The organism is Bradyrhizobium sp. WSM1743, assembly GCF_000473065.1.
In the GTDB taxonomy this organism is placed as follows: domain Bacteria; phylum Pseudomonadota; class Alphaproteobacteria; order Rhizobiales; family Xanthobacteraceae; genus Bradyrhizobium.
In genome coordinates, this window is the sequence record NZ_AXAZ01000072.1 from 1 (window position 1) to 43,475 (window position 43,475).

Annotated in this window: 48 protein-coding genes; 19 read left to right on the top strand and 29 right to left on the bottom strand. The window is 64.0% G+C overall.

Features of this window, described 5'->3' with window-relative positions:
- The 7 genes from YU9_RS0131035 to YU9_RS0131065 form a co-directional block, all read right to left on the bottom strand.
- A partial coding sequence (locus YU9_RS0131035) for a transposase (RefSeq protein ID WP_027576290.1) occupies window positions 1–207 on the bottom strand: 207 nt, incomplete at its 3' end.
- A 233-nt stretch (window positions 208–440) separates the two neighbouring features.
- Entirely contained in the window at window positions 441–1,775 is a 1,335-nt protein-coding gene (locus YU9_RS0131040; protein ID WP_027576291.1) for an ABC transporter substrate-binding protein, read from the bottom strand.
- Window positions 1,776–1,786: 11 nt separating this feature from the next.
- Entirely contained in the window at window positions 1,787–2,656 is an 870-nt protein-coding gene (locus tag YU9_RS0131045) for a carbohydrate ABC transporter permease (RefSeq protein WP_027576292.1), read from the bottom strand.
- Window positions 2,653–3,603, bottom strand: a complete 951-nt coding sequence (locus tag YU9_RS0131050; protein WP_027576293.1) for a carbohydrate ABC transporter permease — start codon at window positions 3,601–3,603, stop codon at window positions 2,653–2,655. Before YU9_RS0131050 ends, YU9_RS0131045 begins: the two co-directional genes overlap by 4 nt.
- Entirely contained in the window at window positions 3,600–4,457 is an 858-nt protein-coding gene (locus YU9_RS0131055) for a phosphodiesterase (RefSeq protein WP_027576294.1), read from the bottom strand. The genes YU9_RS0131050 and YU9_RS0131055 overlap by 4 nt, the downstream gene beginning before the upstream one ends.
- A 322-nt stretch (window positions 4,458–4,779) precedes the next feature.
- Entirely contained in the window at window positions 4,780–4,932 is a 153-nt protein-coding gene (locus YU9_RS50320; protein ID WP_245266592.1) for a hypothetical protein, read from the bottom strand.
- Between the two features lie 19 nt (window positions 4,933–4,951).
- On the bottom strand, window positions 4,952–6,424 hold the full coding sequence (locus tag YU9_RS0131065; RefSeq protein WP_027576295.1) for a YdiU family protein: 1,473 nt from the start codon (window positions 6,422–6,424) through the stop codon (window positions 4,952–4,954).
- Between the two features lie 196 nt (window positions 6,425–6,620).
- Here YU9_RS0131065 and aspS point away from each other — a divergent pair, with 196 nt between their 5' ends.
- The gene (gene aspS / locus YU9_RS0131070; protein WP_027576296.1) at window positions 6,621–8,393 is read left to right on the top strand and encodes an aspartate--tRNA ligase; all 1,773 of its coding nucleotides are present in this window, start codon (window positions 6,621–6,623) and stop codon (window positions 8,391–8,393) included.
- A 154-nt stretch (window positions 8,394–8,547) separates the two neighbouring features.
- Here the strand turns inward: aspS and YU9_RS0131075 are convergent, their stop codons facing one another.
- Complete coding sequence (locus tag YU9_RS0131075; RefSeq protein WP_027576297.1) at window positions 8,548–10,518, bottom strand: hypothetical protein; 1,971 nt, start codon at window positions 10,516–10,518, stop codon at window positions 8,548–8,550.
- A 246-nt stretch (window positions 10,519–10,764) separates the two neighbouring features.
- On the opposite strand from YU9_RS0131075, the gene YU9_RS0131080 reads away from it, so the two are divergent.
- Both YU9_RS0131080 and YU9_RS0131085 read left to right on the top strand, forming a co-directional pair.
- The gene (locus YU9_RS0131080; RefSeq protein ID WP_027576298.1) at window positions 10,765–13,074 is read left to right on the top strand and encodes an NADP-dependent malic enzyme; all 2,310 of its coding nucleotides are present in this window, start codon (window positions 10,765–10,767) and stop codon (window positions 13,072–13,074) included.
- A gap of 360 nt (window positions 13,075–13,434) precedes the next feature.
- On the top strand, window positions 13,435–13,887 hold the full coding sequence (locus tag YU9_RS0131085) for a DoxX family membrane protein (protein ID WP_027576299.1): 453 nt from the start codon (window positions 13,435–13,437) through the stop codon (window positions 13,885–13,887).
- Window positions 13,888–13,986: 99 nt separating this feature from the next.
- Here the strand turns inward: YU9_RS0131085 and YU9_RS42985 are convergent, their stop codons facing one another.
- From YU9_RS42985 to YU9_RS0131110, 5 genes are all read right to left on the bottom strand, one after another.
- Window positions 13,987–14,748, bottom strand: coding sequence for a helix-turn-helix domain-containing protein (locus tag YU9_RS42985; protein WP_371259221.1), 762 nt, complete (start codon window positions 14,746–14,748; stop codon window positions 13,987–13,989).
- 454 nt (window positions 14,749–15,202) lie between these two features.
- Window positions 15,203–15,754, bottom strand: coding sequence for a dihydrofolate reductase (locus YU9_RS0131095; protein ID WP_027576300.1), 552 nt, complete (start codon window positions 15,752–15,754; stop codon window positions 15,203–15,205).
- Between the two features lie 7 nt (window positions 15,755–15,761).
- The gene (locus YU9_RS0131100) at window positions 15,762–16,784 is read right to left on the bottom strand and encodes a polysaccharide deacetylase family protein (RefSeq protein WP_027576301.1); all 1,023 of its coding nucleotides are present in this window, start codon (window positions 16,782–16,784) and stop codon (window positions 15,762–15,764) included.
- A gap of 161 nt (window positions 16,785–16,945) precedes the next feature.
- Complete coding sequence (locus tag YU9_RS0131105) at window positions 16,946–17,515, bottom strand: glutathione peroxidase (RefSeq protein WP_027576302.1); 570 nt, start codon at window positions 17,513–17,515, stop codon at window positions 16,946–16,948.
- Window positions 17,516–17,606: 91 nt separating this feature from the next.
- Window positions 17,607–19,169 carry a L,D-transpeptidase gene (locus tag YU9_RS0131110; protein WP_027576303.1) on the bottom strand — a complete coding sequence of 521 codons (1,563 nt, stop codon included), beginning with the start codon at window positions 19,167–19,169 and terminating at the stop codon, window positions 17,607–17,609.
- A 208-nt stretch (window positions 19,170–19,377) separates the two neighbouring features.
- Here YU9_RS0131110 and YU9_RS0131115 point away from each other — a divergent pair, with 208 nt between their 5' ends.
- On the top strand, window positions 19,378–19,926 hold the full coding sequence (locus YU9_RS0131115; RefSeq protein ID WP_027576304.1) for a CreA family protein: 549 nt from the start codon (window positions 19,378–19,380) through the stop codon (window positions 19,924–19,926).
- A 35-nt stretch (window positions 19,927–19,961) separates the two neighbouring features.
- Here the strand turns inward: YU9_RS0131115 and YU9_RS0131120 are convergent, their stop codons facing one another.
- Entirely contained in the window at window positions 19,962–20,147 is a 186-nt protein-coding gene (locus YU9_RS0131120) for a hypothetical protein (RefSeq protein ID WP_027576305.1), read from the bottom strand.
- A 422-nt stretch (window positions 20,148–20,569) separates the two neighbouring features.
- Here YU9_RS0131120 and YU9_RS49290 point away from each other — a divergent pair, with 422 nt between their 5' ends.
- Together YU9_RS49290 and YU9_RS0131130 are read left to right on the top strand one after the other, a co-directional pair.
- Window positions 20,570–20,734 (top strand): hypothetical protein, encoded by a 165-nt coding sequence (locus YU9_RS49290; RefSeq protein ID WP_198028326.1) that lies wholly within the window; start codon window positions 20,570–20,572, stop codon window positions 20,732–20,734.
- Window positions 20,735–20,767: 33 nt separating this feature from the next.
- The gene (locus tag YU9_RS0131130; protein ID WP_027576306.1) at window positions 20,768–21,130 is read left to right on the top strand and encodes a hypothetical protein; all 363 of its coding nucleotides are present in this window, start codon (window positions 20,768–20,770) and stop codon (window positions 21,128–21,130) included.
- Between the two features lie 12 nt (window positions 21,131–21,142).
- Here the strand turns inward: YU9_RS0131130 and YU9_RS0131135 are convergent, their stop codons facing one another.
- Together YU9_RS0131135 and YU9_RS0131140 are read right to left on the bottom strand one after the other, a co-directional pair.
- Window positions 21,143–21,388, bottom strand: a complete 246-nt coding sequence (locus tag YU9_RS0131135; protein WP_027576307.1) for a DUF6719 family protein — start codon at window positions 21,386–21,388, stop codon at window positions 21,143–21,145.
- 67 nt (window positions 21,389–21,455) lie between these two features.
- Window positions 21,456–22,928, bottom strand: a complete 1,473-nt coding sequence (locus YU9_RS0131140) for a PLP-dependent aminotransferase family protein (protein ID WP_027576308.1) — start codon at window positions 22,926–22,928, stop codon at window positions 21,456–21,458.
- A gap of 75 nt (window positions 22,929–23,003) precedes the next feature.
- Between YU9_RS0131140 and YU9_RS0131145 the strand changes: the two genes are divergently transcribed.
- From YU9_RS0131145 to kynU, 5 genes are all read left to right on the top strand, one after another.
- Window positions 23,004–23,729: a pyridoxamine 5'-phosphate oxidase family protein gene (locus YU9_RS0131145; RefSeq protein WP_027576309.1), complete on the top strand. Its 726-nt coding sequence runs from the start codon at window positions 23,004–23,006 to the stop codon at window positions 23,727–23,729.
- Between the two features lie 54 nt (window positions 23,730–23,783).
- Entirely contained in the window at window positions 23,784–25,061 is a 1,278-nt protein-coding gene (locus YU9_RS0131150; RefSeq protein WP_027576310.1) for an ArgE/DapE family deacylase, read from the top strand.
- 281 nt (window positions 25,062–25,342) lie between these two features.
- The gene (locus tag YU9_RS0131155) at window positions 25,343–26,152 is read left to right on the top strand and encodes an alpha/beta hydrolase (RefSeq protein ID WP_027576311.1); all 810 of its coding nucleotides are present in this window, start codon (window positions 25,343–25,345) and stop codon (window positions 26,150–26,152) included.
- Window positions 26,153–26,187: 35 nt separating this feature from the next.
- Window positions 26,188–27,027 (top strand): tryptophan 2,3-dioxygenase, encoded by an 840-nt coding sequence (kynA, locus tag YU9_RS0131160; protein WP_027576312.1) that lies wholly within the window; start codon window positions 26,188–26,190, stop codon window positions 27,025–27,027.
- A gap of 8 nt (window positions 27,028–27,035) precedes the next feature.
- On the top strand, window positions 27,036–28,238 hold the full coding sequence (gene kynU, locus YU9_RS0131165) for a kynureninase (RefSeq protein ID WP_027576313.1): 1,203 nt from the start codon (window positions 27,036–27,038) through the stop codon (window positions 28,236–28,238).
- Between the two features lie 168 nt (window positions 28,239–28,406).
- On the opposite strand, the gene YU9_RS0131170 is transcribed toward kynU, so the two are convergent.
- On the bottom strand, window positions 28,407–29,186 hold the full coding sequence (locus tag YU9_RS0131170) for a cobalamin-binding protein (RefSeq protein ID WP_027576314.1): 780 nt from the start codon (window positions 29,184–29,186) through the stop codon (window positions 28,407–28,409).
- Window positions 29,187–29,305: 119 nt separating this feature from the next.
- On the opposite strand from YU9_RS0131170, the gene YU9_RS0131175 reads away from it, so the two are divergent.
- The gene (locus tag YU9_RS0131175; RefSeq protein ID WP_027576315.1) at window positions 29,306–29,704 is read left to right on the top strand and encodes a PaaI family thioesterase; all 399 of its coding nucleotides are present in this window, start codon (window positions 29,306–29,308) and stop codon (window positions 29,702–29,704) included.
- Window positions 29,705–29,856: 152 nt separating this feature from the next.
- The gene (locus YU9_RS0131180; RefSeq protein ID WP_027576316.1) at window positions 29,857–30,462 is read left to right on the top strand and encodes a GNAT family N-acetyltransferase; all 606 of its coding nucleotides are present in this window, start codon (window positions 29,857–29,859) and stop codon (window positions 30,460–30,462) included.
- A gap of 79 nt (window positions 30,463–30,541) precedes the next feature.
- Here the strand turns inward: YU9_RS0131180 and YU9_RS0131185 are convergent, their stop codons facing one another.
- The 4 genes from YU9_RS0131185 to YU9_RS0131200 all read right to left on the bottom strand — a co-directional run bounded on the left by YU9_RS0131185 (window position 30,542) and on the right by YU9_RS0131200 (window position 33,176).
- Window positions 30,542–30,847, bottom strand: a complete 306-nt coding sequence (locus YU9_RS0131185) for a hypothetical protein (protein WP_027576317.1) — start codon at window positions 30,845–30,847, stop codon at window positions 30,542–30,544.
- A 95-nt stretch (window positions 30,848–30,942) separates the two neighbouring features.
- On the bottom strand, window positions 30,943–31,629 hold the full coding sequence (locus YU9_RS0131190; RefSeq protein ID WP_027576318.1) for a DUF2161 domain-containing phosphodiesterase: 687 nt from the start codon (window positions 31,627–31,629) through the stop codon (window positions 30,943–30,945).
- A 99-nt stretch (window positions 31,630–31,728) separates the two neighbouring features.
- Window positions 31,729–32,409: an SDR family oxidoreductase gene (locus tag YU9_RS0131195; protein ID WP_027576319.1), complete on the bottom strand. Its 681-nt coding sequence runs from the start codon at window positions 32,407–32,409 to the stop codon at window positions 31,729–31,731.
- A 23-nt stretch (window positions 32,410–32,432) separates the two neighbouring features.
- Window positions 32,433–33,176 (bottom strand): tyrosine-protein phosphatase, encoded by a 744-nt coding sequence (locus YU9_RS0131200; RefSeq protein ID WP_027576320.1) that lies wholly within the window; start codon window positions 33,174–33,176, stop codon window positions 32,433–32,435.
- Between the two features lie 71 nt (window positions 33,177–33,247).
- Between YU9_RS0131200 and YU9_RS0131205 the strand changes: the two genes are divergently transcribed.
- Complete coding sequence (locus YU9_RS0131205; protein ID WP_027576321.1) at window positions 33,248–33,559, top strand: MliC family protein; 312 nt, start codon at window positions 33,248–33,250, stop codon at window positions 33,557–33,559.
- A 113-nt stretch (window positions 33,560–33,672) separates the two neighbouring features.
- On the opposite strand, the gene YU9_RS0131210 is transcribed toward YU9_RS0131205, so the two are convergent.
- Complete coding sequence (locus tag YU9_RS0131210; RefSeq protein ID WP_027576322.1) at window positions 33,673–33,876, bottom strand: DUF2735 domain-containing protein; 204 nt, start codon at window positions 33,874–33,876, stop codon at window positions 33,673–33,675.
- A gap of 535 nt (window positions 33,877–34,411) precedes the next feature.
- Here YU9_RS0131210 and YU9_RS0131215 point away from each other — a divergent pair.
- The 5 genes from YU9_RS0131215 (at window position 34,412) to YU9_RS0131235 (ending at window position 38,486) form a co-directional block, all read left to right on the top strand.
- Window positions 34,412–35,446, top strand: a complete 1,035-nt coding sequence (locus tag YU9_RS0131215; protein WP_027576323.1) for a glutamine synthetase beta-grasp domain-containing protein — start codon at window positions 34,412–34,414, stop codon at window positions 35,444–35,446.
- A gap of 197 nt (window positions 35,447–35,643) precedes the next feature.
- Window positions 35,644–36,345: a GrlR family regulatory protein gene (locus YU9_RS0131220; RefSeq protein ID WP_027576324.1), complete on the top strand. Its 702-nt coding sequence runs from the start codon at window positions 35,644–35,646 to the stop codon at window positions 36,343–36,345.
- A gap of 108 nt (window positions 36,346–36,453) precedes the next feature.
- A complete protein-coding gene (locus YU9_RS0131225) occupies window positions 36,454–37,275 on the top strand; it encodes a tetratricopeptide repeat protein (protein WP_027576325.1) in 822 nt (273 codons plus the stop codon).
- A 102-nt stretch (window positions 37,276–37,377) separates the two neighbouring features.
- The gene (locus YU9_RS48275; RefSeq protein WP_007609497.1) at window positions 37,378–37,527 is read left to right on the top strand and encodes a hypothetical protein; all 150 of its coding nucleotides are present in this window, start codon (window positions 37,378–37,380) and stop codon (window positions 37,525–37,527) included.
- 254 nt (window positions 37,528–37,781) lie between these two features.
- Complete coding sequence (locus tag YU9_RS0131235) at window positions 37,782–38,486, top strand: GrlR family regulatory protein (protein WP_027576326.1); 705 nt, start codon at window positions 37,782–37,784, stop codon at window positions 38,484–38,486.
- Window positions 38,487–38,677: 191 nt separating this feature from the next.
- Here the strand turns inward: YU9_RS0131235 and YU9_RS46410 are convergent, their stop codons facing one another.
- The 7 genes from YU9_RS46410 to YU9_RS0131285 form a co-directional block, all read right to left on the bottom strand.
- The gene (locus YU9_RS46410) at window positions 38,678–39,019 is read right to left on the bottom strand and encodes an adenylate/guanylate cyclase domain-containing protein (RefSeq protein WP_027576327.1); all 342 of its coding nucleotides are present in this window, start codon (window positions 39,017–39,019) and stop codon (window positions 38,678–38,680) included.
- Window positions 38,922–39,179 (bottom strand): SAM domain-containing protein, encoded by a 258-nt coding sequence (locus YU9_RS51215; protein ID WP_371259222.1) that lies wholly within the window; start codon window positions 39,177–39,179, stop codon window positions 38,922–38,924. Before YU9_RS51215 ends, YU9_RS46410 begins: the two co-directional genes overlap by 98 nt.
- A 10-nt stretch (window positions 39,180–39,189) precedes the next feature.
- Entirely contained in the window at window positions 39,190–39,267 is a 78-nt protein-coding gene (locus tag YU9_RS51220) for a hypothetical protein (protein WP_371259224.1), read from the bottom strand.
- Between the two features lie 784 nt (window positions 39,268–40,051).
- Window positions 40,052–40,360 (bottom strand): hypothetical protein, encoded by a 309-nt coding sequence (locus YU9_RS49295; protein WP_027576329.1) that lies wholly within the window; start codon window positions 40,358–40,360, stop codon window positions 40,052–40,054.
- A 2,105-nt stretch (window positions 40,361–42,465) separates the two neighbouring features.
- Complete coding sequence (locus YU9_RS0131275) at window positions 42,466–42,789, bottom strand: low affinity iron permease family protein (protein ID WP_027576331.1); 324 nt, start codon at window positions 42,787–42,789, stop codon at window positions 42,466–42,468.
- A gap of 69 nt (window positions 42,790–42,858) precedes the next feature.
- The gene (locus tag YU9_RS43000; protein ID WP_371259223.1) at window positions 42,859–43,182 is read right to left on the bottom strand and encodes a hypothetical protein; all 324 of its coding nucleotides are present in this window, start codon (window positions 43,180–43,182) and stop codon (window positions 42,859–42,861) included.
- 4 nt (window positions 43,183–43,186) lie between these two features.
- A partial coding sequence (locus YU9_RS0131285; RefSeq protein WP_027576332.1) for an ATP-binding protein occupies window positions 43,187–43,475 on the bottom strand: 289 nt, incomplete at its 5' end.

Sequence of the window (43,475 nt, forward strand, 5' to 3'; positions counted from 1 at the left end):
CAGCAACGACTGGTGCTGTGCCGCCGTGCGCGCCGGAGCCGTCCGCGCCGCCATTGGCTCGACGCTCTTGCGATCACCCGGCAACATCAGGCCAGTGCAATAATCGCGCAGCGGTCTCGTCCGCTCCGCGTGACCGATCACGCTACCAAGCTCCGCCACATACTCCGCAAACCGGGTTTTGCTGTCTCCGCCTTGATCGAGATTCATCTGGCCCTCCGCGCGCCAAACATTGAATCCCTACAAATACTTGATTCTCAGCCTCAACGGCTGCGGCCGGATGACTCAGTAAGATTAGCCCTGCGGTTGCGCCGAGGCGCAATCCGCTGGGCGTAACCCACCACTCTCCATGTCCGTGGAGCTGGAAGAGGTGGGTTACGCTGCGCGAACTGCGCTTCGCGCGGTCGCGCAGCCAACCCACCCCACGATGATACGAAGGCTCCTTACGGCAGCTTCAGCGACGTCTCCGCATTGTACGGCTTGAGCGTCTCGTCGGCGGCCTTCTGGGCGGCGGCGAGGGCCTCCTTCGGCTGCTTCTTGCCGTTGAGGACCAGCATCACCTCGTCCTCGAGGTTCTTGCGGACCGGGACGGTCTTGTAGGTCGCGAACCACGGCTTTGCGACGTCGAGCTGCTCGACGGCGGTCTTGGCGTCCGGATTCTTGTTGAGGAACTCGACCATCTCGGGCGTCTTGTAGGCGGCCATGTTGGGCGCGAAGTACCCGGTGGCGCGGCTCCACCAGCCACTCTTCTCCGGCGAGGTCATCCACTTGATCAGCGTCCAGGCCGCCTTCTGCTTGTCGGCCTCGAGCCCTGCCGGCATGATCAGCGAGGCGCCGCCGATCGGCACCGCGTTGCGGACGTTGCGCGGGATGAAGGCGACCTTGTAGGCGAACTTGGCGTTGTCGCGCACGTAAGTGAGCGAGCCCGTCGACAGCATGATCATCGCGGCATTGCCGGAGATGAAGGAGGTGCTGACGGCCGGTCCGGGCGTCGCGCCGGGCGGATGCACCTTGTGCTTGGCGATAAGGTCGTTCCACCAGGTGAGTGCGCCGAGCATCGAGGGCGTGTCGTAATAGACCTCGCCGCCGAACTCCTCGTTGTAATAGCGCCCGCCATTGCTCATGGTGAGCGTTTCCATCATCCAGCCGCAATAGTCGTAGGCGCAGGGGATCGCGATGCCCCATTGGGTCACCTTGTCGCCCTCGCGCCTGGTGAGCTTCTTGGCCCAGTCGGTGAGCTCGGCCCAGGTCTGCGGCGGCTTGCTCGGATCGAGGCCCGCTTCCTTGGCCTTGTCGGCGTTGATGTACAGCAGCGGCGTCGAATTGTGGAACGGCACGCCATAGACCGAGCGGTTGATCACGGCGTTGCCCTGCAGCGCCGGGAAGAACTGGCCCAGGAACTGCTCCTTGGTGGTGCCGTCGGCCTTGATCAGGGAATCGAGATTGGTGAGCTCGTTCTCGAGCTGCATGTCGAGCAGGAAGTTCGCCGACATGATCACGGCGGCCGGCGGCTTGCCGGCCTTGATCGCGGCGCGCGTCTTGATCAGCGTGTCGTCATAGGAGCCGGTGTAGACCGCGGTCGCCTTCACGTCGGGATGGGTCTCGTTGAATTCCTTGATCAGGGTGCCCATGTCACGGGCGAGCTTGCCGTCGACGGGGACGGGGAAGAACAGGTCGATCTCGGTCGGACCTTCGCCGGCCAGCGCCGGGAAGGCGAAGGCGCCTGCCATAGTGCCTGCCACGGCAAGGCCGAGCATGAGCCTGCGGGAGAACAGCATCGAAGAATCTCCTATTTGATGCCTGAGGTGACGAAAGAGCTGATGAAGCGTTTCTGGAAGATCAGGAAGACGACGAGCAGCGGCGCGACCACCATCAGCGTGCCTGCGGCGATGGTGCCCCAGGCCTGCGTGCCTTCGGCGGTCTTGGTGAAGACGGAGAGGCCGACCGTGAGCGGCCGCTTGTCCGGCGAATTGATCACCATCAGCGGCCACAGGAAGTCGTTCCAGTGGCTGGTCACGGAGATGATGGCGAAGGCCGAGAAGCTCGGCATCGACAGCGGCACGTAGATGTGGCGGATGCGCTGGAGCAGGCTGGCGCCGTCGATCAGGGCGGCGTCTTCCAGCTCGGTCGGGATCGCCTCGAAGGCCTGACGCATCAGGAAGGTGCCGAAGGCGGAGGCGAAGAACGGCATCATCACGCCGGTGAGCGTGTCGTAGAGGCCGAGCTGCGCCACGAGCGACAGGTTCGGCACGATCAGCAGCACCGGCACCAGCATCAGCTGCATCAGGAACAGATAGAAGATCAGCGTCTTGCCGACGAAGTTCAGGCGCGCAAAGGCAAAGCCCGCCAGGGTGATCGTGACGAACTGCACCAAGAGGATGCCGGTGCAGATGATCGTGGTGTTGATCGTGTAGCGCGGGAAATCGCCGATCTCCCAGGCATCCCTGACATTGTCGAGCGTCGGCTTGAGGCTCGGCATCAGCTCCGCCATGGCGTTGATGCCGTCGGAGGCCGGGCGCAGCGTCGCCACGACCATCCACAGGAACGGGATCAGCCAGACGATCGCCAGCAGCACGGTCAGCAGGAAGCCGAGCTTTGGCGTGATCTCGTTGCGGGTGGCGAGCGGGGCGTCCTTGTAGAGCCTGTCGATCAGTTTCATGGCCCGCCCTCGCGGTTCGCCATGGTGCGGAAGGAGAGCGCGGTGAGGCCCATCAGCGCGGCGAGCGTCAGCAGCGTCGCGGCCGAAGCTTTGCCGATGTCGTAATGCTCGACCGACTGCTGATAGATGTAGAACAGCACGAGGTTGGTCGCGTTCGACGGCCCGCCCTGGGTCATGACGAAGACGTGGTCGACCTGCGTCACCGCGTTGAGGATTGCGATGACGGTGACGAACAGGAAGGTGGGCTTGAGCTCCGGCAGGATGATGTGGCGCAGGCGCATGTAAGGCCCGGCGCCGTCGAGATGCGCGGCCTCCATCACGTCCTCCGGCACGGCCTGGAGGCCGGCCAGGAAGAACAGCATGTAATAGCCGGCGTTCTTCCAGATCGTGATGACCATGATCGCATAGAGCGCGATGTCGGGATCGCCGAGCCAGTTCGGCAGCACCGGAAGTAGCCGGCCGATGTAGTAATCGAGCAGGCCGACATTGGGCAGGAAGATGAACAGGAACAGCGCTGATGCCGCGACCATCGGGATCAGCACCGGCAGGAACAGCGCGGCGCGCAGCGCGCTGTTCACGGCATGAGTGCGTGACAGCGCCAGCGCGAACAATAGCGCAAGGGCGATGCTCGGCACCGCCGTGCCGACGGCGTAGATCAGGTTGTTGACGACGGCGCCAGCGAAGGCGGGGTCGGCAAGCACCGCGCTGATGTTCTCAAAGCCGACGAAACGCACCGGCGCCTTCGGTGTGGCGCGCTGATAGAGCGCATCGACGAGCACGCGGCCCATCGCGCCATAGGTGAACAGCGCGAGGAAGACCAGCGACGGCAAGAGCAGCAGATAGGCCGGCAGCGAGGCCTTGAAGCGGCCCATGAACCGCTTCAGGACGTGCAGACGCGGTGCCGCCGACGTCGCGACCGGGAGAGCCGCGGGTTCAGCGAGGCTCATCTTATCGCGCCGGGAAAATTGAGCGCATAGTCGCGGCCGTCCACTCCTGCCGGCGGCTCGAAGGGGAAGCGCAGACTCTGGTCGAGGAAGTCATGGCTGTGCACGACGAGGTTTTCGTCGTCGATCAGCACGACGCCATAGGCCGGCGGCTCGTGGCTGGCGAGATGCTCGGTGGCGGCTGCGTCAAGCTCGAACCAGACCTGGTGGTTGGTACCGCGCAGCGTCGAGAACGGGATCTTGCCATAGCTGCCGAAGATCGGCCGGTGCACGTGGCCGAAGAAGAGGTGGCGAATGCGCGAGCGATAGGGCGCGATCACCTCGGCGAATTCAGCGCTCTGCTTCAGCGCGATCTCGTCCATGGCGCGCACGCCGACCGGGAAGGGCGGATGGTGCATGAACACGACGAATTCTTGGTCGGCGGGCGCGGCGGCGAGCGTGCTCGCAAGCCAGCCGAGGCGCTTTGCGCACATATCGCCGGCATGACTGGTCTCGTCCAGCGTGTCGAGGAAGACGAACAGGCCATGCTCGGTGGTGCGCGTGCCCTGCACGAAGCCATTGGCATCGCGCGGCGCGGCTTTCAGCGCGTCGAGGCAGGTGACGCGCTTGTCGTGATTGCCGACCATGGCGATGTACGGAATCTTCAGCGCGGCCATGGCGTCGGCGAAGTTGGCGTAGGATTCAGCCTCGCCCCAATGGGTGAGATCGCCGGTCACCACCGCAAACGCAGCATCCGCTTGGTGCTTGTTGATGTCCGCAATCGCCGCATCCAGCCGGGCGCGCGGATCGAGGCCATAAAGCTTCGAGCCGGGGTTCGCCAGATGCGTGTCGGTGAGGTGGATGAACTTGAAGGGCATGGCGCGCCTAAGATCGGGACGGTTGGAGGATCGGCGCCTCCGGCAAGACGGCGCTGCCAGCCCGTTAGAGCGCGTGTGTTTCAGTTTGATGACAGCGGTTCCCGCCGCCGCAAATTGTTGGGCAGAACGGCAGATGCGGTCGACCGAGTCGTCTCGCGCTGCGGTATTGAAACGGTTGCGGTAGGATGGTTAGAGCGCAGCGAAACCCATCATTCCTTGGCTAACGACTGGCGCGAAGGCGCTCAATCTCGGCGATCAGTCTTGGAATGTCCTGTCGCGCGTGCGCGATGAAATCGTGATCGGCGATCGTCGCACCAGTGAGTTAGATGTCCTCGCCTCCGGTCTGGACGAAGTCTGAGCCGCTGAATTTATCGCGCTTCTCGATGAACGATCTCCAAGGGCCGGCAGTGGCCTGTTCACAGCGTGCCTTGATCGCGTCAATCTCTTCTTCAGTCAGAGCGGTCAGCTGGGTCATTCTGCAATCCGCAACAAGTTCACGTCCCGCAGAACGTCTGCAGCACGCGCTGGTCCGGCAGCGGCGGATCGGCGTAGGCCACATACTCCGGCTGCTCCTCGTATGGCTTTGCCAGCACCTTCACAAGCTCTTCGAACGGCGCGTAATTGTCATCGTTGACCGCAGCCTGGATCACGGCCTCGACGCGGTGGTTGCGCGGGATGAAGATCGGGTTGACGGCGTGCATGGCGGCCTGTCGCTCGGCTGCACTCCGCGGCTCCAGCGCGATCCGCTCGCGCCAGCGCCTGGCCCAGTCGTCGAAGTTTGCGGGGTCCATGAACTGCGCGCGCACGTCCGCAGTCCCATCACCGGCGGCCTCACCGAGCTTGCGGAAGGTGAGGGTGAAGTCGGCCTGGTTCTTGGCCATGGCGTCGAGCAGGTCCTGGATCAGCGCGTCGTCGCCGTCGCGCTCCGTGAACAGGCCGACCTTTCTGCGCAAGCCGGCCTGATAGGCCGCGCTGAACGTCTCGGCGAAGGCGCCGAGAATGTCCTGGGCCTCAGTGACCGCCTTCTCCTGCTCGTCCGAGAACAGCGGCAGCAGGCATTCGGCGAGACGCGTCAGATTCCACAAGCCGATGCGCGGCTGGTTGGCATAGGCGTAGCGGCCCATCTCGTCGATCGACGAAAACACCTGCGCGGGATTGTAGGCGTCCATGAAGGCACACGGCCCGTAATCGATGGTCTCGCCTGAGATGGATGTGTTGTCGGTATTCATCACGCCGTGGATGAAACCGACCAGCAGCCAGCGCGCGATGAGTTCAGCCTGGCGCGTGACGACGGCAGCGAGTAGCGCGTGATACGGCCGCTCGACCTGGAGCAGATCAGGGTAGTGGCGGGTGATGACGTGGTCGGCGAGCCGGCGGATCGCCTCGGTGTCGCGGCGGACGGCGAAGAACTGGAACGTGCCGACGCGGATGTGGCTGGAGGCGATGCGGGTCAGCACCGCGCCGGGCAGCGCGGTCTCGCGGATGACGTGCTCGCCGGTGACGACGGCGGCGAGCGAGCGCGTGGTCGGGATGCCGAGCGCGTACATTGCTTCGCTGACGATGTATTCGCGCAGGACCGGCCCGAGCGCGGCGCGTCCGTCGCCGCGGCGGGAGAACGGGGTCGGGCCAGATCCCTTGAGCTGAATGTCGCGGCGGACGCCGTCCCTGTCGATGACCTCGCCGAGCAGGATGGCGCGGCCGTCGCCGAGCTGGGGCACGAACTGCCCGAACTGGTGACCGGCATAGGCCATGGCGATGGGATCGGCTCCAGCGGGAACCGTCTTGCCGGCCAGGATCTCGGCCCCTTCCGGGGTTTCCAGCATATCCGGATCGAGCCCGAGCTGGACCGCCAGCGGTCGGTTCAGCTTGATCAGCCGGGGGGCGGCGACCGGGGTCGGTGCGACGCGGGCAAAGAAGCTGTCCGGCAGCGCCGAATAGGAGTTCTGGAAGGGGAAATGGACCGTCATGGCCTCAAGATAGGGCTGGAACGCCTGATGGCAAAGGCCTGGGCCGTGATCAGCCAAAAATGGGCATCTCAGGCCCTAATCAGGGCGTTCCCTTGGTTGCCGCCTCCGGCCTCGTCGGGTAAACCCTGCCGCAACTTCGGAGCGGTCGTTTCAGGCCGTCCGATTCGCTTCCTCCGACATTGATTTTGGGACGACCATGCATCGCTACCGGTCACATACATGCGGCGCGCTCCGCGAGAGCAACATCGGCGAGACCATCCGCCTCTCGGGCTGGGTCCATCGCGTTCGCGACCATGGCGGCGTGCTGTTCATCGACCTGCGTGACCATTACGGCCTGACCCAGTGCGTGGTCGACCCGGACTCGCCGGCGTTCTCGCTGGCCGAGAAGCTGCGCTCGGAATTCGTGGTCAAGATGGACGGCAAGGTCCGCCGCCGGCCTGACGGTACCGACAATGATGACCTGCCGACCGGCAAGGTCGAGGTCTATGTCAGTGAGATCGAGGTGCTGGGCCCGGCCGGCGACCTGCCGCTGCCGGTATTCGGCGACCAGGAATACCCTGAAGACATCAGGCTCAAGTATCGCTTCCTGGATCTGCGTCGCGAAAAACTGCACCAGAACATCATGACGCGCGTCGAGATCATCAAGTCGATGCGTCGGCGCATGGAGGCGCAGGGCTTCTTCGAGTTCAACACGCCGATCCTGACCGCGTCCTCGCCCGAAGGCGCGCGCGACTTCCTGGTGCCCTCGCGCATCCATCCCGGCAAGTTCTACGCGCTGCCGCAGGCACCGCAGCAATACAAGCAGCTCTTGATGATGAGCGGCTTCGACCGCTACTTCCAGATCGCGCCCTGCTTCCGCGACGAGGACCCGCGCGCCGACCGTCTGCCCGGCGAGTTCTACCAGCTCGACGTCGAGATGAGTTTTGTGACTCAGGAAGACGTGTTCGCCGCGATGGAGCCTGTCATCACCGGCGTGTTCGAGGAGTTTGCCAAGGGCAAGCCCGTCACCAAGGGCTGGCGCCGGATTCCGTTTGCGGAAGCGCTGCGCAAATACGGCAGCGACAAGCCTGACCTGCGCAACTCCATCGAGATGCAGGACGTCTCCGAGCACTTCCGTGGCTCCGGCTTCAAGGTGTTCGCGCGCATGCTCGAAGATCCCAAGAACCAGGTCTGGGCGATCCCGGCGCCTAGCGGCGGCAGCCGCGCCTTCTGCGACCGCATGAATTCGTGGGCGCAGGGCGAGGGCCAGCCCGGCCTCGGCTACATCATGTGGCGCGAGGGCGGCGAGGGCGCCGGTCCCCTCGCGAACAACATCGGGCCTGAGCGCACCGCTGCGATCCGCGCGCAGCTCGGCCTGAAGGAGGGCGATGCTGCGTTCTTCGTCGCCGGCGATCCCGACAAGTTCTGGAAGTTCTCAGGCCTTGCCCGCAACAAAGTCGGCGAGGAGCTGAACCTCACCGACAAGGAGCGGTTCGAGCTCGCCTGGATCGTCGACTTCCCGATGTACGAGTACAACGAGGACGACAAGAAGGTCGACTTCTCGCACAACCCGTTCTCGATGCCGCAAGGCGGCCTGGAGGCGCTGAAGTCGCAGGATCCGCTGACCATCAAGGCGTTCCAATACGACATCACCTGCAACGGCTACGAGATCGCCTCGGGCGGCATCCGCAACCACGTGCCGGAAGCGATGGTGAAGGCGTTCGAGATCGCCGGCTACGGCGAGCAGGAAGTGGTCGAGCGGTTCGGCGGCATGTACCGCGCCTTCCAGTACGGCGCCCCGCCGCATGGCGGCATGGCCGCCGGTGTCGACCGCATCGTGATGCTGCTCTGCGGCACCACGAATTTGCGCGAGATCTCGCTGTTCCCGATGAACCAGCAGGCCATGGACCTCCTGATGGGCGCGCCGTCGGAAGCCACGACCAAGCAGCTCCGCGAGCTGCATGTGCGGGTCAATCTGCCGCAGAAGTGATCTTGTGCCCCGGACGCAGCGCAGCGTTTCTTCAGCGTTGCGCTGCAGAGCCGGGGCCCGCGTCTCAGCGAGCAGCGGCCTCTCTGGGTCCCGGTTCTGCGCAGCAACGCTAAGGCGTTGCAGCGCGCCCGGGACACGAGATCGCCGTTGTCTCCTACAACCCCGTCGACGCCTCGATCCTGAACTGCGCCAGGGCGCTCTCCGGGTCGCTTTGCGAGAGCTGCATCAATTGCATCAGCGGCACCTTGGCGCGGGGCGTGAGCTTAATGGTCAGCGTCTGCCCCGAGGTCCCGACGAAGCCGGCGAGTGCATCGACCGCGACCCTGGCGTCGGCATTGGACGCCGCGATCTTCTCGCCCTGCGCCCGGATCATCTCGACGATGGCGCTGCGTGCGGCGTCGCGGCTGACATTCTGCATGCGCGAGAACTGCGCGACGACGAGATCGACGACGCCGCTGTCGCGCAGCGAGAGCTCGAGCGCACCGGTTTCGACCTGCGCTGCCTGACCCATCGCCTGCACTGGGTCGGTCGTGAACAGGCTGCGCGGCACGTTGGCGAGCGCGAAGCGGGCCTGCGCTTTGGCGAGGTTGCCGAGATCGATCGTGGCCGGCGCGAGCGCGAATGCGCCTGACGATTCCGTCCAGGCCGCACCGAGATCGAGGTCGATCGCGAGCTTGTCGACGCCCGCCATGATCAGCGGCCGCTGCGCCGGATTAGAGGGATCCGTCGGCGCGACCATCTTCACGACCAGATTGGCCTTGCTCGGGATCGACCCTATCAGCTGGCCCCAGTTCAGGCTGATCGTGTCGATGGTGACGAGCTGCCGCGTATTCTTGTGGGGCGCCACCACGCCCTTGATCTCGGCGCCTTCGAGCACGCGGAACAGGCCCAGCATCTCTTCGGGCGAGGGCGGCTGCTCGTGCTTGCTGAGGTTTGCCGCCCAGCGCATCAGGTTTGCCGCGCTGAACGACTTCAGCGCGAAGCGCTCCATCTTGAACTGCCCCTGGGGAGCTGGCGTATCGACGCCCTCGATCGCAAACTCGCCCTCGCGGTATCTGATCGCGTTGACCCTGCCGGTCCCCTGCGGCGTGCCGATCGAAATCGCGCTAACCTCGGCCCTGCCGATGCGAAGACCCTCATAGACGCCGGTGAGCTTCTCCATCAACTCACGCGACTGTGCCGGCGTTGGAACGGCTGATTGATTCTGCGGCAGCGCGGCAAATATCTCGGCCAGCCGGAACTTCGTCGGCTGCACGTCGATGTCCTCCATCACGAATCCGTCGATATCGAGACGCATCCCCTGAGCGGATTTGAGCGTGTAGGGGCCGGCCGAGACGTGCCGGTAGACGCGGTGATAGGTCTCGTCACTGCTGGTCTGCGGATCGAGTACGGCGATGATCGCGGTCGCATCGAAATCATTGACGATGACGTTCGACAGCTCGCCGGTTAGCTTGTCCGGCTTGCCGGGCTGCTTCACGTCGACCGAGGTGGCGGCGCGGTCCGCCTTCATCGCATCGATCTTGCCGTGCTTCAGGTTCTGGATCGTCAATCCGGAATAGGTGACCTCGCCGCTGCCGCCGGAACCGCCCCCGGACTCGAAGCTCATCGTCAGCGCTGGCGCCGTGAGCGAGGACGCCGTGACGCTCGCGTATTGACCGAGAACGTAGCGGTAGAGATCGATCAGGGAGCCGTTCGCCGGCGCCGTCCCGGTGCGAAAAGGGCCGGCATAGTCGCGCATCGTCAGTTGCGGAATCTTGTAGGAGGCCTTCACCTTGGCCGGGCCGACCTGGTCCAACGCGACGTCGATGCCGGTGATGTCGATGCTGTCGGCCGAAATCCTGGTATCATCGATCTGGCGAACGCCGGTGCCCTTGATGCCGGCGATCTTGACCTGCGCTTGCGGCTGGCTGCTGGGCGTGACCGCGATGTCCTCGATGGTCAGCGTCCGGGTCATCAGGTCGAACGTGACCTTGCCATGGCTCGCCTTGCCGCCGCCAGAGCGCATCTGCTCGAAAGCCGCCTCGACCTCGGCGGTAGCGCGATGCTGGACATAGAGATTGAAGCCAAACCATCCGCTCACGCCGAGCACGGCTGCCAGGATCAGGCCGATCAGGATTCGCTTCATTCCCAGCTCCAGTTGCTCGTTCTACACTGCGCAACCTGCCATATTCGCGAAACGCCGCGCGGTCCAGGGAAAGCTATGGTTTTCAAATGTTTGACCGCGCGCCCTGTTGATGGGAGCGCAATCGGATGTTGCCACCGGGCCTTCGGCCGTGCTTCATCCCGTTTCCATGGCCCGGAAATACCGTCCGCTCGGGCGGCTGCTCCGGATCAGGCAATTTGAGGCCGGTTACGCGAGGCGAGACACCGCATGTCGTCCTATTCTGATGATCTCCACCAGGCGGCGCTGGCCTACCATCGTCTGCCGCGCCCCGGAAAGCTCGAGATCCAGGCAAGCAAGCCGCTTGCCAACCAGCGCGACCTGGCGCTGGCCTATTCTCCGGGCGTTGCCGCGGCCTGCACCGAGATCGCCAAGAACCCGGCCGAGGCGGCCACGCTCACCACCCGCGCCAATCTGGTCGCCGTGGTCTCGAACGGCACCGCGGTGCTCGGCCTCGGCAATATCGGCCCGCTGGCCTCCAAGCCGGTGATGGAAGGCAAGGCGGTCCTGTTCAAGAAATTCGCCGGCATCGACGTGTTCGACATCGAGATCGCCGCCGACACCATCGATCGCGTGGTCGAGACGGTGGCAGCGCTCGAGCCGACTTTCGGCGGCATCAATCTGGAGGACATCCGCGGACCGGAATGCTTCGAGATCGAGACGCGCCTGAAGGAGCGCATGAAGATCCCGGTCTTCCACGACGACCAGCACGGCACCGCGATCATCGTTGCCGCCGCCATCGTCAACGGCCTCAGGCTGAACGGCAAGAAGCTGTCCGAGGTCAAGATCGTGGCCTCGGGGGCAGGGGCTGCCGCGATCGCGACGCTGAACTTGCTCGTCTCGATGGGCGCGCAGCGCAAGAACATCTGGGTCTGCGACATCGACGGTCTGGTGCATGAGGGGCGCAACACCTCGATGGACCGCTGGAAGGCGGTCTATGCGCAGAAGACCGACAAGCGCACGCTCGCCGACGTCATCGGCGGCGCCGATATTTTCATCGGGCTCTCGGCACCCGGCGTGCTGAAGCCCGAGATGGCCAAGGCCATGGGCGACAAGCCGCTGATCATGGCGCTCGCCAATCCCGTGCCGGAGATCATGCCCGAAGAGGCGCGAAAGGCGCGCCCCGACGCCATGATCTGCACCGGCCGCTCCGACTACCCGAACCAGGTCAACAACGTCCTCTGCTTTCCCTTCATCTTCCGCGGCGCGCTGGACGTCGGCGCCACCGCGATCAACGAGGAGATGAAGCACGCCGCCGTCGAGGCCATCGCGCAACTCGCGCGCGAGGCGCCGTCGGACGCCGTCGCGCAGGGTTTCGACACCGGCGAGACGCAGGGCTTCGGTCCGGGCTCGTTGATCCCGAGCCCGTTCGACCCGCGCCTGATCCTGCGTATCGCGCCGGCTGTGGCGAAGGCGGCAATGGAGTCGGGCGTTGCGACGCGGCCCATCACCAATTTCGACGAATACAGAGCGCTGCTTGAGCGCTTCGCCTTCCGCTCCGGCCTCGTCATGAAGCCGATGTTCGCCAAGGCCAAGACCCAGCCGGTCCGCGTGATCTACGCCGAGGGCGAGGACGAGCGCGTGCTGCGCGCCACGCAAGTCGTGCTGGAGGAGAAGCTGGCGCGGCCGATCCTGGTCGGCCGCCCCTCCGTGGTCGAGGCGCGCATCAAGCGCTTCGGCCTGTCGATCAAGGCCGGCAAGGATTTCGACCTCGTCAATCCCGAGGACGATCCGCGCTACCGCTCCTACGTGCAGTCCTATGTCGAGGTCGCCGGCCGCCGCGGCGTGACGCCGGATGCGGCGCGCACGGTGGTGCGCACCAACAACACGGTGATTGCGGCGCTTGCCGTGGTGCGAGGCGAGGCCGACGCCATGCTCTGCGGCGTCGAGGGCCGCTACATGAGCCATCTGCGCCATGTCCGCGAGATCGTCGGCTTCTCGCCGGGGATCAGCGATTACGCCGCACTGGCGCTGCTGATCACCAGCAAGGGTGCCTTCTTCATCGCCGATACGCAAGTGCGGCCCAACCCGAGCGCGGAGGAGCTGGCCGAGATCGCGGCACTCGCGGCGCTGCATGTGCAGCGCTTCACCCTGAAGCCGAAGGTCGCTTTTATCTCGCATTCCGATTTCGGCAGCTACGATACGGACTCCTCGCGCAAGATGCGTCGGGCGACCCAACTCCTGAAAGACAAGCATCCGGAGATCGAGGCCGACGGCGAGATGCAGGGCGACACCGCGCTCTCGGCTGCGGCCCGCAAGCTCGTGCTGCCGCACTCCAAGCTCGAGGGGGAGGCCAACATCCTGATCATGCCGAACCTCGACACCGCCAACGTGGCCTATCAGATGATCAAGGCGCTGGCGGACGCACTTCCCGTTGGCCCGATTCTGATCGGCCCGGCGCGTCCGGCCCACATCCTGACGCCGGGCGTCACCGCGCGCGGCATCCTCAACATGACCGCCGTGGCGGTCGTGGAAGCTCAGGAGCGCGCCGCGCGGCAGCAGCCGACGTTGTTCACGTAAAGGGCGGGCTGCTGCGCCGTGCGAAGTGCTACCCTTCTCCCCTTGCGGGAGAAGGTGGCATAGGCGGCCTTCGGTCGCCGTTCTTAGGAACGCCGAAGCGAAGCTTCGGCTATGGCGCCGGATGAGGGGTTGTCTCCGCGAGTCGAGATCGCGCGAGCTTTCCGTGCCGATAGATATCCCTCATCCGTCTCGCCGCTTCGCAGCGAGCCACATCTCCCACAAGGGGAGAAGGGGCACCGTCTCCGCTGCTCCCTTTTGAATTCCTCGCAGTTCTCCATTTCCCCGTTTGAAAAGCGCAAACGGACTCTTCATAATCCCCTCAAGCGTTCCGTGCGGTAGCGCTTTGCCAAGAGGCCGATCATGCCAGCGTTCGTGACTTTCGGGCGAATCCTGTTTGCCGTGCTGTTCATCTACACGGGCGCGACCAAGCTCTTTGCCGTCCAGGCGACCGCCGACTTCATCGCGACCAAGCTCGTGGTGCCTGACGTCATCGCGCCCTACGCCAAACAGGTCGAGACGGCGACGGGCATGACCACGCCGCAGCTCCTGGCGATCGCGATCGGCGGGCTCGAGGTCATCGCAGGGCTGATGATCGCGCTGAATTTCGGCGCGCGTTTCTTCGCGATGCTGCTGATCATCTACGTCGCCGTCGCGACCGTGCTGTTCTACGATTTCTGGAACATGGCGGCTCCCGACAACGCCAAGATGCTGGTCGACGCACTCAAGAACCTGTCGATCATCGGCGCGCTCTGCATGATCATCGGCTACGGCCGCACCACGCGCCCGGCCGAGGCGGCCTACGGCGACGTGTAGCGATCAACCCGCTCTTGGCGGCGCGATCTCGCGCATCCAGCGGGAAATCGTCGCGCTGCTCGCTCCATCGGTGCCGCGCTGCAGGCCGAGCAATGCGGCCTAGCGCGCGGCGCGGGGCGTGATGCCATAGGCCGCCTTGAACGAGCGCGTGAAATGCGCGTCGGTGCCGAGCTGCCAGCGCCGCGCCACCTCGCTGATCCGCGGACCACGCGCGCCCGAATTGGCGAGATCGAAGAAGGCGCGGTGTAGCCGGCGGCCGCGGATGTAATCGGCGATGCCGCCGACCGGCGCGAACAGCCGGTACAATGACGCCCGGGACAGGCCGAAATGGGCCGCGATCGAATTGGCGGATAAATCCTCGCGGGCAAGGCCGGCCTCGATATATTGGCGGATCCGCATCAAGGACGGGCTCGCAGCGACGGTATGGTCGGCAGCAGCGTCGCCACGTTCGAGCTCGTTGCGCAGGCAGGCGGCCAGCAGCGAGACCGTGCCCTCGACCACTGATTGACATTCGTCGAGCGTCATGCGCGGCGCAAATTCGAAGAGCGCGGTGAGATGTCCCGCCAGCAGCCTTGCGATCACGCCGCTGCCCGGCAGAACCAGGCCGTGCAAATCGTCGACCCGCAACAGATGGTTGCCGAACATCGGGCGCGGCACGACCATCGTGACATTCTCGAACGCCGTCGCCCTGGTCTCCAGGGTCTGGGCGAGGTCAGCCTCCCGCCAGGCGGCGACGTTCTCGTCCGTCTCCATCTGATCGGCGATGAAACCGAATGCCGGTAGCAAGGATGATATCGGGGCTGCATCATCAGTCAGTCCGGAGGCATCTGTCGGACCTGTCGTCGTACCGTCGTCGGTCATGGTGATCGTGGTCGCGTCTTGATCGTCGTTAAGGAGCGGGGAAGGTCGGCGCCGGGCCGATCATGCCTGGCTGTAGGTTGATATCCGGCGAAGGGAAATGGTTCGTTCATGTCCGAATCCTCCCGGCCCGGGGGCGGCAGCCGCGATCCAAAGCCCTCCACTCTTGCGCTTTTGTCTCAGTCTGTTGATGCGGTGTTTCTGAACGGCCGGCTCGTATTGACGCAGCGCCACGGACGTTGGCTATAGCGCCACGACCGCCGTCGGGGCCGATTATTGGGCCTCGGCAAATATGCTAGCCGGCTTTGCGCTGGCCGGCGGCGGGACCAATTTTAGCGTGCTAAGCCAGCAAGATACGCAGTGGTATTATGCTGCCGGCACTTTGCATGGGGTTGTTTTTCCAATTTTGAATCGGAGCCTTGCCGCCGGTGTGAGCGAAGGCGGCAACGTAGGGAGGCTAACCCGGCCGCCACGGGGTCACGGTCACCTCATGCGTCGCGTCGAGCAGGTATGGCGCGCCCGGCGTCATCCCGTGCGAAGCCAGCACCTCGTGAGGCGTCCGCTGGGGCACGCCGACAAAACAGCCTTCACCGCCGGGCAGCCGCACATGCGGGGCTTCCGACAGCCAGAACGTGTCGTAGCGGTCCATGAACATGTCGAACACGACCGGGCCGCCGATGATGGCGATCGTGCCGGAGGCGACATCCGCGAAGGCGCAGGCAGCCTCGAAGCTCGCGTGCTCCGGATTCCACAGCGTCGCGTTCGGCAGCTCCGGATCGACGGTGAGGTCCTTGATCTTGCGGGTCAGGATCAGCCGCTTGCGCTTCGGCGAATTCGGCTGCTGCTCGTGCGAGTGCCGGCCATGCACGATCAGCGCGGCGCGATCGAGCGCCTGCTCGAAGAACAGCTTGTCGCCTTCGAACTTCAGGCTGTCGGGCATGACGTGATCGGCGTCGGCCAGCATGCCGTCCGCTGACACGATGACGTAGCCTTCGATACGGAAAGACAATGGCCTTCTATTCGGAAACGGTCGTCACCACGGAATTGACCGGACGCTGGCTCACCGTCGGCAGCTTGATGTCCTTGAGCAGCTCCTGGTCGTATTCCGGCAGCGTCGAGGCCGGGAATTTGGCGCGCATCGCCACCACCTTGTAGCCGCCGGCCTTCAGCCGCTTGAGCAGCTCGGGCAAGGCCTCCGCAGTGTGCTTCTGGAAGTCGTGCATCAGGATGATGCCCTTGCCCTTGGTGTCGAGCTTCTTCATCACGGTCTCGATCACCTTCTCGGGCTTGGAGGCCTTGAAGTCGAAGGAGTCGATGTCGCAGGAGAAGATCGCCATGTTGCGGTTGCCAAGATAGGTGACCATCTCCGGCGGATGCTGCAGCGCCGGGAAGCGGAAGAACGGCGAGGGCGAGATGCCGCCGAGCGCCCACTTCACGGCGGAAAGGCCCTTCTCGATCTCGTCCTTGCGTTGCGCTTCGTTAAGCTTCTTGTTGTTCAGATTGGCGTGCGACCAAGTGTGGCTGCCCACCGTGTGGCCGGCGGCGTAGACCTGCTTGAGGATCTCCGGCTCATAGGTCGCGTGCTTGCCGATCGAGAAGAAGATGCCTGTGGTGCATTCGTCGGCGAGCGCCTTCAGCACGGCGGGCGTGTTCTTCGGCCATGGGCCGTCGTCGAAGGTCAACACCACCTCGTGGTCGCGCAGGAAGTCGAGCTCCTTGAAATGCTCGAAGCCGAAGCCGGGACCGCCCGTGGTGTCGATCTCGACGGTGCGGGCGACACCGAGGGCGCCTGGCGTGTTGCAGGCCGCGCGTGCCGGCTGCGGCGCCTGTTTGGGCGGGGGCGGATTGACGAAACCCGCTGGAGCCGCAGCCGCTGCTGCAGGCGCCGGAGCCGCAGCGGGCGTTGCAGGCGCTGGCGTTGCCGCCGGTGCGGCTTGCGCCGCGGCTGCGGGCTTCGCGGTCGGTGTCTGCGACCATGCTGCGCCGGTCATCGCAACCGACATCGCGCTTGCCAAAATCAGTCCTGCCGCCACACGCATGGTGTTGTCCTCGAGATTGATCCCGTTGTTCCGCCGCGGCTTTTCGCCTGCGGCCAAACCATCCTGCCCCAACGATCCTAGCCTAGATGGTGGGGCCTCGCCATTGCAACGGCTGTTTGACGCCCCGCCACAATTGTGCCCAGCCGGATGGGGCGCCTGCATCAACTATCGGCCAGCGCCCTGGCAATGGCCGTTTTGATCCGCGTGTCGGCCGGTTCGACTGCGGAGGGAAAGACCTCGGCGATATAGCCATCGCGGCCGATCAGATATTTGTGGAAGTTCCAGCGCGGAACTTCCTTCGGTCGGGCCTCAGCGGCCCATTTGTAGAAGGGGTGCGCTCTTGCTCCGACCACCACGGCCTTGGCTGCAACCGGGAAGGTAACACCATATTGGTGATGCGCGGTCTGTGTGATCTCGCTCGTGCCGCCGGGCTCCTGGCCACCGAAATCGTTGGAGGGCACGCCCATCACGGTAAGCCCGCGCTCGCGAAACTCGTTCCAGATCTCCTGCAAGCCGGCATATTGCGGCGTGTAGCCACAGAGCGAGGCGGTGTTCACCACCAGCAGCGGTTTGCCTGTGAACGCGGCGAGGCGGATGTCGTCGCCTGACAGTGCGGGGAAGGAGAAGGCGTAGGCCGAGATCCGGCTCATCCCGCCATCAGCGAGGGCGCGTGTTGCCGGCGCGAGTGCACTTGCAAGAGCGACGCTCAGCACGGTCCTGCGATTCATCATGACGGCGTCCCCCGAAATGATCCAGGAGGCATGTTACTCCGCCACCACGCCTCACTCGTCAACACCGCGTTATCGAACGCTGCGAGGGGAGCTAGTACAGGCGGACGATGAAGTCGGTGCCTTCGCCGGTCTCGCCCTGGTTGATGCCCTGGTCGGAGACGATGATCGAGCCGCCTGACGTCAGCATCTCGTTGATCTTCGCCATGGTGTCGGCGGGGACCGAGATGCGGTCGAGGGCTTCAGCCGGGCTGTCCGGTGTGATCACCGGTTTTGCGGCGACGGGGATCACGGCGGCGCCGCGCTGGCGGCGCGATACGCGGCTGTCGTCCTCGCGTGCCGCGGAACGGACGGAGATGGGCAGTGACACCACCGACCAACGCAGTGCATTGGCATCGGCCTTGTCGACTTCGGCGGTGAAGACATGCGTGCCGAGCGGCCTGTCGCCCGCGGCGATCGTGACGGGCACCTCGAACAGCGGCGCAAAATTCTGCCGCACGTAGAGCTTGGAATCCTTGCGGCTGATGAACACGGCAATCTGGCCGGCGCGCTTGGGCGTATCAGGCTGTGCCGCCGGCGCAGGATCGGCAACGCGGTTCTCGTCCTTCTTCGCATCGGGCGAGGGGGCGAGCGCCGGTGCAGCGGCCTGTGCATTGGGCGTCTTCGCGGAGTCCACCGCCTCCGTCTTGGCCGGCTCGGTCTTGACGGCCTCGACCTTGTCGGCGGGCTTATCGTCGTTCGCTCGCTTGGCCGCGTCTTCCGACTGGGGCTTGGCCGTGTCAGATGCCTCGGCCGTCTTGGCCTTGTCGGCCGGTGCAGCGGCTTCCTCGCGCGCAGGCGCGTTGCCGGTGGTCACATCCGACATCACGGCGTGGCCGACGGAGGCGCGCAGTTCGAGCACGCTGTCGGCGCTGGCCGTCTTGGTCTCGACCGGCTTGGTTTCGGCGGCGCCCCTGTCGGCCTTGTCGCCGGCATTGATCTGCGGCTCGAGGCTCGCCGCGGGCAGCGGCGGCACGCGCATGGAGGCGAGCAGGGGATGGGAGAAGCTTTGCGGTGACATCTGGCCGGGCGCCACGATCACGCGCGCGCCCATCTTGGTCCAGTTCCACATCTTCGTCGCGAACGCCATCGGCATGCGGATGCAGCCATGCGAGGCGGGATAGCCAGGCAGCACGCCGGCATGCATGGCGACGCCGGACCAGGTGATCCGCTGCATGTACGGCATCGGCGCGCCGCTATAGATGTTGGAGTGGTGGAATTTGTGCTTCTGGATGACGCTGAACACACCCATCGGCGTCGAGTGGCCCTTCATGCCGGTCGACACAGGAGATTCCGCGAACACGCCTTTGCTGTCGTAGACCGTGACCTTCTGCCGGTCGATCGAGACGACGATGACGAGCGGTCCTTGCGGCTTGGTGCCGGCTTCCTTCTCGACGACGCTTTCTTTCTTGCTTGCCGCGCCACGCTTTTGCGGCTTCTGGCGCGGTATTTCGGGAAGCCGATCCTGCCGGGCGTAATAGGACCCGTCGGAATAGTCCGTCCAATAATAAAACGCTGCGTCTGCCGGGCTGGTCGCGCCGATCGCACCCGCCGCCGTCAAAATGGCGACCTGCCAACGCCGCGCCGGCTTGGCGGAAGACCCGTTCACGCTGTTCATCCTCGAATCCATAATCCAAATCAGACGTTAGTCTCGCAAAGGGGATACGCGTTCACCAGCGGAGCGGTTCTGCCGTCAGTTACTTTTGTTCAAGACGTAGCAAAAAAGCCTCACGGAGCGGTAAACGGCGGCCGCGCCCGACGGTCCGTCGCCTTCCTGATCGTCGCTTGCGTTCCTACATTGCGGGGACTTGTTACCGGAGAACTTCATGTCATCTCGTTTCCCCGGTCTTTCCAGCATCCGCTTGAAAGACCTTGCTTTATTCCTCCTGGCTCTGGCCGCGCCAATGGCGTCAGCATCGGCCGCCGATGAGCCCGATCTGATCTTCCGCCGCTCCACCGTGTTCAAATGGATGAGCCCGAACGACAAACTCGCGACCTATGGTCTCGACGATCCTGAAGTCGAGGGCGTCGCCTGTCATTTCACGGTGCCGGAGAAGGGTGGCTTCAAGGGCTGGCTCGGCCTTGCCGAGGAGGTCTCGGACATCTCGCTGGCCTGTCGCCAGGTCGGCCCGATCAAGTTCAAGCACAAGATGGAGCAGGGCGACGACATGTTCCGCCAGCGCCGGTCGCTGTTCTTCAAGAAGATGCAGATCGTCCGCGGCTGCGACGCCAAGCGCAACGTGCTGGTCTACATGGTCTATTCGGACAAGCTGATCGAAGGCTCGCCCAAGAACTCGACCTCGACCGTGCCGATCATGCCGTGGGGACTGGCGGACGCCAACGTCCAGAAGTGCGGCGAGTTCTTCACGCAGTGACGCGCTTGCGTTCACAGTGACGCACTTGCGTTCACTCAGTGACGATCGCGCGGCTTCGCGAGATGCGAACCGGTCAGCCGCACGAACATCTGCGGCGCGGCCTCGAAGCCGCGGCTCGATTGCAGCGCCATTTCGCCGGCGCTGCCGCGAATGGGTGGTTGGTCTCCGCGGTCCGTCCGTGGATCCACATCGCGCCGCGTTGCGCGATTTCCCGCCATCATGGTGGCCATCCCTCACGTGAATACGCGCCCGATGATCCGGGCGTCTCGGTTTCGATGGCTTGGGTCGCTACCGAACCGAACCACTCCCGGTTCGACAGAACCCAGCCCTCGTTTGCCGCCCTGTTCAGCAGAAAAACGTAAAATGCGTGTGAAGCGCGCGAGGCGGGAGCATGACGGCACCTCTGGAAGGCGCACGTCCGTGCTGGCGCCGGAACTTGGCAGGCCACTTTGACCTGCTGCGAGACCTGTCTGAAATGACTGGCATTTTCCGAGAATTGTTTCGTCCTCTGAATGGGACGAAACAATTCTCACGAAGACGAAACCATTTTCAGCTTTTCGCGCATCACGCACGAAACCGCCCATGGTTATCAGCGTCACAACGACGACGGCGCACCGCCGGCCACCGAATTGGGACACAGATCATGCGCGCGCTCAGCCTCATCCTTGCTTTCTGTTTCGTGCTCGCCGGCTCCTCCTTGGCAGGTTCGCCCGACGGCAATCTCCCCGGTGTCGGCACCTTCCAGTACAGCGGCTCGCCCGTCACGGTCCCGGCCCCGCAGCCGATCATGGTCGCCGCGCGCTTCTGACCGCACACAAGAAAACAGCAGGCAAAGCCTATCATGTTGCTTCGTCTCTGCGCCGCAGCGTTCGTGTCCCTTCTGACGATCAGTTCCGTTCAGGCGCAAGTGCGCGCACCCTCCAGGCTACCCGATCCCCGCAGCGAATTCGTGCGCCAGTGCGCGCCGCGCATGCTCGGGCGCTGGGAGCATCCGGAGGAGGTCTGCGGCTGTCTGCACGATCACGCCGCCGCGGCGGTCGAGGACCGCGATCTGCGCGAAGCGTTGCTGCGCGGCATCAGCGAGACCGGCGTGCCCACCATCGAGACCGATTGGGTGCCGGCCTCCAAGCAGGGCGAGATCGGCCCGACCTTCACCAAGATCGCCAAACCGACCCTGCAGTGCATGTTCGATCCGGCGAAGTAGCTTCTCAGATCATTATTTCGATTTCGGCCCGAGCCGCGGCACGCAGGAACTCGTGCGCGAGACTCCCTTGTCGGTCATCTTCGCGCCGCGCACTTCCTTGACCTGGCCGGCGGGGCAGGTTCCGTCATCCACGAGCACACGCTGGCCGAGCTTCAGATCGACGATGTCCTGCTCGCGTCCGATGGTGGCTGCGCGTGCCGTCGAGGCAAGCGCGATGGAGATCAGCAGCAAGAGGCAGGTCGCGTGGCGCAGCAGCATGATGTGAGGTCCCGGCATCGATGCCGCAATCTAGGGAGCGGCGGGCGATTCTGATAGTGAAGCTTCGTCACGCCCGGCGGGCCGATGTTCCCCTTGCGCCCAACGCGGCGCGCGATTCCCTCGCGAGACGTTCGGCGGAGGCCACGAGCTGTGGAACCGGGTGCCCGGAAAATCCCAGCACGAAGCCGGGCAGCGGACGCCCGCGCGAATAGGTGTCGGCCAATAGCCAGCCTTCCGCGCCGGCCGCTTGCTTGGCATGCGCTGCCACCGACAGATCGACCGCAGGATCGAACCGGGCGACAAGATGCAGGCCTTGTGAGGGCACCGGCACCGAAAGCGCGCCATCGGACGCGACTTCCAGCGAGTCGGCGAGCGCATCGCGCGCCTGGCGATAGAGTTTTCGCACGCGCTTCAGGTTCGCGGCGAAGGCACCGGAATTGAGCATGTCGGCCACCGCGCCTTCCATCAGCGTACCGGGAAAGCGGTCGAGCGCCGCGCGCGCAGCCGTCACGTCCGCGATTAGGCGTTCGGGCAGGGCGCAATAACCGATGCGCAGGCCCGGAAACAGCGTCTTGGCAAACGTGCCCAGGTAGATCACGCGCTGGAGGCGATCGATGCCGGCGAGCGACATCAGCGGTGCGCCGTCATAGCGGAATTCGCTGTCGTAATCGTCCTCGAGCACGAATGCGCCGACTTGTCTCGCCCAGTCCAGCAGCTCGAGCCGCCGCGGCATCGACATCTGCACGCCCAGCGGAAACTGATGCGACGGCGTGACGTAGGCAGCGCGCGCGGACGGCGCTGCGACGCGGCCTTTGGCGACACGCATCCCGTGCTCGTCGACGGGGACAGGCACGGCGTGATAGCCGCAGTGCGCGATGGTTTTTCGCGCGGCGGGATAGCCTGGGTCCTCGCACCAGACCTGGTCGTTGGATTTCAAGATCGCGCTCAGAACGATGCGCAGCGCGTGCAGCGTGCCCGACGTCAGCATGATCTGATCGGGGTCGCAACGCAGACCCCGCGCCGACAACAGATGGTCGGCGATCGCCACACGCAGCTCGCGGCTGCCGCGAGGGTCGCCATAATGCAGGTGCTCGGACCCGAATGCGCGCAGGCGGCGGCCGACGAAAGCCCGAAATCGCTGTACGGCGCGTTCGTCGACATGCGTGCAGCCGAGTGCGAACGCGCCTCGCCCAGGCGTTTCGACAACCACCTTCGGCTTGCTCGGCTCGCCGGCCCCCCTCGCCGGGATACGTGCGGCGACGAACGTTCCGGAGCCGACGGTTGCATCGGCAAAGCCGTCGGCGATCAGGCGTTCATAGGCGGTGACGACGGCATTGCGCCGGAAGCCAGTCTGCCTGGCCAGCGTCCGCGATGGCGGCAGCGGCTCGCCGGGCTTGACGAGGCCGGAGACGATCATCTCGCACAGCGCCTGGTACAGCTGGTGCGCCGCGGAGGCGCCTGGAGTGATGTGTGCCCCGGTAAGATCGAGCGGCAGCTCGGCCTTGGCGGGCGCCGGAGAATTGGTCGGAATTTTTTGCATGGAATTGGCACTATCGCAGACCAAATCCGCGGCTACAACTGGTCTGGAATTATTCCAATCCGACCAGGAGCGGCCGTGAGCCAGACCGAGATCCCAAATTCCTATCCGACATCGGCGCGCAACCAGGTGAAGCGCCGGCACGACCGCGGCTTCTATGATCACGCTACGGTTCATCGCATCCTGGATTCCTCGATGCTGTGCCACGTCTCCTATGTGATCGATGGCCAGCCCTATTGCACGCCGACCTTCTTCTGGCGGGAGGGCACCAAGCTCTACTGGCACGGATCGAGCGCCAGCCGGATGTTGCGCAACCAGACCAAGGGCGAGCGCGTCTGCCTGACGGTCGCCCATCTCGACAGCCTCGTGCTGGCGCGCTGCGGCTTCAACCATTCCGCCGACTATCGCGCGGTGATGGCATTCGGCACGGCCTATCTCGTCACCGATCCCGAGGAGAAGGAGCGGGCGGTGATCGCGATGGTCGATCGCTTCTTCCCGGATCGCACCGCGAGCCTGCGGGCGAGCAGCGCGCAGGAGATCAAGGCAACGTCCTTCGTCGCGATGGAGATCGAGGAAGCCTCGGCCAAGATCCGTGCCAAGGGTGTCGCAGACGACGACGAGGACTATGCGCTGCCGATCTATGCGGAGCGCATTCCGGTCCGCACCGTGCTCGGCGCTCCGGAGCCATGCCCGCGCCTGCTCGACGGCGTGAGCCGGCCTGCGACGCTGAATGGCTATTCGGAAGGCCGGCTGCTCGAAGATGCATTGCGGGATGCATATTTTGTGGAGTACCCGAACGGCTGAAATCGGCTAGCTTGCGCACTCCTTGGGAGCCATTGGAATGTCTGGAGTTGCCTGATGAATGCCGGAACGCAGCAGAGGATTCTTGACGCCGTCGACGCCGGCTTCCAAGCCCAGCTTGCAACCACAAGCGATTTCGTCGCGATCCCTTCGACCCGCGGGGCCGAGGGGCCGTGCCAGGACATGATCGGCGACCTCCTGCGTGAACGCGGCTACGAGGTCGACGACTGGCACATCAATGTCGACGATTTGAAGGATCTGCGCGGCTTCGGCCCGATCGAGCACGACTTTTCGAAAGCGCGTTCCGTGGTGGGCACTTACCGTCCGCAAACCAATGGCGGCAAATCGCTGATCCTCCAGGGCCACTGCGACGTGGTGCCGGCAGGTCCGCTGGAATTGTGGGATACCCCGCCGTTCTCACCCGTCATCAAGGACGGGAAGATGTTTGGCCGCGGTGCCTGCGACATGAAGTCGGGCACGATCGGCGCGCTCTACGCACTCGATGCGATCAAGACCGCGGGCTTCAGGCCGACGGCACGAATCCATTTTCAATCGGTGATCGAGGAGGAGAGCACCGGTGTCGGCGCGCTCTCGACGCTTCAGCGCGGCTACCGTGCCGATGCCTGCTTCATTCCCGAGCCGACCGGCGGCAAGATGGTGCGCTCACAGGTCGGCGTGATCTGGTTTCGTCTGCGCGTGAAGGGGCACCCGACCCATGTTGCCTTTGCCGGCTCCGGCGCGAACGCGATCATGGCGGCGTATCATCTGATCCAAGCGCTGCAAAAGCTCGAGATCGAATGGAACGAGCGCGCCAAGGCCGATCGCCACTTCAAGACGCTCAACCATCCCATCAACTTCAACGCCGGCATCATCAAGGGCGGCGACTGGGCCTCGAGCGTGCCTGCCTGGTGCGACGTCGACTGTCGCATTGCCGTATTGCCAGGCTGGTCGATCGCCGATCACCAGCAGGAGATCATGGCTTGCGTTGCCGCTGCTTCACGTAACCACCGCTTCCTCGCCAACAATCCGCCGCAGGTCGAATGGTCCGGTTTCCTGTCGGAAGGCTATGAGCTGACCGACTCCGCCGCGCCCGAAGCTGCGTTCGGCAAGGCCTTCAACAAGGTCTATGGCGGCGCGGTCGAGGACCTTGTTTTCACCGCGCTGACCGACACGCGCTTCTACGGCCTCAACCACGGCATTCCGAGTCTGTGTTTTGGCGCGAGTGGAGGCGAGATGCACGGCTTCAACGAGTTCGTCGAGCTCGAGTCGCTGAAGCAGACGACCAAGGCGATGGCACTGTTCATCGCCGAGTGGTGCGGGGTGGAGAAGGCGTAGTTTGGTGTCCCGGACGCGGTGCAGCGCGCGGACGATGCGGAGCATCGTCCCGCGTGGTGCTCCGCAGATCGGGGACCCATGTCGCAGCATGCACTGGACCTCGGTTCAGCAGCGCATCGTTGCACGCTGCGCCGCGCCCGGGGAACGCACCGGGCCAGACTTCGCCTGCGCAATCTATGGGCTCCTCCCAAATCCTTTAAGCTTAAAAGAAAGACTAGGATGCCGTCCTGACCGGTGGCAGACTAGCGTTGGGTTTGCCGGACAAGTCCTCGGGAGCAACGATGCGCGATTGGGATGACGCTTATGCCAATTCGGCCCATATCCCGGGCTCGGACAAGATGCCGGCGCTGTGGGCGGAGCGGGCGGCGACCTACCGTGCCGGACTGAAAGCTCTTCGTGCGGACATCGCCTATGGCGCCGGCGAGCGCCAGAAGCTCGACCTGATCCTGCCCGACGGCGACAGCAAGGGCCTCGTCGTGTTCGTCCATGGCGGCTACTGGATGCGCTTCGACAAATCGACCTGGACCGATCTCGCCGAAGGCGCGCGGCATCACGGCTGGACGGTGGCGCTGCCGAGCTACACGCTGACGCCGGCCGCACGCATCTCCGATATCACGGCAGAAATCGCCGCCGCGGTCGTCAAAGCGGCCGCGCTCGTCTCAGGGCCGATCCGGCTCGCCGGCCATTCCGCCGGCGGCCATCTCGTCACGCGCATGCTGTGCGACGACAGCCCGCTCGAGCCCGCCGTCCACAACCGCATCGCCGGCACGCTCTCGATCAGCGGCCTGCACGATCTGCGTCCACTCCTGAAGACCGGGATGAATGAGACGCTGCGCATGACGATGGCGGAGGCGACGCTGGAAAGCGCGGCGCTGCACCTGCCGCGTGGGCATTCGCCTGTGACCGCCTGGGTCGGCGGCAGCGAGCGGCCCGAATTCATCCGCCAGTCCGATCTGATGGCCAATATCTGGACGGGCTTCGACGTGCCGACGCACCTCGTCATCGAGCCCGGCCTCAACCATTTTACCGTGATCGACGGGCTGAAGGACCCGTCCTCACCGATCACCGCCCGCCTGATCGGCCTCGACTGAGCAAGCCGGGGCAAGATCGATCGAAAGGACCTGTCATGACGTCCCGCGATTACGATCCTGCAAGCGAAGGCGCCGAGACCGATTTCGGCCGGCGCATGTCCTATGGCGACTACTTGGCGCTGGATGCGATTCTTGGCGCGCAGCATCCGCTGTCGGAAGCGCATGACGAGATGCTGTTCATTATCCAGCATCAAACCACGGAGCTGTGGATGCGGCTCGCCATCCACGAGCTCAGCGCCGCGCGCCGCGCGATCTCACGGGATGAGGTGCAGCCCGCGATGAAGATGCTGGCGCGGATGTCGCGCATCTTCGAGCAGCTCAACAACGCCTGGGACGTGCTGCGCACCATGACGCCCAGCGAATATACCCGTTTCCGCTCGCAGCTCGGGCAATCCTCGGGCTTCCAGTCGCGCCAATACCGCCTGATCGAATTTCTGCTCGGCAACCGCAACCACGCCATGCTGAAGCCGCATGCGCACGATGCGGAGACGACGAAGCTGCTCGAAGCCGAACTCGCGACGCCAAGCCTCTATGACGAGGTGCTGCGGCTCGCCGACCGCAACGGGCTCAAGATGCCTGCGGCGGTGCTGGCGCGCGATGTTCGCGAAAGCCATAGCTTCAACGAAGGCGTGCTGCAGGCCTGGCGTATCGTCTACGAGGCGCCGGAGACGCACTGGATGCTCTACGAACTGGCTGAGAAGCTGGTCGATTTCGAGGACTATTTCCGCCGCTGGCGCTTCAACCATGTGACCACGGTCGAGCGCGTCATCGGCTTCAAGCGCGGCACCGGCGGCACGGGCGGCGTCAGCTATCTCAAGCGCATGCTGGAGGTCGAGCTGTTTCCCGAACTCTGGCGCGTGCGTACGATTCTGTAGGGATGCCCATGACCAGGCTTCGCGTCTATGACGACACCAAGGCGCTGTTCCATTTGCCTGACGGCGTGATCTATCTCGACGGCAACTCGCTTGGCGCGCTGCCATCGGGCGTTGCCGAGCGTGTCAACCGTGTGATCACGGACGAGTGGGGCAACGGGCTGATCCGCGCCTGGAATACCGCAGGTTGGTATGTCCAGCCGCGCCATGTCGGCGATCGCATCGCGCGGCTGATCGGCGCGGAGGCCGGCTCGGTGATGGTCGGAGACACGCTTTCCCTGAAGGTCTATCAGGCCCTCGCCGCCGCGCTCGACATGACCCCGACCCGCAAGATCGTCCTGTCGGACACCGGCAACTTCCCGACTGACCTCTACATGGCCGAGGGCCTCATTACGACGCTCGGGCGCGGCCATCAATTGCGCCTGGTGGCGCCGGAGGAGATCGAGGTCGCGTTGTCCGACGAGATTGCGGTGCTCTACATCACCGAGGTGGATTACCGCACCGGTCGCCGCCACGACATGGCGAAGCTGACAGCGAAAGCGCATGCGCTTGGCATCGTCACCGTGTGGGATCTCGCCCATTCCGCCGGCGCGTTGCCGGTCGATCTCGCCGGGAGCGACGCCGATTTCGCCGCCGGCTGCACCTACAAATATCTCAACGCCGGTCCCGGCGCGCCGGCCTTCCTCTATGTCGCCCCGCGTCACGCCGACAGCGCGCGTGCCGCTCTGTCCGGCTGGATGGGCCACGCAAAACCGTTTGCGTTCGAACTCGCCTATGCGGCGGCCGGCGGCGTCGAGCGCATGCGCGTCGGAACGCCGCCGGTGCTGGCGATGGCGGCGCTGGAGGCCTCGCTCGACATCTGGGACAGGGTTGACATCAGGGAGGTTCGCGCGCGCTCGCTGGCGCTCGGCGATCTTCTGATTGCCCAGGTCGAACGGCGCTGCCCGTCCTTGAAGCTGGTGACGCCGCGCGCGCATGAGCAGCGTGGATCGCAAGTCTCCTTTGTCTTCGACGGCGGCTATGCCGCCATGCAGGCCCTGATCGCGCGCGGTGTCATCGGCGATTTCCGTGCACCGGATATCATGCGCTTCGGGATCACGCCGCTGTATATCGGCGAGGGTGAGATCGTGCGGGCGGCCGGGATCATCGAGGAGGTGATTTCAGGCGAAGTGTGGCGGCGGCCGGAATATCAGGTCGTGAACGCGGTGACGTGAGGAAGATCTCGTGCCCCGGACGCAGCGCAGCGCTTCTTCGCGGTGCGCTGCAGAGCCGGGGCCCACGCTGCACCGAAATCCGTCGCGAGATGGATCCCGCTCTGCGCAGCAACGCTGAGGCGTTGCAGCGCGTCCGGGACACGAGAGCTGCGGTCAGCTCATTGGCGCTCAACCCCACAAGGCCGACACGATCGCATCGAGCCCTTCCGTCAGCGCCGCCGGCCCGGGCTGGAGAATGATCGGCGACTTGATCTCGACGATGCGGTCGTCGCGCACGGCGGGGATTTTGCTCCAGCCCTCGCGCTGGCGGATGCGGGCAGGCACGACTTTCTTGCCGCACCAGGAGGCAAGGATCACATCGGGCGCCGCCTCGCGCACCGCCTCCGCCGAGACGATGCGCTCCTTCGCCGCCTGCCGATGTCGCAGCTCGGGAAACGCATCCGCACCGCCGGCGATCTCGATCAATTCGGAGACCCAACCGATGCCGGAGATCAGTGGATCGTCCCACTCCTCGAAATAGACTTTTGGTCGCGGCGAGGGGCGGGGCGTTGCTGCGATCGCCACGAGGCGCCGCTCGAAACTTTTCGCAAGGTCTTCCGCGCGCCCGGCGGCGTCAACCAGTGCACCGAGGGTGCGGATCATCGTCAGGATCCCGGCAATGTCGCGCTGGTTGAAGACATGGACATCGATGCCGGCGCGGACCAGGTCGGCGACGATGCCGGCTTGGAGATCGGAGAAGGCCAGTACGAGGTCCGGTTCCAATGCCAGAATCTTCGGGATGTCCGCTGAGACGAAGGCTGACACCCGCGGCTTTTCGCGCCGCACCTGCGGCGGGCGGACGGCGTAGCCGGACACGCCGACGATACGGTCCTGCTCGCCGAGCAGATAGAGCGTCTCGACCGTTTCCTCGGTCAGGCAGACGATGCGGCGGGGTGGGAAGTGGCGCATGGCGAGACCATATGCGCTCATGCAGCGGATAATGTCACGGTGGCCATTACCTCAGACGTCATTGCTTTGCCGTGCGAAGCCATTCACGTTGAGACAACAATGAATTGGGAGGGCTTTTGATGACACCGCTCGAGAAACTTAAAGCGATGAAGATGCCGTTCGCCGAGCTCAAGGGCGTCGAGTTTGTCGAAGCCGAGAAGGACCGCGTGGTGGCGCGGATGCCGGTCCGGCCCGATCTCTGCACGCTTCACCACACCATCCACGGTGGGGCGGTGATGGCGCTGGCCGATTCCGTTGGCGCGGCTGCGACCGTGATCAATCTGCCCGAGGACGCCAAGGGCACGACCACGCTGGAGAGCAAGACCAACTTCATCGGCGGCGCCAAGGAGGGGACCACTGTCATCGCTACGGCCACTCCGGTCCATCGTGGCCGGCGGACCCAGATCTGGACCACCCGGCTGGAAACCGAGGACGGCAAGCTGGTCGCCGTGGTGACCCAGACGCAGCTGGTCCTGTAAGACCACGGGATATTGATTTCATTAACGAATTGGTCGATTCCGCTGCCTCTAACTTGGGCAGGTCTCCGTCTTGAAAGTCATGGTGCGATGCACAATATAGGAGGCCTAGGGATTCGAACGCCTCCTCGAGGGACACCAAGAGGAGTTCTGACGTGGTACTTGAAGAGACCGTCCGCACCGCCCCGGGCTATGTGCGGACCCTGATCCAGCAGGAAGAATTGCCGCTTCTGCGCGATCACCTGTTGAGGCTCGATGCCGCAAGCCGGCACGACCGTTTCAACGGCTTTCTCGACGACAGCTTCATCGAGCGCTACGCCGCCCGCTGCGCCGAGGATGGCACCGTGATCGTTGCCTATATCGTCGATGGTGTAGTCCGCGGTGCGGCCGAGCTGCATCCGGCGGAGGACGATTCGCTGCCCGAAGTCGCCTTCAGCGTGGAAGCCTCCGCACGCCGCCAGGGTGTCGGCACCGTGTTGTTCCGCCGCCTGATCGCGGAGGCGCGCTGGAAAGGCTACAAGCAGCTGCGCATCACGACGGGTGCCGAGAATCACGCAATGCGGGCGCTCGCCCGGAAGTTCGGGGCGCATCTGGCTTTCCGCCACGGCGAATCGACCGGTACGATCGACCTCGCCAAGACGCCTGAGGCCGAACTCGCCGATCTCGCGGCCTCGCCCTTCACGGCCGGGCGCGCTCTTCTCAGCTTTAACAGCACTTGCTGGAAGCTGATCTCAAGCATGTACGGCAATCGCGCCGCGTAGCCCCAATCGCGGACGGGAATCAAACGGCGGACCGGCAAAACCGGTCCGCCTTAGTATTCTCAGGTCGAAAGATGAGGGCTCAGGTGCCGGTGCGCTTGTCGTTGCCGAAACGGCGGACGACGCGGCGTTCGACCACGACGGAGCGCTGCGCGCCCTGCTCGCCGGCGATCACCCGCGTGGCCGTGATGCGACCGTTGGCGCGGGCCTGCTTCTTCACCTCGGCTTGCACGATCTCGAGCGGCATTCCCATCAGGGCTGCGGCGATCTCGGCCTGCTGCGCCTGGTCGTCGGTGATGCCGATGGCAGCGAAGATCGCCTCGTCCAGGGTGGGCGGATCGTGGCGCACGCGCCGCGTGCCATATTTGGTATTCCAGTCTGCGCTCATAACGGCCTCGTTTCGATGCCGGGATACCTAGTGCCGTGAATGTTGCATTGCAATATGTAATTGGTGTGGCAGCTCAGCTATGCACCGGTCGGGTGTCATGGCGGTGACGCAGCACCTGCGCCGACCTCCACCCGCGGCTGAGGCCAACGTTTCAGGGCAGCGTGTCCGGCTTCGGTGAGCCGGTAGATTCCCCGCTCAGCGCGCTCAAACCAGCCATACACATTGTTAAGCAAGATCTTGCCGGCATCGGGACAACGGACACGCAGCTCGCGTACGGACCGCGGACCTGCCGCGAGCTCTGATGCGCAGGCCAGCGCCTGCTGCCGATAGGCCGTCATGATCGGTGCGCGGGTGCTGCCGCCGAGCACCGGATCGCCCTGGCGCCGCTGATGCTCGGCGACGAGGCGCGACCGAATCTTCGGCTCGCGGCGCGGCGCCGCGGTTGGCGGTTTCACCAGAACCTCGACCTGGCCGCGATCGGTCACCCCGAGCATGCCGAAGCCGAGGCGGCGGCAGAGATTGCGATAGCGCGCATCGCTCTCGCGTCCCTTGCCGCGCGCTGACATCTTCGCCGCGATCCAGACCTCGTCGCCGGCCGGCGCGCGGTCGACCGCCTGCAGGATCAGCTCGAGATTGAAGGCGAGCTTGAGCTCGCCGATCACCACGACCGGTGGATCGCCGGCGCTGAGGCCGACGAGATCGCAGCCGCCGATCTCGCCCTTGACTGTGAAGCCGAGCTCTTCGAGGAAGCGTTTGACGGGCAGGTAGAGCGCGGTTTCCAAGGAAATGTCCGGTCGGAGAATCAGTTGGGAGCAGTCTAGAGCCTTCTCGGCTCCGATTGAATCGAAGCCGCCGCTCGGATGCCGCCGCCCAAGCTTTGCTTACACCCGCCCGCCCACGGGGATCAGCGCGCCGGTGACGCCGCTGGCGGCATCGCTGGCGAGGAACAGGATCACCTCTGCGAGCTCCTGTGGCGTCACCCATTTGGAAAAGTCCGCCTTCGGCATATCGGCGCGGTTGGCCTTTGTGTCGATGATCGAGGGCAGCACGGCGTTGACCGTGACCTTGCCCTTCCACTCGTTGGCGAGCGCTTCGGTCAGTCGATGAACGCCGGCTTTCGACGCGGCATAGGGGCCCATGCCGCTGCCGGCCTGGAGCGCGCCCATCGCGCCGATATTGATGATGCGGCCAGCCTTGGATGCGACGAGGTGCGGCAGCGCCGCGCGCGAGGTGTTGAGCGCGGTGAGGACATTCAGCGCATGCATGCGCTGCCACGTCGCAATGTCGCCGTCGCCGATGGTCTCGAAAGCGAAGCCGCCGGCGATGTTGATCAGCGCATCGAGCCGGCCGAAATGTCTTGCCGCCGTCTCAACGGCCGTCTTCGCCTGCGCCGCGTCGGACAAGTCGACGCCGCCGATCTCGATGCTTTCGGGCCTTGCGGGACTCCGCGCAGGCGCGTGATCGATGCCGGCAACGCGCGCGCCGCGCGCCTGCGCGGTCTCCGCAACCACCTTGCCAAGCGCGCCGAATGCGCCGGTCACGATCAGGACCTTGTCTTGCATCATCGTTCTCCCGGCGTGGTGGCCTATGATTGCAGATAGCGCGCCTTCAATGCGGTCCGCTCGGCCGCGCCGAGCTTGAGCCCATCGCGCAGATAGGTTTCGAGATCGCCATATTCGCTGCCGACCGCTTCAAAAGCGGCCGCCAGGTACGAGGTCTCGACGCTGCCGATTGCGTCGAGAACATCGGCCGGAAGATCGGAGGCGTTTGACGCGTCGCGCTTGTAGTGCCGGTTGGTCAAGAGGTAGTCGTCGGCAATGACATCGTCGGGCACGCCCAGCGCATGCAGGATCAGCGCGCTGGCAAAGCCGGTGCGGTCCTTGCCGGCGGTGCAGTGGATCACGAGCGGCGCGCGGTCTTCCAGCAGGTGGCCGAACAGCGCGCGAAAACTGTGCGTGTTGTGGCGGACATAGTTGCGATAGGACTCGCGCATGAGCTCCAGCGCCACCGACGCGGTCAGCCTGCCCCGGGCGAGTTCGGCGCGCAGTGCGGCCACGACGGTCGGTTCGATGGGCAGCGAATGCACCGTAATCTCGTTCACGACGCAGACGCCGGCCGCGCGCTCCTCCAGCCCACGGAAATCGAACGCGCTTCTGACGCCCAGCGCGCGGACGATCTCGACATCGGCTGCGGTGAGCTGGCCGAGATGATTGGAGCGGAAGATGTGCCGCCAGCGCGTGGTGCGGCCATCGGTGGTCGGATAGCCGCCGAGATCGCGAAAATTGCTGGCGCCTTGCAAGGCGAGATGGCGGGCAGGGGAGTCTGACATGGGATCGGCTTGGGTTATGGTTCCACTGGATGCACGGTTGGCGTCCTTGAGGTCTATTACAGGGGGCGATCATGGGCCGGCACAAGGCCATTGTTTTGGCGATCATCATGCTGGCGGGCGGAATCCTCAACGCGCGGCAGGCGGATGCGCAGACCTTCCGGACCTACCGCTGCGCCGATGGTACTCAGTTCATCGTTGGTTTTTATGATGGCGACAAGCGCGCCTTTCTTCAGATCGACGGTGAGCCCGTCACGCTCGCCAAGCGGCTGGTGGTCTCCGGCACGCGCTATTCGGGGGCGGGTATCACGCTGACCGTCGGGAGGGCCCGGGCCACGACGGTCAAGCATCTGAAGCGGCCGGTCACGGCCTGCGCGGTGATCTGAACGGCGTGGCTCGCGAAAGAATCAAAAAGGGCCGAAACAACGTTGTTTCGGCCCTTTTCGAATTGCCGCCGGGCGACTGCGAGAGCGCTGCGGTTTCAAGCCGGCTACAGGCATCAGCGATCCCATTTCGGCTTGGCTTCGTCGACCGCATCCTGGTGATACCAGCTGTCGCTGCAGATCGAGACGTTCGAGGGCAGCGAGGCGTGATCGGCGGGAAGGCGGGTCTCGTCGTAACGGCGTCCCCCGAGAGCCGCACGGCCGCCGACGGGGAATTGGTAGATCTTCGCAGATCCGTGACTCAGACCATTGTTCATCATTGCGATTTCTCCTTGGTCGAAGCGCCTTGGCCTCCATGGTGCGCCCGACTCGTTCGATTGTGGTTACTGGAATCCCCATATCGGCCGCGCTTCCCGGATTGGAAAGTGCCGAAAAGGAAATCAGCTTCCGCCTAATTTGTAGGCAGGCAGAGCTCTGCATCCCCCAAGGCACCCCGTCGGTGACCAACGCCTGGGCCATTCCAAAGGTTGCTGGGGAGGGGCCGGAGTGTTTGCGAAAATTGCCGGACGTTGATGCACCTTTGATCGGCAACCTCCGGGGCGGCGTCCACTGCTTCAGAATCAGGCGTTTTCCGCGGTATTTTTGCGGTGCAGCTTCACTTGAAGGTGCGCGGCTATGACGCACGGCGCGGTGAAGGGCCGGTCGGCAGCAGGGGGAGGACGGCCGCCGTGGAAAACCGCCCGTACTGCGGCCTTTTGGCACGTTAAATGCTTGGGAAGGGCCGGCCGATGATGGCCGGGTACAAACGTGCGGGGCTCTCAACCCCACCTTTCGCATCATCTACAGAGAGGCTCAATGACCAAGTACAAGCTCGAGTACATCTGGCTCGACGGATATACGCCGACTCCGAATTTGCGCGGCAAAACTCAGATCAAGGAATTCGCGTCGTTCCCGACGCTCGAGCAGCTTCCGCTCTGGGGCTTCGATGGCTCCTCCACCCAGCAGGCCGAAGGCCACAGCTCCGATTGCGTGCTGAAGCCGGTCGCGGTGTTCCCGGATGGTGCGCGCACCAACGGCGTGCTGGTGATGTGCGAAGTCATGATGCCCGACGGCAAGACGCCGCATCCGTCCAACAAGCGCGCCACCATCCTGGACGACGCCGGCGCATGGTTCGGCTTCGAGCAGGAATATTTCTTCTACAAGGACGGCCGTCCGCTCGGCTTCCCGACCGCCGGCTATCCGGCGCCGCAGGGTCCGTACTACACCGGCGTCGGCTTCTCGAATGTCGGCGACGTCGCCCGCAAGATCGTCGAGGAGCATCTCGACCTCTGCCTCGCGGCCGGCATCAACCATGAAGGCATCAACGCGGAAGTCGCCAAGGGCCAGTGGGAATTCCAGATCTTCGGCAAGGGCTCCAAGACCGCTGCCGACCAGATGTGGATGGCCCGCTACCTGATGCTGCGCCTCACCGAGAAGTACGGCATCGACATCGAATTCCACTGCAAGCCGCTCGGCGACACCGATTGGAACGGCTCGGGCATGCACGCCAACTTCTCGACCGCCTATATGCGCGAAGTCGGCGGCAAGGAGTATTTCGAGGCGCTGATGGCTGCCTTCGAGAAGAACCTCATGGACCACATCGCCGTCTACGGCCCGGACAACGACAAGCGTCTGACCGGCAAGCACGAGACCGCGCCGTGGAACAAGTTCAGCTATGGCGTTGCCGATCGCGGCGCCTCGATCCGCGTTCCGCACTCCTTCGTCAACAACGGCTACAAGGGCTATCTGGAAGACCGCCGTCCGAACTCGCAGGGCGACCCCTACCAGATCGCTTCGCAGATCCTGAAGACGATCTCGTCCGTGCCGACCGACAAGAAGGCCGCGGCCTAAGGTCCTCCCGGCCCGGGCTGGGGGGCTGGCCCGGGTTGGCTCTCAATCCGCCGGAGCGAAGGCTCCGGCGGATTTTTTGCATTTGGATGACAGCCATCCCCATGAGGCTCGGGGCTGCGCCGCGCGAAACTTGTCCATTGCCGCCGAAAGCGGGTTAGAGTGCTTGCCGGATGCGCGCAGGGCCGGGGACACGGCTGGTGTTTGAAGGCTTCTACAAGGTGAGATTTCAGCTCGGCGATGCCGTCGGCCGGAGCGTGATGCATGCCGGCAATGGCAAGATGCTCGGTGGCAATTCGGCCTTCGCCCATATCGGCACCTACGACAAGACCGACAGCGGTGTCGACGTCGAGATCAAGACCGTGCGCCACAACCCCGATCCGAACTACCGCGCCATGGCCGGCACCGACGATGCGACCTTGATCGCGAAGGGCTGGGCCGACGGCGATCTCTATCGTTTCAAGGGCGAGCTCAAGGAGCTGCCTGGCGTGCCGTTTCAGTCGGTGATGACGCCGACCACGGACGACGAGGTGCCGATCGCCGGCGGCGTCGGTGCGGACAGCATTGCCGACGGCCTCTACTCGATCCATCTGCGCATGCTCGACGGCATCGACGGCGGGCTCACCGGCGTGATGCTGCTCAACCAGGGCCGCATCCTCGGCGGCGATGCAGCGTTCTATTATCTCGGCAGCTACACCGCCGCGAAGGGCCGCTGGAAGGGCCAGATTCTCAACCAGGAGCACACGCCGGCCAAGGACGATCCGATCTTCGGCGGCCACGAGGTCGGCATCGGCTTCTCCGGCAGCTATGACAGCGAACAGGCGATGCTGGAGGCAACGGCGCTTGCCGGCAGGCGCAGCCTGCGCCTCACCGCCGCGCTCAAGCTGATGCACCGCGCCTGATCGCGCCAGGAACTGTTCATGGAAAACGTCCGCATGCTCTCGACGCTCGGCCTGATGGGCGCGATGCGACCCTTGAATTTGCCGAGGCGGAGACGCAACGTGACGACCATGCGGACCTACCTCCTTGCCATGCTCTTCGCGCTTGCCGTGCCCTTGACGGCGCAGGCGCAATCGGCCGATCTCGTCCTGTGCGACCGGCTCGCCGCCGATCCCAGCGATCCCGACAAGCCGGCTGACGTGAAGGGCGTCGCGGAGATCGCATCCTCCGACATCGCAACCGCCATCAAGTTCTGCAGGCAAGCCGCGCCATCCTCGCGGCGCGCGATGTTCGCGCTCGGCCGCGCCTATGCGGCCAACCGGCAGGCGGCAGAGGCGATCGCCGCCTGGCGCAAGGCGGCCGACAAGGGATCGAGCGCAGCGATGGTCGAGCTCGGCGTCGCCTACGCCACCGGCTCGGGCGCCGCCAAGGACGAAGCGCAAGCGCGAAAGCTGTTCGAGAAGGCGGCGCAGGCCGGCAACCCCCGTGGCGTCAGCAATCTCGCCGCGCTCGGCGGCGCAGGTGGCGCCGCGCCGGCCGACCCCGGCCAGGTGCGCGCGCTGCTCGGCAAGGCTGCCGAGACCAACGCGGAAGCGCAGTATCAGCTCGGCGTGATGCTGTCCGAAGGCACGGGCGGTGCCAAGGACGACGTTGCGGCGCGCGCGCTGTTCGAGAAGGCCGCGGCACAAAATCATCCCGGCGCGCTGGAGCGGATGGGCGCCTTCGCGGAAGGCGGCCGCGGCGGTCCGAAGGACAAGGACGCCGCGAAGGCCTATTACGAGCGCGCCGCCGCGCTCGGCGACGAGGACGCCAAGAAGGCGCTGGAGCGCATTCGCTGCCCCTACGCGATCAAGGACAAGCAGGGCAGGCTGGTCACCACGTTGTGCTTCTGAACGCCATCGCGATTGCGCGGGCGCTTCACGAACAGAGCCACGATTTGACGGAACCCGGCTCGCGCGTGCGCCGTTGACATCCAGACAAAACGGAGCGCGACCATGATCCGCAAACTGGCATCGGGCGAATACCGCCTCTATTCACGCAAGGTGAATCCGAAGACCGGTAAGCGCCGTAACCTCGGCACTTTCAAGAGCCGTGCGGCCGCCGAGAAGCACGAGCGCGAGGTGCAGTATTTCAAGCGTCACTGACGCGTGAGGGGCTTTTTCGGCGAGCCGGATACAAAAAGTCGAAAAACAACCCCATGCACAGTAGCCAAGTCATTGAAATTCCAAGCTTGCGGATTTTACGAAATCGATTTGACCCGTCGGGCAAAACAGGGGTATGATGACATCATGGCGGCGAGCGTCCCGTGAGCGGTCCCGCGCGGAAAAGCCGGTGGCTTCGGTGCGGCGACGATGCTAGGTAGCCCGCAATTGTTTTCCGATTTTGCGGGTTCAGGACGTTGCTGGACGGGCTCTACAAGGTTGAATACGGCGTCAACGATGCGTTCGGCCGCAGCATCATGTGCCTGCATGACGGCAAGATGCTCGGCGGCAATTCGGGCTTTGCGCATTTTGGCACCTTTGTGGAGCAGGGCGGCGAGATCATCGCCGAGGTCATCACCGATCGGCACAACCTGGACCCCAACTACAAGCCGCTGATGGGGGCCGACGTCGCCTCGATCCGGGCGCGCGGACGGCTGTACGGCAACCAGATCCGTCTCGAGGGCGGCGCGGACACCATGCCGGGCGCAAGATTCTGGGCCAATCTCACGCGGCTTGACGACGAGGGGCTGCCTCCGAGCGGTACGGTCGGGCCGGGCGGCATCGCCAACGGGCTCTATGGGATGAGGCTGAACGCGCTCGACGGCATCGATGCCGGACTGTCCGGCGTGATGCTGCTGATCGATGGGCGCATCCTCGGCGGCGATGCGTTCTTCTACTATCTCGGCGCCTATTCCTCGGCGGACGGCCGCTGGAAGGGTGAGATGCTGAACCAGGAGCACACGCCGGCGAAAGGCGAAAACCCCGTGTTTGGCGGCCTCGAGGTTGGCATCGGCTTCTCCGGGACCTGCACGGAAGACAGCGGCGAGCTCGAAGGCATCGCGCTGGCGGGCAAGCGTAGCCTGCGGCTTGCGGCGTCGCTCAAGCTGATGCGGCGGGCGTAGGGCGTGTGCTCATCAACGTCGGATGTCGGCTTCGTGAGCTGAAGCACAGGTTTCACGCGTCGTCCTCGCCTAAGTCAGCAAGTGACCCAGGAGCCGACGTTCCATGCTGACCTGCATGACCACAGGTCTCTCATTGCGCCAGTTCGTCGAGTATCGCCTTCGCCTGCTTCAAGTCCAAGGTGTTAAAGCCCTCACTGAACCAGCCGTAGACCGGAGGATCCGATCAGATCGCCAACCACCACAAGCCCCGTCGCAATACCAACGCGCGTTCGCAGCGTAACGGACAATTTGAGCGCCCCAACTGCCGCAATCGCCTCCAGTGCTGCGCGCACGGCTCGCTCAGCATCGTCTTCGTGCGCCTGCGGATAGCCAAAGTAAACGAGCACCCCGTCGCCCATGTATTTCGCCACGAAGCCCCCAAAGCGCCTGACAATGTCAGCGACGCATCTCTGATAGGCCGAAATGATGTCGCGTAGGTCCTCCGGGTCCATACGTGCGGAGAGCGCCGTCGAACCGAAGAGGTCCGAGAACATTACGATGACGTGGCGGCGCTCGGCGGTGTCCTCGGCGGCTTTGTCGGTCGCCAGAGGCTCGTCGGACGGCGCTGGGGCACCCGATTTCGGCCTGCAAAATGGCGATGGCGTTGAGCAGCTTACGGCGATGCCCGAGAATTGCGACGCCAAGATCCTTCAAGTCCTCGCCGTCAAGCTCGGGAGGACAACTCGTTGATCTCGTTCTCGCGGAATGCCGCCTCATACTCTTCGAGGCCGAGCCCCCGCAACCAATCTCCGACGTCTATGGCGGCGCCTCTGGTTCGGCGACCGCTGCATGATTCCCGAGCGAGACTGTCTGTCTAGGCAACTGCTAAAGACCAGTTTTGGTCAAAACGCGACCTCGCTCGAAGGGCAGCTCTTGGCGCGAAGCGGTCGGCGTCGGCAATGCCCAAATATCGGAAGTCACATCGGGCGCGGCAGGGGGTGGGTAGAGCACCGAATTTGGTGGAAGGTGATCGGCAGAACCTACTTTTCGAGGTCGACGTACTGCCGAAGCCTGAAGACGATGTCGGGCAAAGCGTGTCGAAGGCGTGCAGCGTCTTGGGAATTCGTCGAGAACGGTGCGAACCTGATCATGGCATTCCAAGGGTCGACTTCCGTAGACGATGACCGAGACTCCGGATCTCGGAGAGCCATCCATTTTGCGAAGCTCACCAAGGACGAGGTCGGCGATCACCACCGCGGGCAATCGCGCTCGTTCATCATCGGGGCCGCCGGCGGACAAGGCGACCGGCTTCTCTGCTGACTGCCGCGGTCGCGGACTTCCCTTGGAGCGTTGGCGGCATTCCCGGCGGCGGAGGTGAGGCGGCGGGCGAAGCGGCCTCGGCGAGCGGATGCGCGCGGAAGCTTGCTCGTCCGGGCGCTTGCCCAGAATGCCGCTGGTCAGCGCCGCAAGGCCCGCTTTTTTGCTTCGTCTTTCATGGCTCTGCGCAGCCACCGATGGCGTCGAGCGGGGGAACTCGCTGCCTTTGCGGCGCGGGGCGTAATTCCGCCTTCACTCCGGCGACAGAATTAGTCGCAGCGACGCTCCCTGCGTGTAACCATGCGGCCATCGCGCTCCACCGTGACCGTCTCCGTGCGGCAGCGCTGTCTTGGCCCGATCGTAACGCCTCCCGGACCGACGCCAACTGTGGTGTCGCGGTCGTAGCGGTCACGGTCTCTGTAGTCACGTTCCCTGTAGTAGCGGTCCTCGCGATCTCGTCCGATCTGAACATCAACACCTTGGGCCATCTTAACCCCTTGGGCGTTGGCCGGAATGGCAACCGGGGTAGTTGTCAGCGCCGCCGCGGTCGCGGCCAAGGCAAGAGCTATCTTCAGCATGTGAGAGTGCTCCGTTGAGGTTGACCGGAGTAACGGGCGCGAGCACTGACTGTTCCTTGACGTAGGCTGGCGGAGTGCGTCGATCTGAGAGCCGCTGGCCGCCGTGATTTTGGTCCGGCTCCAAACGATTGAGCCGGATGGCTGACGTCCGGCTCGGCAGCTACTCAATAAGCGGCCAATGCTGGCCCGGGTAGTGCTTGATCTGCAAGACGGCCCCCCGCTGGGGGCTTTCGGGAAGCCGGGCCATTGGAGACGCGCCCGCGAGGACTTCCGGCCCACGATGTCCGAGCTTCGCAATGTGGCGCGAGTTGTGACTGAAAAGGCACCAAGCGCGAGCATATTAAATAATTTAAATAAAGGTAGATAAATAAATTAAATGTAGAAAATAACTCAAAATAGCATATAGTTGAGGACAATTGTGCCGGACGAACGCACAAGGAGCTCGAAGGGACGGCTCCAGCGTTCCTGCTTAGCCCCCAGATGCAGGAGCCGTTTCTTCGAGTGCTTGAGATGAGGAGCCTTGAAGTGAGTTGCACGCGAAGACGAGACTTTTTGAACGTTGGTGAATGCTCACGCACGTACGGCTGTCAGCCAGAGTGTGAACAGAACTGAGAAAGCGAAGCTATCTCCTCCGATTGCCGTTGAGAGTCGTTAAATCAAGCTGTGGCCATTAGCCATGACCTTTGATTTGGATTAGCCTAAGCGCCCAACGTCGCACAATTGAATGGCATGCAGAAGCAATTCGCTATTGCCCTGTGGTCCTTAGCCGCTGCCTGTGTGCTGGCCTTTATATTGGCGGCAATCGTCTCAGCCCGCGACTTCCGTAGCTTCCATAAGCGTACGAGTTCAGGAAACAAGCAAAACTTAAAGTTCGCTCCGCTGGGCCCGGTAACCGACAGGGCAGGCCCGCGGAAGGATCGAGGTGATACCGTGGGGGGCGCCGCACAAAGATGGCCGATTGCTCGGCCAACAGCTCCGAGGCTTCTACCCGGCTTTGGTGCGTGCGATCCTGGCACGTCGCATGAGCCGGTCCCGAGCACATTCCGATGTTTCGTCCAGAGCTTCGAACCGGTTCATCACACGGCTGCGAACGATAATGATCGTCACAAGCCGTTGGAGCCTTTCCCGGACGGCTGGTGGGCTTCGTCGTAAGAAGCTCCTTCGAGAAGGTCATCTCCAACCGCGCTTCCAATCCGCTGCCGTGGCGCTCGATGCTGTTGTTCTCTTGGACTAAAATCCCGTCATCGGCTAAATGGCGATGAATCGGGTCGGGTGAGGTTCGCGCCGCTCGCTCAGAGTTTTAGATGGGAGGTCTGGGCTACAGTCATCGGGCATCGCCGGACTCCAGCTGTCGAGACCTTGAGGATATCCGCTCCTCTACACTCCCCAGCGCAAGTAGCTAAAGCTGCATAGATTTCAGCTGAGTGTCTGAGCGTCGGCATGAATTACTACGGCCACTTGCTACAAGTTAGTGGCTTCCCCAACGCTGGCTCGAGCTGAGCCTGGCCGCGAAGGCGCCAGTGCGCGAAACAAGGACGACTTCGCGACTGCATTTTGCATCGGCGCAGCCGCCGACAAGCGCAATGAGATACGATCGTTAAGTGTTACTTGGAGGCTTAGTGGTCACTGATCGCTTCGCAGTTGGCCTGCGCGAGGTGATCGCCTCTACCTTCTTCAGCGTCTGTGCAAACTCAGATCGGAGATACTGTTCGTGCTCCGGGTCTTTAGGCTCTGAGAGGAATGCAACCTTCACGAGGAAACGGTTCAGTAGCGATGCTATCGCAAGGTTCTCCGAGTGCTGCGAGCGCAGGGCCGTGAGTTGCCGACGCATCTCAATGAGATCGATGGTTTCGCGGTCTGACTGCCTTTTCAAATGAAACTCGCGCGAGAGCCCTACAACCCAGCGAAGCCGCCGCGACGAGTATGGTCGCGCGACGGCTTCGCCACTTGGGGACCCGGACCAAGGGCAAGTCCGGCCATGAAAAGCTAGCGCTCCGCAGCTTCGTTGCAATCAAAGTCTGCAATTAAGCTTGATGTCGCGGTGACGAGTTAATTCTGGAACCCAAAGGGAAAAAGGGGAAGAGGAGTCAACGTGATCGAGTAACTCACGACGTACGGACCTGTGCTCGCTCCCGCTTGACTTCCTCAGCGTCCTTGTCATCGATACTCATAAGCGAGTTTTTGGCATCGCCATGAACTTTCAGGAGTTCGTCGAGCTTGGCATGTATGGCTTGCGTGTCGCGGTACTCGGCGCGTTGGATAACGAGGGTCATTCCCCAGGTAGCGAGAGTGGCAGGCGAATGCCACTCTCGGCCATTGCCGAAGACGACCCAAAGCGCGGCATAAACGAGAAACACGACGAACGCGGCTGGCCGCGCGGCCAGCACGCCGATATTGGTCAACCAGCCTCGGACTTCCTTCAGGGCCATGGCAATCAACGTGGCGCTGCTTTTGTCGGTTCCACGAACCCCTACAGCTCGCGCTCCATTGCGGGGTGACTACGGTTCTTGACCTTGATCCAGAATTTTTGCCGGCCGCCGCGGTAAGGCCGATCGCGATGTTTGGAGACCAAGGCCCATCCGGCACGCCGCCCGGAAGAGGTCGCGACCTATTTCGCCGCGTTCGAACGGTGCCACCGTGATCCCGTCCGCACGCCGTGCCAGTAGCCTCTCTAGGTTTGTCTTGCGGAGGTGCAGAGGCAGACCGCGTAAGTCGTCGCCGCCCATCACCAGAATATCGAAGGCGTATAGCTGCACCTCATGGTCGTATAGCCGGCTGTGCAGCGCGTTGAAGTCGCTGATGCCGTCCACGCCGAGGATCACGGTGTCAATCGGCTTGCAAATTTGACCCCTCATCGGCGTCCAATTTTGACCCCTTCGGACGGCGGGCTTTGCTGGTAGCGCTCGTCTCGTCGGAGCTGGCCGGGGTTGCGGAGACGAGACGAGCGCGGGTGATGTGATCGTCGTCTCGGCTTTTGAATCGCCAACTGTCGTTGCCGGTCTCGACGATGTCGCAGTGGTGGGTCAACCTGTCGAGCAACGCTGTGGTCATCTTGGCATCGCCGAACACGCTGGGCCATTCGCCGAAGGCGAGATTGGTGGTGACGATGACGGAA

Coding starts and splice junctions, on each gene's coding strand:
- YU9_RS0131080 (WP_027576298.1), top strand. CDS start 10,765: ATGTCGTCCTATTCTGATGATCTCCACCAGGCGGCGCTGGCCTACCAT.
- YU9_RS0131040 (WP_027576291.1), bottom strand. CDS start 1,775: ATGCTGTTCTCCCGCAGGCTCATGCTCGGCCTTGCCGTGGCAGGCACT.
- YU9_RS0131155 (WP_027576311.1), top strand. CDS start 25,343: ATGCGCGATTGGGATGACGCTTATGCCAATTCGGCCCATATCCCGGGC.
- YU9_RS46410 (WP_027576327.1), bottom strand. CDS start 39,019: ATGTTCTCGGACCTCTTCGGTTCGACGGCGCTCTCCGCACGTATGGAC.
- YU9_RS0131120 (WP_027576305.1), bottom strand. CDS start 20,147: ATGATGGCGGGAAATCGCGCAACGCGGCGCGATGTGGATCCACGGACG.
- YU9_RS0131105 (WP_027576302.1), bottom strand. CDS start 17,515: ATGATGAATCGCAGGACCGTGCTGAGCGTCGCTCTTGCAAGTGCACTC.
- YU9_RS48275 (WP_007609497.1), top strand. CDS start 37,378: ATGATCCGCAAACTGGCATCGGGCGAATACCGCCTCTATTCACGCAAG.
- YU9_RS0131050 (WP_027576293.1), bottom strand. CDS start 3,603: ATGAGCCTCGCTGAACCCGCGGCTCTCCCGGTCGCGACGTCGGCGGCA.
- YU9_RS0131140 (WP_027576308.1), bottom strand. CDS start 22,928: ATGCAAAAAATTCCGACCAATTCTCCGGCGCCCGCCAAGGCCGAGCTG.
- YU9_RS0131275 (WP_027576331.1), bottom strand. CDS start 42,789: ATGGCCCTGAAGGAAGTCCGAGGCTGGTTGACCAATATCGGCGTGCTG.
- YU9_RS0131210 (WP_027576322.1), bottom strand. CDS start 33,876: ATGATGAACAATGGTCTGAGTCACGGATCTGCGAAGATCTACCAATTC.
- YU9_RS0131110 (WP_027576303.1), bottom strand. CDS start 19,169: ATGAACAGCGTGAACGGGTCTTCCGCCAAGCCGGCGCGGCGTTGGCAG.
- YU9_RS0131205 (WP_027576321.1), top strand. CDS start 33,248: ATGGGCCGGCACAAGGCCATTGTTTTGGCGATCATCATGCTGGCGGGC.
- YU9_RS0131065 (WP_027576295.1), bottom strand. CDS start 6,424: ATGACGGTCCATTTCCCCTTCCAGAACTCCTATTCGGCGCTGCCGGAC.
- YU9_RS0131185 (WP_027576317.1), bottom strand. CDS start 30,847: ATGAGCGCAGACTGGAATACCAAATATGGCACGCGGCGCGTGCGCCAC.
- YU9_RS49290 (WP_198028326.1), top strand. CDS start 20,570: ATGCGCGCGCTCAGCCTCATCCTTGCTTTCTGTTTCGTGCTCGCCGGC.
- YU9_RS0131100 (WP_027576301.1), bottom strand. CDS start 16,784: ATGCGTGTGGCGGCAGGACTGATTTTGGCAAGCGCGATGTCGGTTGCG.
- YU9_RS0131115 (WP_027576304.1), top strand. CDS start 19,378: ATGTCATCTCGTTTCCCCGGTCTTTCCAGCATCCGCTTGAAAGACCTT.
- YU9_RS0131225 (WP_027576325.1), top strand. CDS start 36,454: ATGCGGACCTACCTCCTTGCCATGCTCTTCGCGCTTGCCGTGCCCTTG.
- YU9_RS0131175 (WP_027576315.1), top strand. CDS start 29,306: ATGACACCGCTCGAGAAACTTAAAGCGATGAAGATGCCGTTCGCCGAG.
- YU9_RS0131195 (WP_027576319.1), bottom strand. CDS start 32,409: ATGCAAGACAAGGTCCTGATCGTGACCGGCGCATTCGGCGCGCTTGGC.
- YU9_RS0131200 (WP_027576320.1), bottom strand. CDS start 33,176: ATGTCAGACTCCCCTGCCCGCCATCTCGCCTTGCAAGGCGCCAGCAAT.
- YU9_RS42985 (WP_371259221.1), bottom strand. CDS start 14,748: ATGACCGACGACGGTACGACGACAGGTCCGACAGATGCCTCCGGACTG.
- YU9_RS0131150 (WP_027576310.1), top strand. CDS start 23,784: ATGAATGCCGGAACGCAGCAGAGGATTCTTGACGCCGTCGACGCCGGC.
- YU9_RS49295 (WP_027576329.1), bottom strand. CDS start 40,360: ATGCTGAAGATAGCTCTTGCCTTGGCCGCGACCGCGGCGGCGCTGACA.
- YU9_RS0131215 (WP_027576323.1), top strand. CDS start 34,412: ATGACCAAGTACAAGCTCGAGTACATCTGGCTCGACGGATATACGCCG.
- YU9_RS0131055 (WP_027576294.1), bottom strand. CDS start 4,457: ATGCCCTTCAAGTTCATCCACCTCACCGACACGCATCTGGCGAACCCC.
- kynU (WP_027576313.1), top strand. CDS start 27,036: ATGACCAGGCTTCGCGTCTATGACGACACCAAGGCGCTGTTCCATTTG.
- YU9_RS0131045 (WP_027576292.1), bottom strand. CDS start 2,656: ATGAAACTGATCGACAGGCTCTACAAGGACGCCCCGCTCGCCACCCGC.
- YU9_RS0131130 (WP_027576306.1), top strand. CDS start 20,768: ATGTTGCTTCGTCTCTGCGCCGCAGCGTTCGTGTCCCTTCTGACGATC.
- YU9_RS0131135 (WP_027576307.1), bottom strand. CDS start 21,388: ATGCTGCTGCGCCACGCGACCTGCCTCTTGCTGCTGATCTCCATCGCG.
- YU9_RS0131170 (WP_027576314.1), bottom strand. CDS start 29,186: ATGCGCCACTTCCCACCCCGCCGCATCGTCTGCCTGACCGAGGAAACG.
- aspS (WP_027576296.1), top strand. CDS start 6,621: ATGCATCGCTACCGGTCACATACATGCGGCGCGCTCCGCGAGAGCAAC.
- YU9_RS0131085 (WP_027576299.1), top strand. CDS start 13,435: ATGCCAGCGTTCGTGACTTTCGGGCGAATCCTGTTTGCCGTGCTGTTC.
- YU9_RS50320 (WP_245266592.1), bottom strand. CDS start 4,932: ATGACCCAGCTGACCGCTCTGACTGAAGAAGAGATTGACGCGATCAAG.
- kynA (WP_027576312.1), top strand. CDS start 26,188: ATGACGTCCCGCGATTACGATCCTGCAAGCGAAGGCGCCGAGACCGAT.
- YU9_RS0131075 (WP_027576297.1), bottom strand. CDS start 10,518: ATGAAGCGAATCCTGATCGGCCTGATCCTGGCAGCCGTGCTCGGCGTG.